We start from the raw sequence: 55387 nt of genomic DNA on the forward strand, positions 1-55387 counted from the left end.
AGATTCCACCGGAGCATTATAATTGTATTATGGAAGGAAGCTGCCTCCATATTGTTTCTTCCAAGGCAGACATTACAAATGGAATACGAACCATCAGCAGATGGCTTTCTGTTCCAGAGGAATCCTGCGTAATTCTGGATGAATTTTTTAATTAGAACAAATCTTTTGATGTATGAAAATGATTATAAAACATTAGCAAAGGTGAGAAAATGACCGTTAAAGAAATTGAAGAGCGTTCTAATGACATAATAAAGTGCCTGCTTCATATTTGGGAGCATTCAGTACGAGCAACGCATTCATTCCTTTCAGAGGAAGACATTCAGAAAATTTCTAAATGCATTCCAAACGCATTGCTGCAAGTTCCTCATTTAATTGTTATCCAAAACACAGACTATGACGTTGTTGGATTCATGGGAATCGCAGACACAAAATTAGAAATGTTGTTTATAGTCCCAGAGGAAAGAGGCAGGGGAGTTGGAAAGCATTTAGTAGAGTATGCTATAGAAAAACATTCTGTCAATGAGGTTTGTGTAAATGAACAAAATCCGCAAGCAGTTGGATTTTATCAGCATATGGGGTTCTCCGTATCCAAACGCACAGAATATGATGAGCAAGGCAATTCATTCCCTTTGCTATTCATGAATAGAGCAGTAACCTGATTTTACAATTTTTAAACCAATATTCCCTTATTATTTTGTGGGAGCCTGGGCATGTCTGAAAACTGCTTGTTTCAAGAAGCTCGCTATACTTCGTGGGAGGTTTGTTCCAGATGAAGACGCGTAGCAGGCTACGAAAACTGAGTTTGGAGCAAATATACTGCTAAGTGGAACGCGTAGATTGAATCAATGAGTTTTCAGAACTTGTTTTTTCTCCATAATTGAGTTGAATTCATCGGTAGAAATGCCAGAATCCTCAAGCCGCTTTCTGCATCGCTCTCTTCGGAGTAAAACCAGCCATGCAATGAAAGGAATCTCAAAAGGATGTAACACTTCTCCTCATAAGTATATTTTTGTAGTGGCTTTTTCAATCGTATTGGGTCTTTGTGCCACAATTATTATTGTTCTCCCCTGTATAGCAGGGGTGTGTTTTTTGACACAAAAAATGCCGCCCCCTTTGCAAACCAAGGAGTTCGGCATTCTTTTTTAACGTTCCCGAGGTGATTTGAACACCCGGCCTACCGCTTAGGAGGCGGTCGCTCTATCCAGCTGAGCTACGGAAACATTGCTGTGTTACAATAATTGTTGTAACACAGTGCAATCATTATTATATTCATTATTATGCCTTTCGTCAAGACATAACTTCCATTATTCTGCTTTCTCTTTAAAATTCACAGTTCCCTGCATCCAGATCTCTCCCTTAAATCTGCGTCCAACCTCCGGGACTCCCGTCAGATCCTTTTTTGCAATGGCTACATGAAAGATTAAGTCACTGCACTCTAACGTAAAATCATAAACTTCTTCATCGGTGATCTGGTTCTTCTTCTCATCAATCTTTAAAATCTCGCCAATGATGGAATACTGGTCACACTCCACACCACAGGGCATGAAGCAGGAATCAATAATGGAATACAGGTCTTCCTTCATGGCTCTTCTGGAGGCCTGAGAATATAAATCAATGTCTTCAATGGTCAAAGTCTCCATGGCATCTTCATCACCGTTCTTTGCCGCTTCCAAAAGGGTGTTACGGTCTTTGGCGGCAACTCTGGCATTCTCTCTCTGCTTATCGGATTTCTGTATAGGAAGAAGAATCTTCCCTTCCACAGAAAGCCCTGACAGGCATGCATCCCTTGTATCCATAGAATGATGATCTATGAAACGCTCTCTGCATTCAAAGGAATTGTCTATATAAAAGATCAGGGAAATCCCAACCTTATATTCATCTAAAAGACCTGCATAAGTCTCCCGTTCGGTATGACGCTGAATGGTACAGGGAACATCTGATGTCACGTCAATGGTGTTCAAATAAGGATAATAATAGCTTCTCTGGAACTTTCCTTCCAGGTCCATCTCTCCAAAGATGGCAACCCCCATTCCTGGTGCTACCTCCTTGCGAAGTTCACAAAGATTGGATTCTTCATCAATCTGAATCCGTTTTAAACCGGATAAGTCCTCACAGAACTGATCCAACAGTTTCTCTATGTCCCTGTCCTTCTGGTATAAACTAAAACCAATGGTTCTCAGGAATTTGTGCATAGAATCATCACCTGCTTTCTGTTTTCTAAGATGAATTTCAGGAAAACAATAAGGCGAAGAACACTCCGCCTCAAGTCTTATCGCTTATTATATAACAAAACCACTGACAATACCAGTAAAATTTTTGTGAAACGCCTGTATTATACGATTCCCTGGGCAATCATGGCATCCACAACTTTTTCAAAACCTGCGATATTGGCACCAGCCACATAGTTTCCGGCTACGCCGTAACGCTCTGCTGCGTCTGCTGCCTTTTTATAGATGTTAACCATAATTCCGTGAAGTTTTTCATCTACTTCTTCAAAGGTCCAGGAAAGTCTCTGGCTGTTCTGGGACATCTCCAGTGCGGAAGTTGCCACGCCGCCTGCATTTGCTGCTTTTCCTGGCATAAAGATCATATCATTGGCAAGGAAGAAATCAGTAGCTTCTCTGGTGGAAGGCATATTGGCACCTTCTGCAACTGCAAAACAGCCATGTTCCTTTAATGCCTTTGCATCCTCTAAGTTTAATTCATTCTGGGTTGCACAAGGAAGTGCAATGTCACAAGGAGTGGTCCAGATTCCCTTTCCTTCTGTATAAACAGCAGACTTCACGATATCCACATACTCCTTGATACGTCCTCTGCGTACTTCCTTAATCTCTTTTACCACATCAAGCTGAATGCCTGCCTGATCATAGATATAGCCGCTGGAATCGCTTAATGCAATTACATTAGCTCCAAACTGTATGGCCTTCTCTGCTGCATAGATGGCAACGTTTCCGGAGCCGGAGATTACGATGTTCTTTCCGCTTAATTCTTTGCCGTTGTGTTTGAGCATCTCATCAAGAATATAAACAAGACCATAACCGGTAGCCTGAGTACGAACCAGAGATCCGCCAAAATTCAGTCCCTTTCCGGTGAGTACCCCTTCATATAAACCAGTCAGTCTCTTATACTGTCCGTATAAAAATCCGATCTCTCTGGCTCCTACGCCGATATCTCCGGCAGGAACATCCTGGTCTGCACCAATGTATTTGGATAGTTCGGTCATAAAACTCTGGCAGAATGCCATTACTTCACGGTCTGATTTTCCTTTTGGATCAAAGTTGGAACCACCTTTTCCGCCGCCGATTGGAAGCCCGGTTAAGGAGTTTTTAAATACCTGTTCAAAACCAAGGAATTTCAAAATGCCCTGATTTACGGATGGATGAAGGCGAAGACCTCCTTTATAAGGTCCGATCGCACTGTTAAACTGTACACGGTATCCCTTATTCACCTGAACATTACCCTGATCATCAACCCAGGGTACACGGAAGGAGATAATTCTCTCTGGCTCCACAAGGCGCTCCAAAAGACCAAGCTTACGGTATTTCGCCTCATTTGCTTCAATCACCAGCTTCAGGGAATCAAGTACTTCTTTCACCGCCTGATGGAATTCTGTTTCTCCCGGGTTCTGTTTTACGACTCTGTCATAAACCTCATCCACGTATGACATAATTTTCTTTCCTCCTTGGATTATAATATGCTCAAACAGCTTTATTAAATTAAGTTTTTAAAAAATGGCAAAAAGGGACCAGAACTTATGAAGTTCCGGCCCCTTTGCCTGATCACTGCTTGTAAAAAATTATAGCAAGTTCATTTAATAAAGTCAATAATGGGTTTTATTTTATTTTATTCGTATTTCCTTTTCTTTTTCATAAGTATTCCTGAAAGAATTGCCATAAGCCCTGAAAGAGCGATGAACACCTCTCCTGCATTTTTCCTATTCTCTCCTGTTTTTGGGAGTCCGGCAAGGGGAACTGCCCCATCTTCGATCACAATCAGATCCTCAGGCATACTCCCTGGAAGATCCGAAAGGGGAACCGGATCAGGAATAATGGTAACTAACGGGTTATCCGGTGACGGACCGTCTGAGCTGCCTCCACCTCCGCCGCCTCCAGGAAGCCGCTCATCCTGAATGGTGATAACAAAAGCATGGATTCCGTCTAATGTCAATGGCGGAATATTGGTATTAATGGAATAACCGGCTGGAGCTTTTGTCTCAATAAACGTATAAGTATCTTTTGGAATTCTCTTTAACAGTATCTGACCATCTTCTCCAGTTACAAGAGTGGTGGCAGCCCCTTCTTCCGCTGTATATCCGGCAAAAGACCCACGCTCAAAACGGGCATACCTTCCATCCGAAGCTTTCAGAATAAATTCTGCTCCCTTTAGTCTCTGATCTGCATAAACTGCGTTTGTTTTTATTAGAGTCAAGGTGGAAGGCTTATTTTTAATAGCTCCTTCTGTTTTTTCAAACAACCGGGAATTGGTGTAGCGCACCTCCTTGTGTCCTTTTTCTATGGTAAATTCTCTGGTCCACGGATCTGTTCCCAGAATGTAGCCCCCCGGTGCCTTTATTTCCGTCAGACGGTAGGTACCAAAGGGAAGGTTCTCAATAATACCTTTTTCATGAAGGACAAAGGTTATGGTGTCTCCTTTCACCTGCTGCTCATTCCATGATGCTCCAAGTCCAGCAACTTCCGCCCGGTATTGTTCCCAGGCTCCCGGCACCAGGGTGGTCAGATTGGTCAGAGTAAATTCTGCCCCGTCAAGCCTTAAGGTCTTATTCTCACTGTCAACCTTTTCTAACTCCAGCGTTCCTGTACTGATCTGATTGGTTACAATCAGGGTAACCGGCTGCCGCGCCGATATCTGGACCAATTGTTCTGGTGCTTTTAATATTTCAAGCGTGCCATTTTGCTTTACACGGATATAAAAAGGCTCTATGGGATCATATTGATCGTTTGGAACTTCCCGTATCTCATAATCTCCATGTTTTAATCCCAGGCGGATCAATCCATTGTGATCTGTTGAAAATACTCCACGTCCTGAATCCACCTCTTTCTGAAACCGCTCTATGCCAAAGGCAGATAAGAACCCTGTACTGTCATATTTTCCAGGTCCCAGGATTTGGAACTGCATCCCTTCTATACTGCGTCCCAGATTATCCGATTTTTGAAGTCTGATTTCAAACTCTGCCCGTTGGTTTTCGATGACGTTGTTATTACCCAGTACAGCCGTTTTCTGATTTTCTGACAGGGTAAAGAAGTATTCCCTGCTTCCATTGAGGCTTAAATATCCGTCAGGTGCCTTCTCCTCCTTTAACTGATAGGTTCCATAAGGTATCCCGGGAATTTCCACATGACCGGTTACCAGTTCAAACTCCACACTAGTTTCCGACAGCTTCAAATCCGTAATTCCCATGGTTCTTAACTCTTGTTCTGATTTGTTTCTTAAGTCTGACATAAAACTTAAAAATGCGTTGTCAAGCTCTGCCTTCTCTTTTGTCAGTGAAAATCTGGCAGAGGAAAGTATTTTTCCTGTATCCTGGTCCACTTTATCAAAGCTCAGGGAACCAGTTCCATAATTATTCACCACAGTAACGGTGCTTGAAACAGGATCTGCTGCGACCTGAAACTCCTTACTTTTTAAAATCCATGCCTTCTGTCCTTTTACTTCATAAGAATCCATGGGTTCCATATCGGAAGATCCGGCTTGCTCCATCTCATATCCTGCAGGAGCACCATCTTCTGCAATAATATAATTTCTGTAATAGAGTAGTTCTCCAGCCTCCCACAGTGCCTCTCCGTTCTTTATAACCGTGGTTCCTGCTGCTGCAGGAGAGGAAAGTACAGAAGGATCTGTAACCGGTGACGTTTTCAGTGTTTCTATTTCTTCATTGGTAAATGGACCGTATATGGTAAAGTGCACTCCTTCTACCGGATTGTGCTCCTGATCGGTCTTCTTAACCGTTACGGAACGATAGGGAACAAAACCAATGTCCTTTGTGGTATCATAATCGCCTGATGTAGACCACAGGAAGAAATCTTCGGAAAAATAACCGTTTTTCTTTTCCATAAAATTACTATCAAGGCTTTCTTCATAGTTGATTCCCCCTGGCTTTAAGGTCTGGGGAAGTCTGGACCTTCCTGGTGTTTCATTCTCTCCTGCCGCCGTTTGATATGGCTTTGCCAGTTTTAAAACCAGATCTTCATATCCCTTGGGCATGTTTTTTGTATTCACAAAGATCTGATAATGAGCAGGGTGTTCCCCTTTTAATTTGGTCACATCGAGAGACGATCCCTGATACCAGCGATCTTCCTGTTCTTTGGTAAAATTATTTCCAGCAATTCCAAATGGTTTTGCCGGTGTCAGACCCTGGAATGTAAACCTGCCACGATTATCAATGGCCCCTGTTACCTCTTCCGCTCCGTCTTTTCCATACTTCAATAATCCTGCATGGAAATAACCAGACTCAAGCACAGGACGAAGATCGGTCAGAAAATGATCTTCTGCCGGATTGCCCTTTTGAATGCCGCTGTTGTCTTCATCAATGAAGAAACGACCGGATACGGCTGCCTCTTCCGGAACCAAAAGAACCTGGGGGCAGTTACTGTTCTGAAGCTGGCCAGTTGGAATTTCCACCCCGGACATTCCTTCCTGATAACTATAGGTAACTGCAAAATCATTGACTGCATATCCGTAAGCGGCTTCATCAAGCTCTTCTGCTGTTGTATAGGAAACGTTTGCTTTATAGGTAATCACCAGATTTTCCCCTGGTGCAAGATGAAACCCGGGGTCTGTAATCTGGATTCGAAAGGCAGTGGCATCCTCACTGCTGTCAGTCCAAAAACCGTTGCTGTTGTCATTCAGAACCCCTGCTTTAGCGGCTTTTACGGCATCAATCCGATCAAAGTTCTGACTAGAATAACTGATCTTATAGGCAAAATCCTCCCTTTTTCTTTCTGTTTCTTCACTGCTGATGTGTTCAATGGTCATGGACTCAATCTGATCAAAGGAAATCGGATAATCACTGAGACGATGATTGCCGTCTGCGTTTAAATCCCTTTTTGCAGGAAGAATATCCATAAGCTGCAGCTTTGTAATGTAGTTGGTGGTGGAATCATTGCTTATGGTCAATCGATACTGCACCGAGCCATCCCGTTGGGGATCCTGTTCCCCTCCAGCCGTTTTGGCTACTCTGCCTACCGTTGTTCCGGAGACATACCGGGTATCTAAATTTCCTTTTACTTCTTTATACAGGAGAAGTCCATTATCTGTCTCCATGTAGTTTTCTGCGGAATCTGAAACATATCCGTAGTTTCTATATGTTTCATCTGGCAAAACCACTTCGGAAGGCAGATCCGGACTGGGCCACTGATTGCCGGTTTTCGTCTCAATCATAAAGGAGGCACCGGTTTTATTCAGAGCAAATGGAGGCTGAAGCACATTGCTGGTTACAAATAATTTATTTAAGATATTTTTTCCGTAACTAACAATATTTCCGCCAACCTGTGCCTCCACTTCTACGGTTACTTCTTCATTGCGTTTTAACTCCCCATTCAGCAAAAGAAATAACGTTTCCCGCCCGGTTAACGGGTCTACTCTTTTTATGGTTTTTACCAGTTCCATATCCTTTGGTCCGCTGATAATACGGACCGCTTTCAAGATTCTGTTTTCTCCCTGGGATATTCCTGATACGGTAATTCCATCTGGAAGCTCATCAATCATTACGGGATCTTTCATAGGTACAATGGATGGATCCTGGCTTTTTGTTTCATTTTTTACAGTCAGGGTGTATTTCAGTGTATCACCAGGCTGAACTTTCTTTACCGGTGTTACGTGCTTTTGGGCAGAAATAACTGGCGCCTGGCTTTGTACTACCAAAATATCAGCAACTGCCTCTGCCTTTAATGTTTCTGCCTTCTGGATTAAGGTACCAGTCCGATCCCATTTCCGGTAAGTCTCCAAAACCTCTGCATTGTTCCGAATGTATTTGATTTCTTCTTTATAAGAACCATCTGCCAGTTTGGCATCCTGTTTCTTTAACTTCACAGTTACCCCGACTTTTCCAGGAGTAAAATCCTGACCCAGAATATAGGACTCTTTGGTTGATGCTTTTAAACTATCATCACGGTAACGGATTTCAAAAGACTGAACTGGCTTATTTCCCTCCGGTTTTACTGGTGGAATGGGATTGTCACCGGATACCTTTACCGTGTGCACACGCCCTGCCTGGTTTCCGTCAAAATCGTAGAAGATGACATCTGCCAGAATGGTACCTGTTTTCCCATCCCTGATCCAGTTTTTCTGGGTGGATGCCCCTGGCTCAACCGAGGTTATGGAATACGTTTCATAGCTATAATCCGCCTCTGGTAAAACATTTTTCCCCTCATCCAACATGGTAATGCCAGTATCTCTGATGGTAAATCCATCTAAAGGAATGGTGTTAGTCACATGAGGCGTAAGTGTATAAGTCACCTCCTGATTATCGTTCCACCATACATCCTTTATGGATTTTACTGGAGATGTCTTTTCCAGTGCCACTTCTGTCTTTTGCCTGATATTGGTGAAATCTACAGGTGCGGGGACTTTTCCCTTTTCAATTGTTACTTCTTTTTCATAAGTAGTTCTGATGTCATCCCGGTTAATAATATACCCCTGAGAATTATCTGAGACTTCCATTTCCTCAATCTTATAAGTTCCAGGTAACAGATAAATGCTGGTCTGTGTCTCGCCATAAGGCACTTCAACCGGCTCTCCCACCTGATTTCCAGTTTTCTGATCCGTAACCTTCATTAAGACCTTTATCGAGGGATCTGGTGTTTCCTGCCTGCTCCAGTCATATTTTAAGAGGGTCAGCGGGACTGCCTCCTGATTGTGAGCCTGGAACCGGTACACCCCTGGTGAAACAGTGGTCTCATCAGTTAATACATAAATCTTCTTTCCATCTGCAGTTATCGAAGAAAGCGGCCCTTTTTCTCCCTTGAAATCAGCCATTTCGTACAGAGGGAATCCCTGCTGCCTTTCTACAACTTCTGAAACTCCGTAAGACTCCCCTGGCTGAAGCAGCAATCCCAGGAAAGAAATAGTTCCATGCTCATCAGTAACCTCTTGGGAAACATAATTCCATTCCCCGGAAACAGACTGATGATAGAGTTCAAATGCGATTCCTGATTTTGGCGTTTTCTGCTCCCCGGCACCGCTGTATTTGGTAATCCAGAAATCCACACCGCTTTGATTGTTAAGGGTAACTTCCGTGGTCTTTCCTGTCTGGACAACAAGACCGCCTTCTGGAAGAGGTGCTTCTTCTCTTCTATAGCCTGCCGGGGCAAGCTGTTCTTTTACATAATAAGTTCCTTCCGGATAGAGTTTTGTGGAAAACACAGCCTCATAAACACCACTTTTGTGGATTTCTTCAAATGATGCCACCCGATTGTGAAATTCCGGATCTGCAAACAGATCAAAAGATGCACCAGTCAATTTTTTATCCTGGTCTGCAGCGTCTACCTTTGTAATTCTGACTTTTGCTTTTGCGTAAACATTATTTACCTTTATTCCAATCGGGATGCCAGACCGGACTTCTCCAATATCAATAAATCCGTCTGCAAGCAGCTCTCCTCTATCAACAGGATCCTGGGCTGAAACTGCCCAGTCCTGATGTTCTGTTTCTTTTAGGTAATAACGCCCACCAGGTGGATTCTGAGGCAATAAAACCTTATTGCTTCCGCTATAAAAACCGTCTGCTTTTACAAACTGCTTAATCTTAATCTGAACGGGTTTCCCGTCTTCTCCAAGTACCTGGCTGTAGCTACCGTCCACACGGGTATACACACCAAACGAAATCTCAGAGGGCAGTCTTTCTTCCAGATCAGAATCATCTTTAAAGCCATCTCCGAAATTCAGAACTTTTGTTACTGTCAGTTCTGCCTTTTTTCTGTTTTCAATGGAAATCTCCGCCTGTTTTTCGTCTTCTCCCATCTCTCCAGTCACTGCCACGATCACGGGGCTGGAATCTCTGGTATAACCTTCCGGGGCTTTTGTTTCTGTGATACGGTACCAGCCTGGTACACAATTCTTTAAGAGGTAAGATCCATTTCCCTGATCTGATAAGGATTCTGATATTTTTGTAAATCCCTGATCTGGTTTTTCATAATCCGGAGCTTTTACCTGGTTAAGCCTGCCCTCAGTAAAATCCAGATCAGTACGGAACGGCCTGTAATCCAACTGAAACAAAGCTCCCTTTAGCCCTTCGTTTGTCTTGTGCGTCTCCCCATCTGTTTTATAGATGATCAGATCAGTCAGCCGGGGATTTTTAACCGTATGGCTGACCACACGCTGGGTTACACTGGAATCAAGGGGCTTTAAAGTTACCCGTTCCTGTTCTACCTCTGGTTGATAACCAACCAAAACTGTTGATTGTTCAAAATACTGATCCGTTACCACACTGGAAGCTTTCTGGTCTAATTCTTCTTTCACAATGGTGTAGCGTCCACTGTCAAGTCCGTTTAATACGGCTACATATCTTCCGTCTTTTTGCTTTTTGACTTCCGCTGTCCGCACCTGCCCGTTTTCATCACGAACAGAAAAGATAATTCCCTCAAATTCCTTGTTTCCCTTTCCTCTCCAGGTTGTTTTTTCAATTTCCAGACCTGGTTTTTTCGGGTTATACACAGAAACAGTCAATGGCGAGTTTTCCACGGTAAAGTAACGGAAACATTCATCTTTTCCAGAATACAGCGTCATATAATATTTCTGCTGTTCTGGTGTAAGCTGTTCCTTTATCCGGTACCGCCCTGATGGAAGCCCTCCGGGAATCCTGATCGATCCATCTGAATTTGTTGTGTAAGTATCTATATAATCATAGATATAGCCTTCTTCAGTCCATATATAGCGCCATAGCCCAAATTTAACATCATTTAAAGGCGTTCTTTCTATATTCATGCCATCGAGAATATCATCACTTTTTCCAAATGTGCTGGAATCTGGTTCGTACCCGTACTTTACCAGTTTCACCGGATATTCCTTAGAAAGAGTATTAATCAGACGGTAATTTGCATCCTTGCCCTCTTTCCAGAAATACTGATCATCAATATAATCCGTATCCATTGGCACTGTAACAGAAAGCTCATGAAGTTCCGGATTAAGATTAACTTTCGAAGGCGTTCCAATTTCCTCCAGGGCAAACGTCGCCTTTATCTGATTCTTTGCAGAATCAAGGTCCAGGATATCCTCCGGATTCCACCCATTGGCTTTGATCTGTTCCTCTAACTCCTGGAAACGGATAATTCGGGTAATCCCGTAACCAGTTTTATGGTTGCTATCAGACTCAAGTCCTGTCTCAACCTCATCAATAGCAAACAGCTTTTCTTTGGTCACCGGATTCAACAGCCATATCCGGAATCGGACTCCCCCTAAAAGAGTTAAGTTATTCTGAGCACCTTCCTCTTTCAACCACTTATTTAAAGCAATCTGAAAATGATAACGGCTCAATCCACCGGATCCCTCTCCGTGGATATTTTTAATTTCAACAGCTTTGTTATCCCGTCCATTTGTATAAGGATGCTGTATTCCATCTTTTCCTGTATATCCCTGGTTTTCTGGTACGAATACCACACAGATTACAGGACCCTCCGGCAGGATATATCCTTCCGCCGGTTTTTCCTCCACCAGCCAGTATACCTTTCCAGCCTCTAAAATCGCCGTATCAAACTCTCCATCTGCCCGTACTCCGGTTTCCGGATTGATTCTTGTGCCGCTTTCATACTGTCCTACCGGCTCAAATCTGGCTGTATCTTTTAAATCCTCCAGTTCAATGGAAGACAGATCTTTACGATCCTCCAGCATTTTATAAAGCGTAAATCTGGCACCATTTACCGGCTCTGGCTGATGTTTTGTACCATCCGCATACACTCCTGTACAGATTTTTTTAATATGAAACTGAACCCAGGAACGGTAATTATAGATGGGATCTGTTTTCTGAACCAGAGAATCCGGGGTGTGGGATAAATCCGTTCCTGTGTATTTCACCGCATTGTAACGGTTTTCCAAATCCTGAACGGAAATAACGGATACAGGATTTCCCTGCTCTAAGGGCAGTGGAATTTTTTCTCCCATATTCAGGTCAAAAGAAAGCCCTGTTTCCTCTCTGGATGGAACTTGAACTTCCGCCACATAATAAATATCGTTCCGGTTAATATCCGTAAATGACGCCATTCCATCAAACGGGCTGGTGATTTCTGTGGTTACATAGTCGGCAATCTGGGGGTTTTGGGGATTTACTTTATAAAGAGCCAGTTTCACATTTCCAAGTATCCTGTGGTTTTTATAGAACTGGTCACTCCAGCCGTCCACCCAGTATTTCTGGGTTCTCAAAGTCAGCTTTGGTTCGTTTTCAATTACAAGAGCTTTTGCTCCGGCTTCTCCATTTACCGTTTCAGTTATCACGCCTTCCTTTAGCGTTGTGGAAAGTACCTCATAGGACTGTAAATACCCGGAAGGTGGCTGAATCTCTGCAATTACATATTTAATCCTGCTGCCATCCGGATTAAATATCTTTAAATCCGGGCTGTCAAAAACCACTTCTCCATTCCATTCTGTGCTTTTTTCCTGGATTGGATTTTGTATACTGGACTGCCAGTCTTCCGGATTAAAATCTGATTCACGGAAGATACCAAGCACTGCATCTTTTACAAAAGTCCCTCTTAGTGCATCCTTTTTTATAACTTTTACTCTTCCTGAATTCTGATAATTCTCAAAGGGAGTCCATTTTCCGTCAATGGTAACATCCATCTTCTTATTGTTCTGGTTTTCTGCTGCAGTCACCGTAAAAGGCCCGTAATAAACCTGAGAATTTAGAATTCTATATCCATCGTATTTCCCATCCCTCTGATCCGGAAGAAGGAACAGGGGATTAATATTTCCCTCCGGCACTACTTCTTTAAAGTAATATTCCCCTGGTGCCAGGAAATCGTATTGATTGGACATAAGAACATGATTGTCGGTGTTTATTTCCACCCGTTCCAGCCCCTGAGCCCCATCCTGATATACTTCATAAGGTATGTGTACATCGCGTAACAGGGTTGTATCCGCCTGATACTGAATCTTTTTTATGTTAACTTCTTTATAAGGTCTGTTATAAATTTTGGTTTCTAACCGTTTCCCTTTGTCATACCATTCCTCCATCATAGCTCTGGTTACAGGTCCCTCTGGGGTGGTAATTTCGAATGACTCACTCATAACATAGTTTTCCGGTGCCTGTATTTCTTTTACTTCATAAACCGTTCCAGGATCAAGCAAAACCATGGTTCCATTATACCGGGAAACATCTACTGTAATTCCCTCCCCTGGATCTCCTGATTTTTTTATCTGAAATTTTGCAGAAATCGAGGAATACTCATCAACTATATCGTATTTGTAAAGCCAGTAAGGCACCTTCTGGGTAATGTTATAAGCCTTTATAAGAGTATCCTGCTGCCGACTGACTTTAAACGGTCCAATTACCGGCAAAGATGTTCCGTCAACAACCAGGCTTGTTACCTTCTCCGGATTCTCCGCCTCCAGATAAGAAGAATGATCCACCTCATGCCAGTAATACTGCCGGTTTACATCAAGCTTATTTGCATGAATCTGTCCGCTCCAGTCTGTAGTTAAGACTTCCCCTCCAACTTCCGCCCTTATATCTCCTCCATTCTCATCGGAAGAATATAATTGAAACTGAAGCCCATTTTTCGTACCATTCTTATTTAACCAGCCATTTTCTGGAGACCAGGATTCTTTTTGGAGAATTAAAGTTCCCTGTTTGTCATTTTTTACATCCAGCTTTGTCTCTTTCAAAGGGGTTAGTTGAAACTCTTTATACAGATATGTTTTCCCTTCCACCACTTTTGTGTAAAACCCATCCTCCTGGGCATTTCCATCTTGAAACCCTTCCGGAAGTTCTTCCACCAGACGGTATAATATGGCTTTATTATCCGATGTAAAGGCGGGTAATATGGTTTCAAAACCACTGTCCTGCCCCAGAGAAAACGTGCTTCCTCTATTGGTATCCACCCGCTTCCAGTCCGTTCCGTCTGTGGATTTCTCAAACCAGAATCTGTTATTAAAATTGTTCCGATAAGCTTCTGGAATCGGAATATAAGTTCCAGAATCGCTTTGCAGCCATTTTTTCACATGAACACTGCCTTGATTTAACGTATTAACCAGAACATTGTCTCCTGGCTTTACCTGTGAGGTCTTTCCTGCTTCCACCATTACCGGATAATCATTGAGATCCAGAATATAACCATTGGCGCTTTTTTCCCTTACCACATATTGCCCCGGGGTAACAGGTTTAAACTGAACCAGTCCCTTGTCACCGGAAGTCACTGTCTTTACTTCTATAAGGGAACCGTCTTCCTTTTTTTCATAGAGCGTAAACTCTGCCCCTTTCAGTCCATATGGTTCCGGTCCACTCTCCCATGTAAGGGCTTTCTTATAAAACTCTACAGAACCTTTTCCAATGACTGCATTCACCACAGTAATCTCTTTTTTTTCTCCCGCTTTGATGGTAAGCTGAATATCCTTTTCCCCTGAATATTCGGTTCCTACAGGTTTTTTTCCTTCCCGTATTACATAGATTCCGGGATCTGCCTGGATCTCCACATAGCCTTTGTCACCCGTTGTACCATACGCTTCCTCCCCAGGTTCTGCAGAGGGATTCACTGCTATGGCTGTGCCGCTTTTGTTCTCTTTTCCATTATTTAAAACCGTATAATTGGTATAAGGAGTTTCCTTTCCCTCCTCATCCAAAGAATAGATCAAAAACTCAGCCAGACCAGGATATTCTTTTTCCATTGCCCGGTTATAGTCTTTTGGTGCTCCCACACCTTCATCAATCTGTTTCCTGATCCGTATAACTGCAGGCTTATTGACTTCATGAACGGACACATCAGCCTCTGAATCATCTGTCCTCAACGAATCCGTTCCAAGGATTCTGTATTCCAGATGTGCCTTGTTCTTTACCGTAAATACAGAAGCGTCGGAAACACGGGCATCATTATAGTTTAAAAGAAATGGCTCATAGGGATACTTTGCGGTTACATAGTAGGAACTATAGGTTGGTGCCTGCTCCGACACATAGATATTTCCCACTCCATTCTGTCCCTGGGTTTTGTAATCTTTTATTGTTATGGAACCATCTTCCTTTTCTTCTACAGGAATCTGGCTTCCATCTCCCCATGTTGCAGTGACTGAAACCGGTTTCATGCCTTCCGGCGCATCCTTTGTTACAATGGACAGGTGATCTGTGATCTGAAAAGATCCATCTTCAAATCCGGTACGCCCATAAGTCTGGTAAATGGTTCCTCCTGGCTGTCTGGAAATATCTCCAAAACTTCCTTTCATTCCTACTTCAATGGAATAAGTAATCGTTACATACCTGGGATTCCCACTCTCATCCCGCTCAACAACGTAAGAATTCTTATTCGGAACCACCTTTTTTTCAATAAACCAGGCATCATCGGAAACCAGCGAAAGCAAACTGTCCTCCGGCTGTTCCCCTGTGGTCACGGTCTTAATATCGTCAGAATATATTACCTGATCTGGAATGGTCCGGTCCGCCACAGATATACTGGCATAAAAGACTGCACTTTCCTGGGATAATTCAAAGACCTCTCCCGCTGCCCTCTGCCCATTTCCATCAATCCACGCATTTAACGTAATGCTCCCAAGCTTTCCGGGAAGAATGGAGCTGTCTTCATCTCCTACATGAATTTCATAAACGTTCTCTCCTCCCTGTGAGGAAATTCGTTTTACCTTTCCTTCCTGTTCCTCAAGCTGAACCCCCTCCGGAACGGTAAACTCAATTCTGGCATCCTTATAACGGTCAAATAAAGGAAGTTTCCCTCCTGAGGCGTATTCATAAAGAGGCGCTGTCTGCATGGTATATGTTAATGTATAATGATAAAATTCTCCTGCTTTTATGGTTCCTGTTCTGCTTTGGGTCAGCCGTAGTTCCACCACTTCTTTTTTTTCTTCTGCTTCAGGTCCATAATACATAAGAGCCGTCTCATAAGGGGTTCGATTTTTCTCTGCACTTATTTGTGAAATTAAAGCAGTCATGCCAAGGCTTTTGACATTTAACTCATAGGAATCCTTTGTATCCATTCCCATCAGAGCTTCCCGTTCCTGCCCGTCTAACAGCCTTGCTTCTCCAAGGGATACCAGGCTGGAAGAGTCAAAATAAGCCGCTGCCTGCAATATCTGGGATGGGGTCGCCTCTTGATCGGATTCAGGGGAAATTGTTTCACCTACCACTGCATATTCCTCCACCGAAGCCTGATTCACCACCAGATCTTCCCCTGTGATCTGAAGCTGAAACTGGCACTCTCTGTCCGTATACCCGTTTACTCCAATGACTTCCACATGATTCAGAGTATCTTCTTCATCCTCCCAGTCTGTTTCTGAAAATGGATCATCAGCCAGAGACTGGGCTACCACTACCAGATACATGGCTTTTCCCGTCTTCTTTTGTCTGATCAAAGTCTTGCCTTCCAGTTCTTCATTTAACTTATCCATGACCAGGTCTTTCTGTTCCCCCTTAAATGGGATCAGTCCTTCCTTAAGCTCTGGTCTGTCATCCACATCCTTTTTTAAGACCCTCGTAATGGATTTCCCCGTAACTTTAACATCAATAATCTTTTTCGCCTGGGATGGGGTTGCCTGTAACTGCACCGCCGCTGACGGCGTTGCTTTTAGGGCATTAGATCCCGTAGCCGTGTGAAATACAGTCCCATCTGCTCCATTGGCTGCAGCCAGTGTATACTGGGACATATTTCCGGTAATCAATGCCACCATAAGCAGCCAGGCAATGCACCGCCTCACCCCTCCTGCCTTTCCTCTTAACTGATTCATACCATACCTCCCGATTCCCATTTCTTTTTATTTTCAAATTTATTATCTTAACTGTAACATTCATTTTTTAAGTATATAGAGAACTGGTTACACAGTGGTTATTTTTCCTTAATTTTCCATATTATGTTCTTTTTAGTTTTCTTATTATAGGAAAGAAGATCTGTTTTAATCAAATTGTAAACCATTAACAAATATTAAGTTGACAATGTTTTTTTCCTGTGTTACCATTCCAATATCTTTTAAGACTTTAACAAAGGAGCTTATACTTATGAAACCTGATTCCATATCCAGGCGATGGGTGAATACCAGGGAACTGGCACTGGCAGGCATATTTGCGGCTGTCCTGGCTGTAATCTCACAGATTTCCATTCCCATGCCAACTGGTGTACCCATAACCATACAAATCTTTGGCATTGCATTTGTGGGCGTTATTCTCGGAAGCAGACTGGGTGTGCTGGCGGCCGTTACTTATATCCTGCTTGGAGCCGTTGGTCTTCCTATCTTCTCGAACTTCAGAGGCGGAATCCAGACTCTTTTCGGTCTCACCGGCGGATACATCTGGGCGTGGCCCATTATGATCTATTTTTGCGGTCTAAAACCTAAGACTTCCATAAAGCATTTAAACACGCTTCTCATGTTCCTCCTTCCAGTTCTTGGAACCATAATCAACGAAATCATCGGCGGACTTCAATGGGCTGCTTTATCCGGAGATATGACTGTATATGGTGTATTTGCCTATTCTATGGTGGCATTTGTTCCAAAAGACATCATCCTTACCCTGGTTGCTGTGGTTTTGGGAATTCCCATCCGCAAAGCCATCAAACAACTGATATAACAGAAAAAGAAGCCTGGAAGGGCTTCTTTTTTTCAACTACCATTTCCCAGGTGCGCTTGACAGAAGCAATCTGAGAATTTACAATAGATCTCATACTAAAAATAAAAAGGAAAAGAAGGTTTGACTCATGATACAGGATATTTACCCACATGTATTCCACAATGAATTTGAAATAAAGACTCCTGATACAGACAGCTATTTTCTATACTTTCTGGGCGGCTGTCTGATGCTTTGTAACAATGAATCGAATCAGATTCCTCAATTTAAAGACCTGGATTCCCATAGAGAGGAAGCCATGGAGCACTGTGATTTTCTTTTTTCCATTGACGATATGGATTTTTACCTTGTTAACGAGACTGTAACTGCATTAGAAGAAACGGACAAGCTGAAGCTTGAAAAGAATAACAAAATCAGAGACTTAAAACCCATGTGGGTTTCTTTTGCGGCTGTTTCAGCCCAGCATCTTTACCGGTTTTACCGGACCAATCAGTTTTGCGGCTGCTGCGGTTCCCCCATGCTGAAAGGCAAAAAGGAACGGGCTTTTATCTGTTCCTCCTGCGGCAACACCGTTTATCCTAAGATTTCACCTGCTGTCATTGTTGCAGTTACGCATGAAGGTAAGATTCTTCTGACCAAATATGCAGGAAGAGAATACACCCGTTATGGTCTGATTGCAGGTTTTACAGAATTTGGAGAGACACTGGAAGAAACCGTCAAACGGGAGGTTATGGAAGAAGTTGGTATAAAGGTAAAGAATCTCCGCTATTACAAAAACCAGCCCTGGGGCTTTAGTGATTCCCTTCTGGTGGGTTATTGGGCAGAACTGGACGGTTCTCCACAGATTCATCTGGATGAAACCGAATTATCCACAGCCGCCTGGCTGGCACCGGAAGATATCCCCGAAGATTTTACCAACCTAAGTCTGACTCATGAGATGATTCTTTTATTTAAGGAAGGAAAGGTCCCTCCTAAACACAATTTTTAAATAAAAGCATGGATTCTGTCCCGAATAATAATTCGTTTCAGAATCCATGCTTTTATTTGTCTGCCTTATAAAAAGTGAAAGAACCGTTGGATATTACGATCCCTTTGTAAGGGACCTGTGTACCAATCAAGATCATATTCAGCAAATCCACACAAGAGCCTCCTGCATTTAAAATGCTAAAAAATATAATATTCCAACTCCAGATTCCAGCTAAAGATAAAACCAAAGGCAAAAGAAAGGATAAAATAATTAAAGGAAGAACCGATATCAAAAGAAACCTCCCTTTTGATATCGGTTCCTCCGTATAAACAAAACCAAACAATCCATTCAAACCCCAATAGGTTTTATCCGATGTCCATACCCGTGGAATAAAAACGGCATGAAGAAATTCATGAATTAAAAAGGTAAGGATTATTCCAATTAGAAGCTTTACATCAATAGTAAACTCTAAAATAAAACGGTCACCATTTTGAAACAGAAAATAGTCTGGATTTAAATAATAGCACCAAATTCCATTAATTGCCATTGCTATAATAGAAAGGGGGAAAGATAAAACAATTGCCATAAATACAGATTTTGGTTCTTTTATTCGGTTATATCCCTCATGCAGAAGAATATTTCTTTTTTCCTCATTTCCCTTTGGAATCTTTTTTGTATATCTCATATGTTACCTCTGCTTCTAAATGTTTTTCTTTGTGGATTATAACATAATATATTAGAGTTTTCTACTACTGAAATTTTCCAAAAAAAGAGATAGGATTTTCCCTACCTCTTTTTTAAAATTTTATTTTCCATAATATGCTTTTTTATACATTTCCTTAATCTCCTGGAACAGAGGATATCTGGGGTTTGCTGCCGTACACTGGTCGTCAAATGCGTTCTCAACCATCTCATCAAGAGTCTCTAAGAAGTATTTCTCATCAACACCATAATCTTTAATGGTTGCCTTGATTCCCACTGCTTTCTTTAAATCCTCAATCTTTACAAGGAACTTCTTAAATACCTCTGCATCATCTTTTCCTTCGATTCCACAGAAACGGGCACATTCCGCATATCTGGATAACGTATGTGGATACTGGTACTGCGGGAAGGTTCCCATCTTGGCAGGAACTTCTGACGCATTAAAGTCCATAACAAGAGTAATTAAGAGTGCATTTGCCACACCGTGAGGAATGTGATGATAAGCACCTAATTTATGAGCCATAGAATGGCAAACACCTAAGAATGCGTTATTAAAGGACATACCTGCCATACAAGACGCGTCCGCCATTTTACATCTTGCCTCTACATTCGTTCCATCATGATAAGCCGTTGGAAGATACTCAAATACATTCTTCATTGCCTTTAAAGCCAGACCATCCGTATAATCCGATGCCATAACGGAAGCATATGCCTCTAAAGCATGAGTGAGTACGTCAACACCAGATGCACTGGTCAGCCCTTTCGGCTGGCTCATCATATTATCTGCATCAACAATGGACATATTGGGCATTAACTGATAATCTGCAAGAGGGTATTTTACCCCTGTCTCCTGGTCTGTAATAACCGCAAAGGAAGTCACCTCAGAACCGGTACCGGAAGAAGTTGGAATGGCTACAAAATAAGCCTTTTCTCCCATTTTCGGGAAAGTATAAACTCTCTTTCTGATATCCATAAACCGCATTGCCATATCCTGGAATTCAACTTCCGGATGTTCGTACATTACCCACATAATTTTGGCGGCATCCATAGCAGAACCTCCGCCAAGAGCGATAATGGTATCTGGCTGGAATGCTTTCATGGCTGCTGCGCCTGCCTGGGCATTGGCAAGAGTCGGGTCAGGCTGAACATCGGAAAATACCGTGTATACAATTCCCATCTCATCTAATTTATCTGTAATTGGCTTTGTATACCCATTCATATAAAGGAATGAATCCGTAACAACAAATGCCCTTTTCTTATCATAGACATCCTTTAATTCGCTAAGAGCTACTGGCATACAGCCTTTTTTAAAGTAAACTTTTTCCGGACTTCTGAACCACAGCATGTTTTCTCTCCTCTCAGCAACGGTCTTAATGTTGAGCAGATGCTTCACGCCAACATTTTCAGAAACAGAGTTTCCGCCCCAGGAACCGCATCCCAGAGTCAGGGATGGCTGTAATTTAAAGTTATAAATATCACCGATTCCACCCTGGGAAGAAGGAGTATTAATGAGAATACGGCATGTTTTCATGGCTGCAGCATGTTTTTCCATCTTTTCTTTTTCGTTTACATTCACGAATAAGGAAGCTGTGTGACCATAACCACCATCAGCAACCAGTTGCTCTGCTTTCTCAATGGCTTCATCAAAGGTCTTTGCTTTATACATCGCAAGAACTGGAGAAAGCTTTTCATGGGCAAACTCTTCTTCTATATGAACATTTTCCACTTCGCCAATCAGAATCTTTGTGGATTCGGGCACTTCCACACCTGCAAGTTTTGCAATTGTATGAGCCTTCTGACCTACAATCTTTGCATTTAATGCTCCGTTTATAATAATAGTCTTACGTACCTTCTCAATCTCATCTTCCTTTAAGAAATAACATCCACGGAAAGCAAATTCTTTCTTTACCGCTTCATATACCTTTTCAAGGACTGTTACAGACTGTTCGGAAGCGCAGATCATACCATTGTCAAAGGTCTTGGAATGAATAATGGAATTCACAGCCATCTTAATATCAGCAGTGTCATCAATAATTGCAGGGGTATTGCCTGCGCCAACACCAAGTGCCGGTTTTCCAGAAGAATATGCAGCCTTTACCATACCTGGTCCGCCAGTTGCAAGAATAATATCTGCACTCTTCATAACTTCATTGGTCAGCTCCAGAGAGGGAACATCAATCCAGCCAATAATTCCTTCTGGTGCTCCTGCCCTGACTGCCGCTTCAAGAACTACTTTTGCCGCTGCAATGGTAGAATTTTTAGCACGTGGGTGAGGAGAAATAATAATAGCATTTCTGGTCTTTAAACAAATTAAAGTCTTAAAAATAGCAGTTGAGGTTGGATTGGTAGTTGGAATAACCGCTGCAACCAGACCAATCGGTTCTGCAATCTTTTTAATTCCATAAGCCTGATCTTCTTCAATCACACCACAGGTTTTCGTATCTTTATAAGCATTGTAAATATATTCTGCCGCATAATTATTCTTAATGACCTTATCCTCAGCAACACCCATTCCTGTTTCTTCTACTGCCATCTTAGCCAGAGGAATTCTTAATTTATTCGCTGCACTTGCCGCTTCATAAAAGATCTTATCAACCTGCTCCTGTGTATAGGATGCAAATACTTTCTGAGCCTCTCGCATTGCTTCCATTTTAGTAATCAGGGAATCAACGCTGTCAATCGTTCCCGGGATTCTTGCCTGTTCTTCCTTCTTTGCCATGATAAATCTCCTCCATGTTTTATGTGAGTAAAAAGTGAAATAGCTTCGATATTTTTTTAACGATCTATGATGGTTTCATTATATATTATCGTTATTTTTTTGTCAATATGTATTTTTATATTTTGTGCTCGTCATACAATTTGGTTTACAATAAAAATAATCGTACTGGTTTGTGTTATCTTAGAACAGTAACTAAGGTATTATCAGGAAATCGTAATTGCTGCAGAAAAAAGCAGTCGATGATTCAGCAAAACATACATTTATTTCTATATTAATTCAGAGTCAGGCAACATACATTGAATGGATTTTAAAACTTGGCAATCGTTATCATGTATGGTATAGTTACCCCTGGAACCATACTATTCCATATAGACAATTACCTGACTTTACAAAAGTTTGTCTCGGAACGGTTTCAGAGAAAAATAAGGGGATTTAGAATATGAAAATTACCATTGGAATTGATCTTGGAGGAAGTACTACAAAAATTGTAGGATTCCAGGATCATAAATTGAAAATACCGACCTTTGTAAAAGCAGATAATCCCATTGCTTCTCTTTTCGGAGCATTGGGAAAATTTATTTATGATAATAATATTCAATTAGAAGAAATAGAAAAAATCATGCTTACAGGCGTTGGCAGTGCTTATGTAGACCAGCCTTTATATGGAATTCCTACTTATAAAGTAGATGAATTTATTTCTAACGGTCTTGGTGGACAGCACTTTACAAAGCTGAACGATCTAATCGTTGTCAGTATGGGAACAGGGACTTCTCTTGTGCAGGTTAATGGAGATAAAATTACGCATACTGGAGGAATTGGCATTGGTGGAGGTACAATTCTGGGTCTTTCCAGTCTCCTGCTAAAAACACAGGACATTTCCCAAATTATGAAACTGGCAAGCAAAGGTGATCTATCGAACATTGACCTGCAGATTCAGGATATCTCTAAGAATGCCCTTCCAGGACTTCCACTCACTGCAACGGCATCCAACTTTGGTAAAGTAAGAAATCTGGTTTCAGATGAAGATATTGCCATTGGAATCATTCATATGGTACTCCAGGTCATTGGAAAATCTGCAATCTTATCCTCTTTAAACAGCAATATTCATGACTTTGTTATGACAGGAAATTTGGTGAAATTTCCTCAATGTAAGGAGATATTCCAATCACTAGAGAGTATGTTTGATGTGCACTTTATCATTCCTGAACAGGCGGAATACAGTACTGCAATCGGTGCAGCACTAGCTGCAGAGCGAAACAGGAACTCAAAACAGATTTTATAATAGAAATAGGAAACCTGTGGAAAAGGCTGGAACAAAGAATCATTCATAAAAATATTCTTTGTTCCAGCCTTTTTGCATATAAAAAAGATGCAGCTCATGCCACATCTCCTTTAGGAATGATACCCCAGTGCCTGTTCCAGAGCATCTTTTTCTTCGCTTCCAAGCAATACTTCCGTCTCTCCACGATCAACTTCTTTGATATACACATAACAGCCTTCTCGACTATGAACTGAATTTATTACAAAACCAGAATTCGTATAATCAAGCAATGCCATTGCAAAACTCAGATTTCCGCCCATTCCTTTAAACGCATTGTATTTAATAAGTCCAAACTTCTGAAAAGCACTTCTGTAATTCTTATTGGTATTCCGAAGAGAATCTTTATTTGCGCGATCTTCTGCTTTTAATTCTGCAATGTCCTCCAATTGCCCCATAATGATTTCTTCCAGAGTCTCCGCATCTTTTCCTCTCATAAAATAGTCATATCTGCGGTATAATTTTCTCATTTGAATCAAACATATGATTACTATAATCATAAGCATTGTGGTAATAGCAGCCAGTCCTATAATTAAATAAGCCGGATCAACCGGAAACTGGCTCAACATGCTGTTGTTCATTCTTTCGTCCTCACTTCCATGTATTACCTTATGGATTCTATTAACTCTACTATTCTTTCCAATTCTGCCTCAGAATAATACTCGATTTCGACTCTTCCTTTATTTTTATCCTTTCGGTTTATACTCACCTTCGTACCCATGGCAGTTTTCATTCGGTCTTCTAATTCACGAAAAATCAGAGTAAGTGTCTCATCCTCTTCATTTTTTTCTTTTGGTTCTTTCTTTTTTGAAAGAGATTTTACCAGTTTTTCAATCTCACGGACACTTAAATTCTCTGCTACAATTTTTCCAGCCAGTTGAAACTGTAATTCCTGGTCTTCTACTGCCAAGAGTGCCCTTGCATGTCCGCCTGTAAGCTGATTTTGGATCAACATCTCCTGAACCCGCTCATCAAGCTTTAATAAACGCATACTATTGGTAATGGTTACCCTGTTTTTTGCAACTCTTGCTGCGATTTCTTCTTGTTTTAAACTGAATTCCTGCATCAGCCTCTGGTATGCCTTTGCCTCTTCAATCGGGTTCAAGTCTTCCCTTTGTACATTCTCGATCAATGCAATCTCCATAGACTGCTGGTCTGTATATTCTCTTATGACAACGGGAACTTCTTTTAAACCGGCAAGTTTTGCGGCTCTCCATCTTCGTTCTCCTGCAATAATTTCATATGTACTTCCCTTTTTCTGCACCAAAAGAGGCTGCAGCACCCCATATTCTTTCATGGACTCAGCCAATTCAATAAGAGATTCTTCCTTGAATTCAACTCTTGGCTGATTGTGATTCGGTTCAATAGAAGACAATTTCAAAAAAAGTTCTTTTCCCACTGTAAGATCCTGTGCTTTTTCCTTTTCTTCCTGTCTTTCAGCAGCACTTTGCCTTAAATGATTCTTTGTCTCCTGCTCCTCTGCTGCTGACTCCATTACCTCATCTCCAAAAATTGCTCCAAGACCTTTCCCTAAACCTGTTCTCTTTGCCATGTCTATATATCTTCTCCTCTGCTTATTACCTCAGCCGCCAATAATCGGTAGCTCTCCGCTCCTGCTGACCTGGAATCATATAGATTAATGGGCATTCCATGGCTTGGAGCCTCTGCCAATCTGACATTTCTGGGTATAATGGTTTTATAGATGTTCTGGTTTAAATTATTCTTTACGCTTTCCACAACTTCCAGAGAAAGATTTGTCCTTGCATCATACATGGTAAAGACAACTCCTTCCATTTCCAGAGAAGGATTTAACTTCTTTTTTACCAGACTAACCGTTTTCAACACCTGGCTTAGTCCTTCTAACGCATAATATTCACATTGAATGGGTACTAATACGGTGTTTGCAGCCGTCAGTGCATTGATTGTCAATAGATTTAATGACGGTGGACAATCTATGATAATAAAATCATAGTCCTTCTTGATCTTTTCAAGATATGTTTTAAGGAGAGTTTCTTTGTTCTCAATTTCCAATAATTCAATCTCTGCACCTGCTAATTCCACATTAGAAGGAAGCAAATCCAGATTTTCTTGCACATTGGTAATCAAACATTCTTCAATATTACACTCTCCCACCAGTAAGTCATAGACAGTTCGTTCAACACTGCCTTTTTCAATACCCAGACCACTGGTTTCGTTTCCCTGTGGATCAAAGTCCACGGATAATACCCGTTGTCCTGCTTCTGCGAGACAAGCAGATAAATTAATGGCAGTCGTCGTTTTACCGACTCCGCCCTTCTGGTTTGCTATTGCAATGATTCTTCCCATTATCTTTTCTCCTGTTACAACTTCCGGAAATTGCAGTTCAAATTAGAGTATAGCATATTTTATTTTTTTTTCCTATGGTTTCCTGTAAAAAAATCCATAATTTATAAAAAATTGTTTCACGTGAAACATTTTACCAAGTTTAAGAATAAATTAATATGTTTCCCGTTGTAAGTCTATATTGATTATATTATAATAAGAAAAGATGAATTTATCGCAGGAGGGAAATCATGAAAACAAAGAACAAACTATTGACTCTTCTTATTTTATCAGCCAGTGCTGCCACTGCTACTGCTGTTATGAATAAATGTATTAAACTAACAGCCACCTCCAAGAATTTATTGTCTGATACAAAAGCTCATTGTTTTAAATGGCGTTTCGGCAATATCCATTATACAAAAACCGGATCTGGAAAACCTCTTTTACTGATTCACGATTTGTCTGCTTATGCCAGTGGAAACGAATGGAATCAGATGGTTGGTTCTCTAAAAGACCATTATACCGTATATACCATTGATTTATTGGGATGTGGACGATCTGAAAAACCTGATCTGACTTATACAAATTACCTTTATGTACAGATGATTTCTGACTTTATAAAGTCAGAGATCGGTCACCGAACCAATGTAATTGCATCGGGAGCATCTTCATCTCTGGCAGTTATGGCATGTAACAATGCTACGGAATTATTTGATCAGATTATGCTGATTAATCCTGATACTCTTTTAACATGCAGCCAGATCCCGAACAAGCATGGAAAGGTTTATAAGTTCATATTGGATCTTCCAATTATTGGTACTCTTCTTTACCATATTGCAAGCAGCAAACAAGCGATCAAAGAAGCCTTTGCAACACAACTTTTCTCAAATCCATATACAGTAAAAACTTCTTACATTGATGCTTGCTATGAATCCGCACACTTAGGAGACTCGCCTAAATCCTTATATGCCAGTGTGAAATGCAATTATACTAAATGCAATATTGTAAATGGCCTAAAGAAAATCAATAATAGTATTTATATTGTTGGCGGACAAGATATGGAAGACAGCAATTATTTGATTTCAGAGTATCAACGCTGTAATCCAGCCATTGAAAGTTCTATCATTAGTCATTCCAAATATTTTCCACAATTGGAAAATCCTACAGAACTACTCCATACGATTCAGATGTTTTTTCTATAATTATATTGTTAATACAAAAAATGTTTCACGTGAAACATTCCTGGTTTCTTAGTTCAATTCCAACCGGATGATGTTTCACGTGAAACATTTCTATTTTAAAGGCTCTTTGGATGGTAATCCAGCTTTTCTTGGATATCGTTTCGATATCTCAGTATTCTTACGAATAATCACCAGGGAACGTTCTGCTTCTGTTCCTGGAAGTAAAAACGTTTCTACTCGTTCAACTTTACCTCCCAATAAAAACACAGCATGTTTGCCAGCGACTAACTCTTCTTCAATCTTTCCTGATTTATAAGGAATAAATGCTCCCCCAACTTTCACAAAAGGCATACAGTATTCCGATAGTGTGCTAAGATTAGCAACTGCTCTGGATACGCATAAGTCGTATTGTTCTCGATATATAGGATTTCTTCCCATATCTTCTGCTCTGTCATGAATGGCCTCTATCTTATCCAGATTTAACTGACCGATAACTTCATTCAAAAACTTAATTCGTTTATTCAAAGAATCCATTAAAGTAATATCCAATTCAGGGAAAACAATCTTTAATGGAATTCCAGGAAAGCCAGCTCCTGTTCCCACATCTATAATTCGGTACGGCTGTTGCCCCAGGTCGCCAACCGCCCGAATCAAAGATAAACTATCTACAAAATGTTTTGTAACAACCTCTTCCAACTCAGTAATTGCAGTCAGATTCATCACTTTATTCCATTCTGTTAATAACTCATAATACTTATAAAATTGATTAAGCTGATCCTCTTCCAAATGGAGGGATAATAAACTTAATTCTTTGATAAACTGTTCTTTAAACTTATCTATCATATCTGACGATCCTCTTCTTTCCGTTCCTGACTTCTCTGATAACGAAGCTGCTCCAAATAAACCAGTAAAACAGATATATCTGCCGGAGAAACCCCTGAGATTCTGGATGCCTGGCCAATGGACATTGGTTTGTATAAATTCAGTTTTTGAACCGCTTCTTTACGCAATCCTTTCACTGTTTCATAATCAAAAGTAACATCCAGTTTTTTATTTTCCAATTTTTTATACTGAGATACCTGTTGCTTTTGTCTTCGAATATAACCATCATACTTGATATTAATATCTACCTGCTGAATTACATCCCATGGGAGCATAGAACGGTCTTTATCAATTTTAGTTAACATAATGTAATTTAGCTCCGGACGCCTCACCAGCTCTGCTAAGGTTGCACCTGTTTTTAACGGTGTACTGTTATTCTCTTCTAAAAACTGCTGCACTTCCTTAGAAGCACCTATATTGGTGGATTCCAGCCGCTTCATCTCATTTTCAATAGACTGCTCTTTTATAAGAAGATTCTGATACTGTTCTTCGCCAATCAGGCCAATTTCATGTCCTATTTTCATTAAACGCTGGTCCGCATTGTCCTGGCGTAAAAGAAGGCGGTATTCCGCTCTGGAAGTCATCATCCGGTATGGTTCATGATTCTCCTTCGTAACAAGATCGTCAATCAACACACCAATATAAGCCTGGGAACGATCCAGAACAACTGGTTCTCTTCCTAAAAGTTTCATAGAAGCATTGACTCCTGCCATAAAGCCCTGAACTGCCGCTTCTTCATAACCAGAGCTTCCGTTAAACTGGCCGCCGCTGAACAAGCCGCTGACTGCCTTAAATTCAAGCGTTGCATGAAGCTGATGAGCATTAATACAGTCATACTCAATTGCATAGGCATTGCGGACAATTTTCACATTCTCAAGTCCTGGGACCGTGCGATACATGGCATACTGAACATCCTCAGGCAAGGAACTTGACATACCTCCAAGATACATCTCATTGGTGTACAGCCCCTCAGGCTCAACAAATACCTGATGACGGTCCTTATCAGGGAATTTTACCACCTTATCCTCAATAGATGGGCAATACCTGGGTCCCGTTCCCTCAATGGCTCCGGAATAAAGGGGAGAACGGTCTAAATTGTCTCTTATAATCCCGTGTGTCTTCTCATTGGTATACGTCAGCCAGCAGGACGCCTGTTCCTTCTGGATGGATTCCGGATCAGTAGAGAAGGAAAATGGAACAATTCTCTTATCCCCGAACTGCTCTTCCATCTTGGAAAAATCTATACTCCGTTTATCCACCCTTGCAGGGGTACCGGTCTTAAAACGAACCATTTCAATTCCATTGGCTTTTAAAGAATCCGTCAGATGATTTGCCGGCTTTAATCCATTTGGACCTGTATATTCGCTTACATCACCGTAAATACATCTTGCTTTTAAATAAGTCCCCGTCGCCAGTACAACCGCTTTAGAACGATAAACAGCCCCTGAAAAAGTTTTAACTCCTGCAATCGCTCCATTTTCTGTGATAATCTCCGTAACTTCTGCCTGCCTTATGGTCAGATGATCCGTCTGCTCCAGAGTCCTTCGCATGGTTCTGGAATATTCCTGTTTATCCGCCTGGGCACGAAGAGAATGAACTGCCGGACCTTTGGACTGATTCAGCATTTTAGACTGAATAAACGTTTTATCAATAACTTTTCCCATCTCGCCACCAAGCGCATCCAGTTCCCGTACCAGATGACCTTTTGAGCTTCCTCCAATATTCGGATTACAGGGCATAAGCGCAATACTATCCACACTCACCGTAAAGACAATGGTTTCAAGACCAAGCCTTGCACAGACAAGAGCCGCTTCACAGCCTGCGTGACCGGCACCTACAACCACAACATCATATGACTCCTCTAAATACTCCATTTTATTCTCCCTTCTTCTTTCGTGCCCTGCCGGACATAAAGGTGTGCCTGCCGCACATGTTATCTCAAATCGTTATTTTCCCATACAGAATTTGCTGAATATCTCATTAACCAGGTCATCCCCTACAGCCTCTCCCAAAATGGTTCCCAGATGTTCATAGGCGTCCATTAAGTCAATGGAGTAGAAATCTTCCGGCATTCCATCCAAAACGCTCTGTTCCACCATGGAAAGGCTGCGCTGCGCTTCAGACAGCGCATTCTTATGTCTTACATTCGTAATATAAACCTCATCATTAAAATCCAGCTTTCCACTATAAAACATGGACTGAATCTCCTCTTCCACTTCCCGGATTCCGGTCCCTTCCTTTGCAGAAATAAAGATCACTGGATGGTCGGTCCGCTCTTTTAATGCCTCTGCCTCTGCCACTGCATCCAGATCTGTTTTGTTCACAAGAATAATTGCTTTTCTTCCATCAATAAATCTTAGAATCTCTTCGTCATTCTCATCAAGATGACGGGAACCATCCACCACATAGATAATCAGATCTGCGCCTTCTGCTGCTGCTTTTGCCTTTTCCACACCAATCTTTTCCACCACATCCTCGGTATCCCGGATTCCTGCGGTATCAATGATATTAAGGCTCAGACCTTCTAACCGGATCTGCTCCCGCAGCGTGTCCCTTGTTGTTCCAGCAATATCTGTAACAATCGCCCGTTCTTCTCCCAGTAAAACATTTAAAAGAGAAGACTTACCCGCATTGGGTTTTCCCACAATCACCGTCTCAATTCCTTCGGATAAAACTCTTCCATTATCCGCCGAACGAAGCAGTTCCTTAAGCTGAGACTTTAAAGGAACAATTGCCTGTAACAGACGTTTGCTATAACCATCCAGAGAAATATGCTCCGGATCATCAAGCGCAGATTCTATAAAGGCAATATGGTATATAATCTTCTCTCTCATCTCCTTAACATGCTTTGATAAGGAACCTTCCAACTGGCTGACTGAGGATTTTAAGGCATAATCATTTTTTGCATTAATCACATCAATAACCGCCTCAGCCTGAGACAGGTCTACCCTTCCATTTAAAAAAGCCCGTTTTGTAAATTCTCCCGGTTCAGCCGGTCTTGCTCCATATTTTAATACTGTTTCCAGTATTCTTTTCGTTACTAACACGCCTCCATGACAGTCAATCTCAACCGTATCCTCTGCCGTATAACTTCTAGGACCTCTCATAAGAAGCACTAAAACCTCATCCACAATCTCTTCTCCATCATAAATATATCCATAATGGATTGTATGGGATTGCTGGGTGGAAAGCTTCTTCTCGGACTTTCCTTTTCCTCTAAATATCTGATCTATAATTTGAAAGGACTCTTCCCCACTGATTCTCACAATTCCAATACCGGAACTTGACATGGCTGTGGCGATTGCCGCAATTGTATTCATCTTCATTTTAATCCCCTTTTTTATAAGGAAAAGGGGGTGAGGTGCCTTCCGACAGCCCCAACCCCTCATTGTTGTTTGACTATTTAACTTTTTCCAGGTTCCGTTCTTTTCTCGAAAACTCTTTTTTTAAAGAAATCACAACGTGTCTGAAAGGTTCTTCCCCTTCACTTCTTGTTATGATTGACTTATCGCTCTGGAGCGCAGAGTGAATGATCCTTCTTTCATAAGGATTCATCGGCTCCAGAGATACGGAACGTTTGGTTCTTTTAACCTTATAAGCAATATTCTTTGACAATGTCTCCAGTGTCACTTTTCTACGCTCTCTGTAATTCTCTGTGTCCATCTTTACACGAATATATTCTTCACTTTCTCTATTAACAACAAGGCTTACCAGATACTGGAGAGAATCCAGTGTCTGTCCTCTTTTACCAATCAGAATGCCCATCTCAGTTCCTGACATAACGATGGAAAGTTCTCTGTCTGCTTCATGAAAAGAGATATCCATATGAACACTTAAATTCATAGAATGAAATACTTCCGATAAAAAAGCTTCCGCTTTATCTTCCAAAGTCTCTTTCTTCTTCACACGGATGACAGCCGGCTTTTGGCCGATAAATCCCAGAATACCATTACTGCCTTTCTCAACAATTTCATATTCCAGCTTATCACTGGTTGTCTCTAATTCGATTAATGCCTTTGTAATCGCCTCATCAACGGTTTTTGCTGAAACTGTAATCATATCCATAGGTCACCCCTCCTGTTATTTTTGCTTTTCGTTGTACTTTTGAACCATCCTTGCCTTTGCAGAAATGCTGTTTGGATTGGAACTGCCGTTTTTATAATAATCACTGGAAGCCTTTACCTGCTCCCTGGTCTTTTCCAGCTTTGCATTCATATCAGCATCATCTTTTTCTGCAGACACCTGAAGATTCTTTAAATTAGCAGTTGCGTTTTGTGAAACACGCTGAGGAGGAAGTCCCTTCTTTGCACGCTTTTTATTCGCTTTTTCTACATTCTTTTTAATCATCTCATCCATGTCAATGCCAGATAAATAGCGGTTAACTGCTAACTGCTGGATAATCTGGAACACACTTGATGCAATCCAGTAGATACCGATACCAGAAGGAAAGGTGAAACAAAAGAAAACAGACATCAGCGGCATAACTGTATTCATCATCTTCATGGACTGAGCCATGGTATTGTTCTCATCTCCTGCTTTGGGAACCTGGCTCTGATTCACTGTCATCAGCTTTGCACTAAACCACTGGCTGGCACCAGCCAGTACAGGAATTAAAATAGCAAGACTGAAATGAAATCCGCCGCCTGCCGGTAAAATAACACTGGAAGGGGTGGAAGCAAGATTGATACCCAAAAATGAATTCATGTGGGAAATCTGTTCTGCATTGACTGCAATTACCTCTTTAATAGTAGGAAATAGATCCTGAAGCTGTCCCCACTGTGTAGGGTTTAACTGATACAGAAAGTCTACCATACCATTGTTGGTGGACATATCGTGAACTCTTGCAATATTAATCTTATTATCTGTAGCAAACTGTTTTAACGTCTCCACATGGTTAACGTTTAATGAACCAATGGCTCCTACTACATTTTCAAATACTCTCTTTACACTTGGCACATACGCAGGAATCTGGTAAATAACCTGGTAAAGGGAAAACAAAATAGGCATCTGAATTACCAACTGAAGACATCCGCCTGTCATGGATGTTCCATACTTTTCATAGACAGCCTGAATCTCTACGTTCTGTTTACGCATAGAATCCTGATCTGTCTTTCCTTTATACTTTGCCTGAACGGCTGAAATTTCCGGCTGCATAACGCTCATCAGCTTTGAAGATTTCTGCTGTTTCAACGTCAGAGGGAACATAAGAAGCTTTGTTACAAGGGTAAATAAAATAATACACAAACCAATATTCTGAATTCCAAAGATGCTGGTCAGCTGAAACAGCCAATCCATAATAACACCCAGAACAGTTGCAAACGGGCCCAGAATGCCCCCAACCTTAGTCAGTACTAAGAATTCCAATGAACTACCTCCTCATCTGTTACGGAACTGGATCATAACCGCCTTTTGCAAAAGGATTGCAGCGAAGAATCCTCAGGCAAGCCAAAAATGTACCTTTAAACACCCCATACTTATTAAGTGCCTCAATGGCGTATTGAGAACACGTAGGAGTGTATATGCAGTGAGTTCTTATTTTAAGAGGGGACAAAAACTTCTGATATCCCCTGATCAACAGGATCATGATTTTTTTTACCATAAGATCACTTCGATTCTTTTTTTATAATGTTATGAAGTCCGCACAAGTGCAGATATGCACTTTCGATTGTTTTGTAATTTTCTTCTTTTGCCGCTGTTCTTACAACGACCACGATGTCTAACCCTGTCTCTACCATGTCTTCATGAAGCCTGAAGCTTTCTCTGATTAATCTGGTTAAATGATGCCTTATAACGCTGTTTCCTACCTTCTTGCTTACGGAGATACCAATTCTCGTCTCCGGCCTGTCCGTTTTTTTTACATACATCACAAGAAGTCTGTTGGCAAAGGACTTTCCAGTCTGATAAACTGCCTGAAAATCTCTGCTTTTCTTAATTGAATTAAAATGTTTCATCTTCAACTTTCCTTTCCCGTTCATCTGGAATTTGAGAAAAGAAAAGGCCACAATTACTTGCGGCCTGGTCCATTAAGCTGATAATTTTGCTCTTCCTTTTGCTCTTCTGGCAGCTAAAACTCTTCTTCCGCCTGGAGTGCTCATTCTGGCTCTGAAACCATGAACTTTAGATCTCTGTCTCTTTTTTGGCTGAAACGTCATTTTCATAATGTACGGACACCTCCTCTTGTTACAATAGCTTATCATAGGCAATATGATGAAACATATTGAGACTATTTTAGTTAAACATCGTTTCAATTATATAGAACAATGATTGGTTCGTCAAGGGAAACTTGCAAATTTCCTTGTATTTATGGGGATTTTAACACTGTCTGAAACCCTTATTCTTCCACTCGCTCCAAAGGCATCCAGTTTTTATGGACAAAAGATACTGATTTTTATATTTTCTAAAATTGGTTGAGGTGTCAAAACCTCAACCAAATAATAAATTTTTTCTTATCTTTTAAGCTCCTTATTTAAGCCCTCCAATACCATTTCCGCACAGGATATAGAATCACCCTCTCCATAGCTGGAAAGCTGGAGAGCATTAAAGAAAGTACCATCTGCCCCTGTAAAGGAACTTCTTTCAAAGGTGGCATCCATTTGTAACTTGCTCCATTCTATGGCTTTTGCATTGGCCTCTGCTGTCTGGCTTTTACTTAAATCCAGCAGGGAAAGTCCTGTTTTATTGGCAGGAACGCCTCTCGTATCACCCAAACTTTCCACACCGTCCTTTTCAGCTGCCAAAAACTGAATCAGGGCTGCGGCCTCTGCAGGATGCTCTGTAGTTGCACTAATTCCAAAAGCTTGGTTGACTTTGATGAAGCCACCGTGGTAATCTCCCATATTCACATAATCTCCAATAATAAACTCCCCATTTTCAACAGCCTCTGCATGCTTTACCACAGATGTATCATAAAGAAAGATTCCTGCATAATGCCCATTCATCCAGTTTATATTGGTATCAATTAAGTCAGCTCCGTCTCCTGCTACTTTTTGGAGCGTGGGAATAACATGATTGTATTCCAGATTCTTTAAGAAATCAAAGCCTTCTGCTATTTCTTCCTGTGTATACTGTGAAACTCCATTTTTCACCCAATCCTTGCCATATTTGCACTGAAGGTAATATACCATTAGAAAAGAGCGATCCAGTTCCTTTGTGACGAGAGGATAATAAGAAGGATCATAAGCTTCAAAGTCCTTGCCTGCGGACAGAAGTTCATCTAGTGTAGTAGGAATTTTAACCCCTATCTGATCAAACGTCGTCTTGTTCCAGCAGAATACTCTTCCAGTCATACTGATAGGAACAGCATTTAGTTTCCCATTAATGGTAAAAACCTCCTTATCTTTGTCTTCATAGTTGCTTAAATCCAGAATTCCAGAGACTTTATTCAGATCATAAAAGTTATCTCCGTTGGGAGAATAAGTGGGAACCCAACTCCAATCCAGCTGCATCACATCTGCCGCATTTCCTGATTTAATACTTAAAGCTACTTTTTCCTCATGACCGTTGAAAGCCTCGTATTCCGGCTGAACCGTTATATTGGGATATTTCTCTTGAAATTTCTTAATGGCCGCAAGAGTTGCCTGATGTCTGGAATCCCCACCCCACCAGTTCATGCGCAAGGTGATGGCGTCCTTAGTATTAACCTCTAGCTTTGCGGCTGTCTTTGACGTTTGTTCGGCTTCTTCGCCAGTTTTAAGTTGGGATTGATATGTAGTAGTTGATGCAGAATTCTCTTTTTTTGGTGTGGGCATGCAGCCCGTTACGGTTCCAGCAAGAACCGCCGCCATTGTCAGAAAAAATATTCTTTTAAGTTTCATTTTAAAAAACCTCCCTTTGTATAATAAAATTAAATTACCAAATCAAAAAATACCTTCGTTTAGATTGCATCACATCACCCAACCAGTTAAGCGGCTCTGTACAAAACCTGGCGGAAATCATATAATTTAAACCTCTTACCCTTTTAGTTTCTTCCCTTTATGCAAGGATATCCAGCATTATCAAGTCCAATTATCCCACTTCCACAACCTGTTTGCTCTGGAAATCGGGATTGCGGATTCTCCAGTACAGGGTATATCGCCACTGACTTACCCATATCGCCTGTGGTATCCTTAAAAGACCACGACAGGGGAATGGGGTTAAAATTGTTTATGTTGTCCTGAAAATCAAAAATATTTTTCACATGCCCATCCGTTGTACATTCATTTTAACTCGCTGTTTACAACAAGTATATGATTTTCTTTTGGTTTGGACAATTGACACATTGAACCAGAAAACGCATGCGTAATTTATGTATTATACATGCGTTTCATATTTTAACGTATTCTTTTCACTTTTCTTTAATTCATTTAAATTTAATTGCATAATGCAAGTATACATCGCTCTACTTTTCATCAAACGGTTATGTATCCAGAGAAAGAAAAGATTATTCTTGTAATGGATAATCTAAACACCCACAAGGTTTCTTCGTTGCACAAGGCATTTCCACCTGAGGAAGCTTGGGGTATCATCAAAAAGTCAGAAATACATTACACCCCAAAACATGGGATCTGGCTTGACATTGCTGAAATTGAATTAAATTTTATGACTCGGCAGTGTCTGTCCAGAAGAATCGAAGATATTGAGCTATTGCGCAAAGAATCATCTGCCTAGGAAAAAGAACGTAACAATAGCAATGCAAAAGTGGATTGGCAGTTTACAACAAGAGATGTCAGAACCAAACGAAAGATAATAAAGGCTATGATGGAAACATTGTTGAAACTGTTGGTGAAAATGGTGACAGCCTAATTACTGATACCGGTTATGCAAAAAACAGCCACAGTGACAGTCAGTTTTGTAAGGAATGCCTTAGTAAAAAGGATAGTTCGTCAGCACCTGAAACAATGATTACCAATGGTGCATATGGTGGAGAAGAAAATCAGGAACTGGCAAATAGCTGCAATACAAAGCTTGTAACGACAGCACTTATTGGGAAAGATACAAATCCTATTTTCCTAAAACAGGTGTATGCCGTACACTAATCAAAAAAGAATACTGTGATAACTGTCCCCACAAAGATGAGTGTAAAGGCAAACCGCAAAAAAACATTATGCAGTTCATGTGTCGCAAACAATGAAATCTCGTGCATCCTACTTGAAAGAAATGACATCTGAACAATTTATTACACTTGCAAGGATGCGAAACGCAGTAGAAGGAATACCTTCTGTATTAAGAAGAAAATTCCACATAGATGATATTCCAACATATGGGCTCTTAAGAACTAGACAATTCTTTCTGTTAAAAATTGGCGCATGTAATTTCAAGAAGCTGCTAAGGCATAATCGAATGGGTGGGGTGGAGTCTGCCCTAAATCTAAAACAGCATAAAAATATGGGATGATACGGCGCTGATTTACTGTATATAGCTTAAAATGTTCAAAAATAAAAAATAACCTGATGTTAAAATGGTAGAACTGTTTTTATTTGATGTTTTGACACCCCAACCAAAATTAACATATAAAAGCTATATTTCTAGCAACTGAATAATCAACTTTTATGTTTATTCATAAATAATCCTCATCTATCCAGCCCTCCTCTTAACCAGTTTTTACATGTAACCCGTTATTTTTTACATGATACGACATTTTTCCAAAATCCCCTGTATAATAAGAATAAAATAAAAAAGGAGCTTCCCCCTCATGGAAAATCAGCAAACAGACCCAAACACTTGGGCCATACAGACCTTTGTGGGTCCTAATTACGAATACTACAAATATCAATGGGCAAATAGAACCCCAGACCGTTCATTTACCACCTTTAACTGGGTCGCATTTTTCTTTCCCTTTTATTGGCTTGTTTATCGTAAAATGTATTTTTATGCCTTTGTGTTCTCCCTAATTTATTTTTTCTCAGTTATACTTTCAATTTTCATTCCTTTTGTGATGTTATTTTTAAATATCTTCTCAGGAATTTACGCCAATTACATCTATTTAAAGCGATGTCATAATGTCCTAATACGCGCAAGTGGAATGCCAAAAGAAAAAGCAGAAGTTTTCTTTAAAAGACATGGCCACACAAGCAGTGCCGCACTTATCATATCAATTGTTGCCACAGTACTACTGATTTCAATGTTTTTTTTAGCAATTATAATTGGTTTAAACCTTGATGAAACCTCTGGTTCCGTAACCCTTGAGCAATCCCAGTCTGAACAAGAGATTCAAGTAGAATCCACCTCAGTATTCCAGACATATGACGGTGTAATAACAAGTGAAGTCTCCAGCGATTTCCAGGTTTCCGATTATAATAATACCTATCATGATTTGGAACTGTCGGCAAATGACGATTCCGCTTTAATAACTTTGGACCTTTACCCGATGGAAGACCTCAATGAATCCCTAACAGAAAAAGACATTATAGATCTGGTCGTCACAAACTTTAACAATACCTATTTTACAACTCCTATTGTTGACCGGGAACTTCCTCCGCTTGATAGTCAGGTTTTCCAGGCGCTCTATTCCTATAATTCAGACGACTATATTTATTACCTCCACCTGTGCTGTAAAAAAGTAGACAACTATTATGTACTTTCTACTCTATTTGTCTCTCCCAGCCAATGGGATTCCTATAAAACAGATAATGCTGATATTATTTCCAATGCCAGACTAACGGTCAATGACCTCTGATACCTGAAATTATAGATAATAATCATAAATACATATTTCTCTCAGCCACATTCATGAAAACCCATGGTTTATAATGAATGTGGCTGATTTTTATTTCCCGGCACAAGAACAAAACAGATAAAAATACTCGATAACATTTCCTAAAATTGTCTGAGACCAGTTGATATCCAATCAGATTTGAGATAGTATTTAAAGTAATTGGGTAAAGTATCTTATCATTAATAAAATTCAACCCATATTATGGAGGTAATTATTATGTTTGAATCTATGATTGCTGCACTTAAACAGCACAATCGGAAAATTGTATTTACGGAAGGAACGGATCCAAGAATTTTAGAAGCAGCAAGCCGTCTTCACAAAGAAGGAATTTTAAGCCCTATTCTTATCGGTGATCCAAAAGAAATTGAGAATGCAGCAAAACAATCTGGATGGTCCATAGATGGAATCGAGATCATTGATCCACTTCATTATAATGAAATTGAAGAAATGATAGCAAAGATGGTAGAACTTAGAAAAGGAAAAATGGATGAAGCAGCCTGTCGGACCGCACTTTCAAAATCCAACTATTTTGGAACCATGCTGGTGAAGATGAAAAAAGCAGATTGTCTCCTTGGCGGAGCTACTTATTCCACCGCTGATACTGTACGTCCCGCCCTACAGTTAATCAAAACAAAACCAGAGAATAAGATTGTTTCCAGTTGCTTTATTCTCTCCCGTCAGACCGAAGGCAAAACAGAACTTTACGCAATGGCAGACTGTGCCATCAACCTTGACCCAACCGAAGATGAACTGGTAGAAATTGCATGTGAAACAGCCAGAACAGCCAGAACTTTCTCCATTGATCCTAACGTTGCTCTTCTCTCCTACAGCACATTGGGATCTGGAAAAGGAGAAACAGTTGACAAAGTTAACCACGCTGCTTCCAAATTAAAAGCCCTTCATTTAGACTTTCCGGTTGATGGAGAACTCCAGTTTGATGCCGCATTCTCTCAGACCGTTGCCAAAACAAAAGCACCTGATTCTCCAGTTGCGGGTAAAGCCAATGTCTTTGTATTCCCTGATATTAATGCAGGAAATATAGGCTATAAAATAGCACAGAGACTGGGCGGATTTGAAGCCTTCGGACCCATCCTCCAGGGGCTTCAGGCACCCATTAATGATCTGTCAAGAGGCTGTAATGCTGATGAAGTATACAAAATGTCAATTATTACTGCAGCACTGATTTAATCAGTTTTATACGGAAAAAAGGAAAGACAAGTTACTGTTCTTTCCTTTTTTTCTTTATTTTTTATATAAATGTTACTAATTTTTACATATAACCTGTTTTTTCTTACATGATACAACATTTTTTAATTTTTTCCTCTATAATAGTCTTCATAACATACATTTATTATTAGGAGACTTTTTATGGCACTGGAACAGAAGAACCCAAAAGATTGGGCAATTAAGGAATTTGTGGGAAATAATTATCCCTACTATAAGACAAACTGGGAAAATCAGGGATCAGAAAAAGTATTTATCCGCTGGAACTGGGCAGCATTTTTATTTCCTTTCTATTGGCTCATATACCGCAAGATGTTTTCCTATACCCTGTTTATCATTCTGGCATATCTTCTATCTGCCCTCATCCCCTATAGCTTCATCTTAATTCATATTTTTATGGGATGTTTGGGTAACTATCTGTATTTTAAAAAGTGTCACCAGGAAATAACCGCTGCATTTAAGTTAACCCGGCAAGAAGCAGAAACTTATATCAGAAAAAAAGGTCATACAAGCATTTCTGCCCCCATGATTCTCACTGTCTCCGTTTTATTGGTGCCACTTATGACTTTTTCTGGAGCAAAAGTTATAAAAGAGGTTGAAGCAATTTCCAAACTCTCCTCTTATAACACCTGTGAAATGGTATCAGAAAAACATAACATTACCGTCAGCGCTCCCCAGATCTATGAGATTAAAAAATCAAACTATGATCTGTATTTAAGCTCCTATAATTCAGAATTAATTGTGAATGCGTATCCAATAAAAGAGTTTTCAGCAGTGACATGGGAACAGAATTTTATTGATTCAGCGGCGGCAAATTACATAGATATTTATAAACTAAAACCTGCTGACAAAGAAAACCTTCTTTCCCTTCCCATCAATCAACCTCAGGCTCTCTATTATGCTTCCGTGGCTGGAAACGATTTTTATTTCTATTTTACCTGTAAAAAATCCGGTCAATATTATATTCAGACCATATACACTACCCCGCCTTATAGCTGGAAATTAAATAAAGAAGCCATTCAAAAAATGATTTTAAGTATTTCTACAAAAGACTCCCCATAAAAAAGGGACGGTTTTTCAAATTAGAAAAAACCATCCCTTTACACACTCTATTATCTCATTACTTTATATAACGCCTGACAAACCGCTACCGTTAGAATTCCACATATGATTGCTTCCGGAATTCCATTGATACATATAATTCCAACAATAACAGAATAAATTCCATCTGTCAGTCCCCTGGCAGCCTGTCCATAATCTTTCCCAAAAAGAAAATAAATCAGATTCATCACCAAAATTGTATTAGTTAATGATCCTGCCACTCCTGCTGATGCCAATGCAATCGCTCTTTTCCCCTTTTTGTCTGAAAATACACGAAGCACGGCACGAAATACATAATACGCCACAATTCCAATTAAAACCCTTGGAACCATACAGACGATCAGACTTCCAAAGTTTCCCCCATACTCTCCCACCTTAATAAATGGAGAAAATACAAAAGAAGTAGGATTTGGCATGTACGTATTCTTCCATAAACTGGTGAATCCAAACATCATTCCTAAAAAAGCACCATATTTTGGTCCAAGAATTATGGCTCCAATTATGACCGGAATATGAATGATTGTGGCGTTCATGAATCCCAGAGGGATATACCCAAAGGGTGTAAATGCCATAATTACGATAATCGCAGTAAATACAGCCGCCATTACCAGGTTACGGGTCTTGCTCTCAATATTCATTTTTACCTCCTGTGCTACTGTTCTCAAAATAAGATACAATGCAACTAGTTCCCCCTGCATTATACCTGTCTCTCCTGCTTTTCGTCAATCCATGTGTCCAAATTCACAGAATTTTGTTAATTTACATAAAGTTATCAACAAAGTGGGGATAACTTGTGGATAACTCTCTGGATAGATTCTTGATAACCATCCACTTGTTCACAGCCATATTGTCCAAGCCCTTATAAATACTTGTCTCCCAGAATGTGAATAATTGGACTTTGAAAATCCACACTTTTTGTGGACAACTTTATCTCTGGATGATTATCAACATATCATTCACATGAAATACACACCTGTTACACACACTTATCCACAATTTTTTACTATTGTCATTGAAAAATAATTCAAAATAGTATAGAATGAACAGTAGATTGGACAAATGCGCATATTTGCATTTTTATAGATGTAGGAGACTTACAATGTTAGAACAGTTAAAGGAAAAATGGGACGAAATCTTATTGAATTTAAAAGAGGAGCACGAAATCACAGACGTGTCTTTCAAAACCTGGCTTCTCCCACTGAAGGTTCATGCTGTGGATGGCGAAAAAGTCATTGTCACTGTACCTGATGTGGAATTCCTGGGATACATCCGCAAAAAATACGGATTTCTTCTAAAGATTACCATCGAAGAAGTTACTGGTTTTGAATGCAGCATTGATTTCGTTGTGGAAAATCAGATTCAAAAGGAGACTGCCCCAGCTCCTGCAGGAAATACTCTTATTACAAATACGGTGAATTCGGTCAGTCAGTCTGCGATTATTAATGCGAACTTAAATCCGAAATACATCTTTGACACATTTGTCGTGGGTGCCAACAATAACCTGGCACACGCCGCTTCTCTAGCTGTGGCAGAGTCTCCCGGTGAGATCTACAACCCTCTCTTTATCTATGGTGGCGTTGGTCTCGGCAAAACTCACCTGATGCACTCCATCGGTCATTTTATATTAAAAAATAATCCGCGGGCAAAAGTCCTTTATGTGACAAGTGAAAAATTTACCAATGAGCTGATTGACGCGATCCGTAACAAGAATAATTTCTCTCCAACGGAATTCCGCGAAAAGTACCGTAATAATGACGTTCTTTTAATTGATGATATCCAGTTTATCATAGGAAAAGAAAGTACACAGGAAGAATTTTTCCATACCTTCAATGCTCTTTATGAAGCGAAAAAGCAGATCATTATCTCATCCGATAAACCTCCTAAGGAAATAGAAACCCTGGAAGAACGGCTGCGTTCCCGCTTTGAGTGGGGTCTGACTGTGGACATACAGTCCCCGGATTATGAGACCAGAATGGCAATTCTTCGAAAAAAAGAAGAGATGGAAGGTTACAACATTGATAATGAAGTGATTAAATACATAGCCACGAATATCAAGTCAAACATCCGGGAACTGGAAGGTGCCCTGACAAAGATTGTGGCACTCTCCCGCCTTGATAATAAAGAAATCACCGTAGAACTGGCGGAGGAAGCACTAAAGGACATTATTTCACCAAATGATAAACGGGAAATTACGCCGGAGCTGGTGATACAGGTGGTTGCAGACCATTATGGATTAACCCCCCTTGATATCTGTTCCCAGAAGCGTAATAAGGAGATTGTATATCCCAGGCAGATCGTTATGTTTTTATGCCGCGATATGGTAGGAACTCCTTTACAGATGATTGGAAAGTTTCTGGGCGGAAGGGATCATACCACCATTATTCATGGAATTGATAAGATCACAGGCGAGATTAATAAAAATGAAACCTTGTCTAATACCATTGAAATCTTAAAAAAGAAGATTAATCCACAATAGTATGTGTATTAGGTGTTCATTTCATGTGGATAAGCAGGGTCCTCAAATCGCTTCTGATTGTCTTGTGGATAACTTCATAGTTTTCCTTAGATTCTGTGGACGTTATTCACATCCTTATGAACACAGAAATCCAAGCCTTTATAAAGGTTCTTAAGGCTTTTACACAAACCCACAGCCCCTACTACTATTACGACGGAATTTAACTATATTATTTATCTATTTATTGTTATTTCTAGAGCAAAGGAGTTATCAACAATTATGAAACTGACATTTCAGCAGGACGCTATTTTAAATGGCATTAATATTGTATTAAAAGCAGTTCCCAGCAAGACCACCATGTCAATCCTTGAATGTATCTTTATAGATGCAAGCAGTTCTGAAATTAAACTGACAGCCAATGATATGGAACTTGGCATTGAAACCAAAGTAGAAGGAACTATCATAGACAGGGGAAAGATCGCCCTTGATGCCAAGCTTCTTTCAGAGATCGTAAGAAAATTATCATCTGCAGGAGATTCCCTTGTAACAATAGAAAGTGATGAAAAATTTTCGACCACAATCTCTTGTGAAAATTCAGTGTTCCACATCCAGGGACGGGATGGCGAAGAGTTTGCTTATCTCCCATACATTGAACGGGATCATTACATCTGTCTTTCCCAGTTCTCCTTAAAAGAAGTAATCCGTCAGACCATCTTTTCCATTGCACCCAATGACAGCAATAAGATGATGACCGGAGAACTTTTTCAGGTAACGGGAAATCAGTTAAAAGTTGTTTCTCTGGATGGTCACCGCATTTCCATTAGAAATATTGAACTAAAAGATAATTATCATGATATAAAAGTGATTGTTCCTGGCAAGACTCTAAGCGAGGTCAGCAAGATTCTGGGTGGAGATAATGAAAAAGAAGTTCTTATTTTCTTTGGAGCCAATCACGTTTTATTTGAATTTGACCAGACTATGGTAGTATCCCGTCTGATTGAAGGAGAATATTTCCGGGTGGAACAGATGCTTTCCAGCGACTACGAGACAAAGGCTACCGTGAATAAAAGAGAGTTGCTTGATTGTCTTGACCGGGCAACCATCCTGGTTCGTGAGAATGATAAAAAACCTCTTATTATCAATATAGAAGACCAGGAGATGCAGTTGAAGATCAATTCCAGCTTCGGCTCTATGAATGCAGAAGTATCCACTCATAAGACAGGAAGCGATATTATGATCGGCTTCAACCCCAAGTTTTTAATTGATGCGCTGAGAATTATTGATGACGAAGAAGTTACTCTTTATATGTTAAATCCTAAATCACCCTGCTTTATCCGGGATGAAGAAGGAAAATACATCTATCTGATTCTTCCTGTTAACTTCAATGCAGCATCTGTATAACCGAATGATCAGTGCGTGTTAACGCCAAAGAATGGAGAACTCATGGAAATAATCAAACTAAAAGGCGAATTTATCAAACTGGGTCAGGCATTAAAGGCAGCAAATCTGGTAGAATCCGGCGTTTATGCCAAATATGCCATTGAGGATGGTCTGGTATCTGTAAATGGTGAAATCGAATATCAAAGGGGTAAAAAACTGCATGTCGGGGATATTGTTACCTTTGAAGGCAATACCATAAAGATTGAGTAATGCCCTGCCGATAGAGAGGAAGCTACAGCATCCATGAGGATAGAATCAATAGAGCTTAAGAATTACCGCAACTATGATGAATTACATATGGATTTTAGTCAGGGAACCAACATACTTTACGGGGACAATGCCCAGGGTAAAACCAATGTCTTAGAAGCAATTTATGTCTGCGCTACAACTAAGTCCCACAGAGGAAGTAAAGACAAAGAAATTATACAGTTTGACAGAGATGAGTCCCATATTAAATTGAATATTAGAAAAAGGGATATCCCGTACCGGATTGATATGCACTTAAAAAAGAACAGGACCAAAGGCGTGGCAGTAAATGGAGTTCCCATAAAAAAGGCCAGTGAATTATTTGGAATTGTCAATGTTGTGTTTTTCTCTCCGGAAGACTTAAATCTTATAAAAAACGGACCGGCAGAAAGACGCCGGTTTGTTGACTTGGAGTTATGTCAACTAAATAAGCTCTATGTCCATTCCCTGGTTCAATATAACCGGATTGTTACACAGAGAAACAAGCTCCTCAAAGATCTGGCATTAAAACCTGATTATAAAGAGACCCTGGATATATGGGATATGCAGTTAATTCAGTATGGAAAAGAGATTATTTGTTATAGAAAAGAGTTTATCGACCGACTGGATGGAATCATAGAGACCATCCACCGGAATCTTTCGGGGGATAAAGAATCTTTACGCATTCTCTACGAACCTAATGTAGAGGCGGATGCGTTTGAGGATACATTAAGACGGAGCAGGCAGCAGGATTTAAGGCAGAAGACGACTTTAACAGGTCCTCACCGGGATGATTTGAGTTTTATTGTAAATGGAATCGACATACGCCGGTTTGGCTCCCAGGGGCAGCAGCGAACCGCCGCTTTATCCTTAAAGCTTGCAGAGATAGAACTGGTAGAAACTATGGTACATGATTATCCCATCCTTTTACTTGATGATGTGTTATCAGAACTTGATAACAGCAGGCAGAATCAACTGCTGGCAGGGATCAGACATATACAAACCGTTATTACCTGTACGGGACTGGAGGACTTTGTCAACAACCGGTTCCCCATTGATAAGATATTTCGTGTGGTAAATGGTACCGTAGAAAGTGAAAATTAACGATTCAGGAGGAAGCGTGAGAATATGAGTCAAGAATATGGTGCAGATCAAATCCAGATACTGGAAGGACTTGAAGCAGTAAGAAAAAGACCTGGTATGTATATAGGCAGTACATCCACCCGGGGACTTCATCATCTGGTTTATGAAATCGTAGACAATGCGGTAGATGAGGCTCTGGCCGGATACTGTGACAGCATAGAGGTAATGATTCGTCCTGATAATTCCATTACCGTTATAGATGACGGACGTGGAATTCCCGTAGGAATTCAGAAAAAGGCAGGAATTCCTGCTGTTGAAGTTGCATTTACCATCCTTCATGCCGGTGGTAAGTTCGGCGGCGGCGGATATAAGGTGTCCGGAGGACTTCATGGTGTTGGTGCTTCTGTTGTAAATGCACTTTCTGAGTGGCTGGAAGTAGAGATCCGTCAGGAAGGAAAGATCTACAAACAGCGTTACGAAAAAGGAAAAACCATGTATCCTTTAAAGGTCATTGGTGAGTGCGGTCAGGAAGAACATGGAACCAAAGTTACATTCCTTCCCGATAAAACTATTTTTGAAGAAACGATCTATGATTATGATACTTTGAAGATCCGTTTCCGTGAAACTGCATTTCTGACCAAAAATTTAAAGATTATCCTTCGTGATGAGAGGGAAGAAAAACGCGAGCATGTATTTCACTATGAAGGCGGAATTAAAGAATTTGTAGACTATCTGAACAAAGGAAAGACTTCTCTTTACGACCAGGTATTCTATTGTGAGGGTACGAAAGATGGAGTTTATGTAGAGATTGCCATGCAGCATAATGATTCCTATACGGAAAATATCTACAGCTTTGTTAATAATATCAATACTCCGGAAGGCGGAACCCATTTAGCTGGTTTTAAAAGTGCACTGACTACAACTCTGAATGATTATGCCAGAAAGAATAAGCTTTTAAAAGAAAGTGAAACCAATCTCTCCGGCGAAGATATCCGGGAAGGTCTTACTGGTATTATCAGTGTCAAGATCGAGGAACCTCAGTTTGAAGGACAGACCAAACAGAAGTTAGGCAACAGTGAAGCAAGGGGAGCGGTTGATAACCTTCTTCGTGAGCAGTTAACCTATTATCTGGAGCAGAATCCAGGCATAGCAAGAATGATCTGCGATAAATCTATTCTGGCACAGAGAGCCAGAGCGGCAGCAAGAAAAGCAAGAGATTTAACCAGAAGGAAGACAGCCCTTGAAGGAATGGCACTTCCAGGAAAACTGGCAGACTGTTCTGATAAAAACCCTGAAAACTGCGAGATATATATTGTCGAGGGAGACAGTGCCGGTGGGTCAGCAAAAACTGCCCGTTCCAGAAACACCCAGGCGATTCTGCCTCTTCGTGGTAAGATATTAAACGTAGAAAAGGCAAGGCTTGATAAGATTTATGCCAATGCTGAAATCCGTGCAATGATTACAGCATTTGGTACAGGTATTCATGATGATTTTGAAATCAGCAAGTTAAGATACCATAAGATCATTATTATGACTGATGCCGATGTAGATGGCGCTCATATCAGTACGCTGCTTTTAACCTTCTTATACCGGTTTATGCCAAACCTGATTAAAGAAGGTCATGTTTATCTGGCACAGCCGCCTCTTTACAAGGTTGAAAAAAGTAAACGGGTCTGGTACGCATACAGCGACGAAGAACTTAATGCCATCTTAAAAGAGATTGGAAGAGATAACAATAATAAGATCCAGCGTTACAAAGGGTTAGGTGAGATGGATGCGGAACAGCTTTGGGAAACAACCATGGATCCGGAGAGAAGAGTTTTATTAAGAGTCAATATGGATGACGATTCCCAATCCGAGATGGACTTAACCTTTACAACCCTTATGGGAGATCAGGTAGATCCAAGACGTGAATTTATCGAAGCGAATGCCAAATACGTACAGAATCTTGATATCTAATTGGAGGAAATAAAATGGAACCAAATATCTTTGATAAAGTTCATGACGTGGACTTAAAAAAGACCATGGAGAAGTCATACATTGACTATGCCATGAGTGTCATTGTTTCCAGAGCTCTGCCTGATGTAAGAGACGGCTTAAAACCGGTTCAGCGAAGAGTTCTGTATTCTATGATTGAGCTTAATAACGGTCCTGACAAACCCCACCGTAAATGTGCCCGTATCGTTGGTGATACCATGGGTAAATACCATCCTCACGGGGACAGTTCTATTTATGGTGCCCTGGTTAATCTGGCTCAGGAATGGTCTACCAGATACCCTCTGGTGGATGGTCACGGCAACTTCGGTTCAGTGGATGGAGACGGCGCAGCCGCCATGCGATACACAGAAGCCCGTTTAAGCAAGATTTCCATGGAGATGCTGGCTGACATCAATAAAAATACAGTTGATTTCAGTCCAAACTTTGATGAGACGGAAAAAGAGCCGGATGTATTGCCTGCCCGTTACCCGAACCTTTTGGTAAACGGTACTTCTGGTATTGCAGTTGGTATGGCGACGAATATTCCTCCTCACAATTTACGGGAAGTTATTGCAGCCGTTGTAAAAATCATTGACAACCAGGTAGAAGAAAACCGAGAGACTACCATGGAAGAAATCCTTGATATCATCAAAGGACCTGATTTCCCAACTGGAGCAACCATCCTCGGAAAGCGTGGAATCGAAGAAGCATATCGTACAGGAAGAGGAAAAATCCGTGTCAGAGCAGTCAGTGATATTGAAACCATGCCAAATGGAAAAAGCCGGATTATAATTTCCGAACTTCCTTACATGGTCAATAAAGCACGTCTCATTGAGAAGATTGCAGAACTGGTAAAAGATAAAAAAATTGACGGTATAACAGATTTAAGGGATGAATCCGACCGTTCCGGTATGAGAATCTGTATTGAACTTCGCCGTGATGTTAACTCTAATGTAATATTAAATCAGTTGCTTAAACATACACAGCTCCAGGATACCTTCGGTGTAATCATGCTTGCTCTTGTTAAGAATCAGTCTGGAGCTTTAGAGCCAAAAGTATTAAATGTTCTTCAAATGTTAGACTATTATCTGAATCATCAGAAAGAAGTTGTAACAAGAAGAACCCAATATGACTTAAATAAAGCAGAAGAAAGAGCCCATATTTTACAGGGTTTACTGATTGCTCTGGATAACATTGATGAGGTTATAAGAATCATCCGGGGTTCCCAGAACATCCAGATCGCAAAAGCAGAACTTATGGAACGATTCCAGTTAAGCGATCCACAGTCCCAGGCGATTGTAGATATGCGTCTTCGTGCACTGACTGGTTTGGAACGGGAAAAACTTGAGAATGAATTCAAAGAACTGGAGGCAAAGATTGCGGAGTTGAAAGCCATTCTTGGTGATGAGAAGAAACTTCTAGCAGTAATCAGAGAAGAGATCTCAATTGTCTCTGCCAAATATGGAGACGACAGAAGGACTTCTATTGGTTTTGATGAATATGATATGTCCATGGAAGATCTGATTCCGGATGAGAATACCATTGTAGCCATGACAAAACTTGGGTATATTAAGAGAATGTCAGTGGACAATTTCAAAAACCAGAATCGTGGTGGAAGAGGAATCAAGGGAATGCAGACCATTGATCAGGATTATATCGAAGACCTGATGATGACGACAACCCACCATTATCTCATGTTCTTCACCAACACAGGCCGGGTTTACCGGTTAAAGACTTATATGATTCCGGAAGGAAGCCGGACAGCAAGAGGAACAGCCATTGTGAATCTTCTTCAGCTTCTTCCAGGAGAGAGCATTACCGCCATTATCCCAATGAAGGAATATAACGATGATAAATTCCTGTTCATGGCAACCAGAAATGGTATGGTAAAGAAGACACCGATGATGGATTATGCCAATGTAAGAAAGAACGGTCTCCAGGCAATTGTTCTCCGGGAAAATGATGAACTCATTGAAGTCAAAGCAACCGATGACACCAATGATATTTTCCTCATTACGAGAAAAGGACAGTGCATCAGGTTCCATGAAAAGGATGTCCGTGTAACAGGACGTGTATCCATGGGTGTTATTGGAATGAAGTTAAATGATGATGACCAGGTAATCGGCATGCAGATGGAAACTCAGGGACCAAAGCTTCTGATCGTATCTGAAAATGGTATGGGAAAACGAACTCCAATTGAAGAGTTCACACCTCAGAGAAGAGGCGGAAAAGGTGTTCTGTGTTACAAAATTACAGATAAGACCGGAGATATTGTAGGTGCAAAACTGGTTGAAGATGAACACGATCTTCTTCTCATTACGACAGAAGGCATTGTAATCCGTATTTCTGTTGAAGATATTTCCGTAATTGGAAGAAATACTTCTGGTGTCAAGCTGATGAATATTGACCAGGAATCCGATATCCGCGTAGCAAGTATTGCAAAAGTCCGGGATGACGGAAGCAAGTCTGAGGAAGAAGAATTTGACGGCGAAGAATTGGAAGAGGATGATCTGCCGGTAGAAGAGACACAGACAAATACTGACGAAACCCAGGAATAAATATTAACAAGATAGATATTGTAATATTGAATTTTTTATATTATAATACAAAGAATCAATAAAGAGCGGTAGAGACTTTGAAAGCAGACCCATTTTACTGCAGTCAAAGTCTTTTCGCATAATAAATTAAGCAGAATAGCTGCAAAGGACAGAGTTCCTAAAGGAGGAATACAAGCTTGGAGAGTGACCCAGGCGCGGCACAGATTGCCGCACAGATTTTATTATTAATAGCCCTGACTATCATGAACGCATTTTTTTCGGGTGCGGAGATGGCGGTTGTATCAGTGAATAAGAACCGGATTCGAATGTTAGCTGACAGCGGGAATAAGAGGGCAATTCTGATTCAGAAATTATCAGAAGATTCTACTGGATTTTTATCAACCATCCAGGTAGCTATAACTTTTGCAGGATTTTTTTCCAGTGCATCGGCAGCTACAGGTATTTCCCAGGTTCTGGGAACAAGGCTTGAAACTGTTGGAATTCCTTACAGTCACACCATTGCCATGGTAACAGTAACAATTATTTTATCTTATTTTAACCTGGTTTTAGGAGAGCTGGTACCAAAAAGGATAGCACTTCAGAAGGCAGAATGGTTTAGTTTATTTTCTGTCCGCCCCATCTATATTATTTCAAGAATTATGGCACCGTTTATTAAGCTGCTCTCTCTTTCTACCAATGGAATCTTAAAGCTTATGGGGATGAAAACAGATAATCTGGAAGAAGAAGTTTCAGAAGAGGAGATCCGTTCCATGCTCCAGACCGGACGGGAAAGCGGAGTATTTAACAAGATTGAACAGGATATGATCACATCAATCTTTCTCTTTGATGATAAAAGAGCCAGAGAGATCATGATTCCAAGACAGGATATGATCGCAGTGGATATCAACCAGCCGCTGGAACTTGTTCTTAATGAGATTTTAGACAGCAGACATTCAAGAATTCCTATTTATGATGAAGAGGTTGATAATATAATTGGTATTTTATCCATGAAAGATTTTACCATAGAGATGAATAAGAATGAACTGGCAGATATTGATATAAGGCCGATTCTGCAGAAACCTTACTTTATTCCTGAGAATAAAAAGACAGATGATCTGTTTCTGGATATGCAGAAACATAAGAAGAATATGGCAATCCTCATTGATGAGTATGGGGGAGTTTCAGGACTTATAACCATGCAGGATTTAATCGAGGAGATTGTAGGCGATATCCATGATGAATATGAACAAGTGGAGCCCGAGCTTATTGAGATAGAGCCTTATGTATATCAGGCATCAGGAAGTATATCCCTTTATGATATTGATGAAGTTCTTCATGAGGAGATAGAAAGTTCCTGTGATACACTGTCTGGTTATCTGATTGAATTGTTAGGCTTTATTCCCAAGGATTCTCAGATGCCTTTGGAACTTGAGGATGGAAAGAACAGCTACACCATCCTGGAGATGAAGGATAAAGTTATTAAAAGTGTTATAGTTCGTATAAAAGAGAAGAAAAATTAACTTACAAGGAGGTCCATCTCTGGAATTTGAGGGTGGACCTCTTTTTATTGACAATCCCTTGACAAAAGCCACATCTATTTGATAAGATACAAACTGAAACTATATTGATTACAGATAAAAGTTACTGAATGAAAAAGGGGGATTCCTATGACCAGTGAATTTGCAGTAGCAGTTCATGGTGTGGTTTATTTAAATCAAACACAGGTTACTACATCCAGTGAAGAACTCGCCTCAAACGTATGTACCAATCCAGCCCGGATCAGAAAAGTTATGGCAAAGCTGAAAAAAGCAGGAATCATTGAAACGAAAGAAGGTCTGGAAGGTGGATATCATTTGATTCAGGACCCGGCAAAGATTCATTTAAAACAGATCTGTGATGCTTTGGATGTGAGTTTTGTATCATCCTCCTGGAAATCCGGAGATGAAACCATGCCATGTATGGTTGCTTCTGGAATGTCAGGTATCATGGATGATATTTATGATGAACTGAACGATCTATGCCGTAACAGGATGGCACAGATCACCATCAAAGATATACAGGATAAATTAATTAAAAACCGCCTTAAATTAAAAAGTATGGCAGGGGATGACCGCTAACATCATACCCTGTCATACTTTTTGACTTGATTTCACGGTATGAATCATTTATGATAAAAACAGATTAATAGAATTCCTTTACCAGGAGGTAACCATGTTTAGAACTGTAAAAAGCGAGGAAATAACAAGAAATATTAAAGAAATGTGTATAGAAGCGAACCATGTTCTTTCAAAAGATATGGAAACTGTGTTTTTAGATGCTGTAGAGAGTGAAAAATCAGATTTAGGAAGACAGGTTCTTTGTCAGTTAAAAGAGAATTTAAAGATTGCCGGTGAAGATATGATACCCATTTGTCAGGATACCGGCATGGCAGTTATTTTCATCAAAATAGGACAGGACGTACATATAGAAGGAAAAAATGTAACGGATGCCATCAACCAGGGCGTTTCAGAAGGGTATGTAGAAGGATTTTTAAGAAAGTCCGTGGTAGAGCCAATTGAACGCATTAATACCAAGGACAACACTCCAGCCGTAATTCACTATGAGATTGTCAGCGGTGATAAGATTGATATTACAGTGGCACCCAAAGGGTTTGGAAGTGAGAATATGAGCCGCATCTTTATGTTAAAGCCTGCTGACGGACTGGAGGGAGTCAAAGAATCAATCTTAACTGCAGTCCGGGAAGCTGGTCCTAATGCATGCCCTCCTATGGTAGTAGGTGTAGGTATTGGAGGCAGCTTTGAAAAATGTGCACAGATGGCAAAACATGCACTGACCAGAGATTTGAATGAAAAAGCCTCCGTTCCTTATGTAAGGGAACTGGAAGAAGAAATGCTTGAAAAAGTGAATAAACTGGGAATCGGTCCAGGTGGTTTAGGAGGAAGCGTTACAGCACTGGCTGTAAATATAGAAACTTACCCGACTCACATTGCCGGTCTTCCAGTAGCTATTAATATTTGCTGTCATGTGAACCGGCATGCACATCGAATTATATAATATGAAACGTTGAATGGAGGAAGTCATGGATTATCATATTAATGCTCCCATAAGTAAAGCAGATGCAAAACAGTTAAAGTCAGGAGATTATGTCTATATAACAGGCATTATCTACACAGCCAGAGATGCTGCACACAAACGCATGAAAGAATCTCTGGATCGAGGAGAAGCTCTTCCTTTTGATATCAATGGAAACACAATTTATTACATGGGACCATCCCCGGCAAGAGAAGGCCGTCCCATTGGATCAGCCGGACCCACAACAGCCAGCCGCATGGATAAATACACTCCAGCTCTTCTTGATATGGGAATGGCAGGAATGATCGGAAAAGGAAAACGAAGTAAAGAAGTCATAGATGCTGTTGTAAGAAATGAAGCAGTGTACTTTGCAGCCGTTGGAGGTGCCGGAGCTCTTTTATCCAAATGTATTCTTTCTTCTGAGGTAATTGCCTATGAAGATCTGGGAACCGAAGCGATCAGACGTCTTCATGTCAAAGACTTTCCTGTTATTGTTGTAATAGACAGCAAGGGAAACAATCTGTATGAAACAGCAATCAAAGCATATCGAGAGGAATAATGATGAACCGTATTGCTTATATGGTAGTAAAAAATTTGTTTCAGCTTCCCAGGTGGTTTTACCAGATATGTAGATTTGGTCTGCCTGGAGATAAACATACCGATAAAGAACGCTATGATTATATCAGAACAGTGGTAAAGACCATTAATTATTCCGGAAAGGTAGAGGTTGAAGTTCACGGACTTGAGAATCTCCCTTCCAAGAATGGGTTCATCCTGTTTCCAAACCACCAGGGACTTTTTGATGTGCTCGCTCTCATGGATGCCTGTCCGAACCCTTTCCGCGTAGTAGTAAAGAAAGAGGCTTCTAATTTAATATTAGTAAAGCAGGTAATCAGAGCACTGAATGGACTTTTTATAGATAGAAGTGATTTAAGGGCATCGTTAGCGATTATCACTCAGATGACAAAAGATGTGAAAAACGGAAAAAACTATATCATCTTTGCAGAAGGAACCAGAAGCCGGGATGGCAATCAACTTCTTCCCTTTAAGGGGGGGACCTTTAAAAGTGCGGTAAATGCCAGGTGCCCAATTGTACCAGTTGCACTCATTGACTGTTTTAAGCCCTTTGATGAGAAGTCATCGAAAAAGCAGAAAGTAAAAGTCTGCTTTACAAAGCCTCTGTACCCAGAAGAATATCAGACGATAAAAACAAACCAGATTGCTGAGATAGTACACGACAAAATCCAGGAAGAAATAAATCAAAAAATAGGTTGACAAGTCGAAATATATTTTGTATAATTGTCAATGCGTCTGGGAAAGCTAATACTTGAACAACGCATCATATGGAATTTATGAACTACGGAGAAATACTCAAGAGGCCGAAGAGGCGCCCCTGCTAAGGGTGTAGGTCGGGTAACCGGCGCGAGGGTTCAAATCCCTCTTTCTCCGCTCATTTCCAAAATGATTTCTTTTTCCAAACGATGGTAAAAAAAGTAGTTGACAGAATCATGAAGATGTGTTACTATATACCAGCTGTCGAAAAACAGCGAAAAAGAAAAATAAAAAAGTTATTGACAAGACAGAAACAAAATGATATACTTAATGAGTTGCTGTTGAGGCAATAAGTACAAAAAGCACTTTGAAAACAGAAGATTGAACAGTATGTAAAACCCTGAAAATTCTAAAAAATCAGTCATGTTTGATGGCTGTGAATGAGAAAATTCAGAACGAATACAAGAAATTGTAAACGAACCAAACAACAAGTAAAAACGGGAAATAAATTAGCTAGCA

The 55387-nt window shown here is 40.5% G+C and carries 39 protein-coding genes and 2 tRNA genes (1 of these 41 running past the window's edge); 22 read left to right on the forward strand and 19 right to left on the reverse strand.

All coding sequences use genetic code 11. The features are described 5' to 3' along the window. On the forward strand, positions 1-155 hold the 3' portion of the coding sequence (locus FAY33_RS16705) for a hypothetical protein (protein WP_143322371.1). The gene continues 1009 nt to the left of window position 1, outside the view; the window shows 155 of its 1164 coding nt (coding positions 1010-1164); the start codon falls outside the window, past its left edge; its stop codon occupies positions 153-155. Between the two features lie 54 nt (positions 156-209). Next, positions 210-659, forward strand: a complete 450-nt coding sequence (locus tag FAY33_RS16710; RefSeq protein ID WP_143322372.1) for a GNAT family N-acetyltransferase — start codon at positions 210-212, stop codon at positions 657-659. A 487-nt stretch (positions 660-1146) separates the two neighbouring features. On the opposite strand, the gene FAY33_RS16715 is transcribed toward FAY33_RS16710, so the two are convergent. The 4 genes from FAY33_RS16715 to FAY33_RS16730 all read right to left on the reverse strand — a co-directional run bounded on the left by FAY33_RS16715 (position 1147) and on the right by FAY33_RS16730 (position 16887). After that, a tRNA-Arg gene (locus FAY33_RS16715) sits at positions 1147-1220 on the reverse strand. 84 nt (positions 1221-1304) lie between these two features. Continuing rightward, positions 1305-2192: a DUF3881 family protein gene (locus FAY33_RS16720; RefSeq protein ID WP_143322373.1), complete on the reverse strand. Its 888-nt coding sequence runs from the start codon at positions 2190-2192 to the stop codon at positions 1305-1307. Between the two features lie 140 nt (positions 2193-2332). Beyond that, entirely contained in the window at positions 2333-3667 is a 1335-nt protein-coding gene (gene gdhA, locus FAY33_RS16725) for an NADP-specific glutamate dehydrogenase (RefSeq protein ID WP_143322374.1), read from the reverse strand. A gap of 176 nt (positions 3668-3843) precedes the next feature. Beyond that, the gene (locus tag FAY33_RS16730) at positions 3844-16887 is read right to left on the reverse strand and encodes a doubled motif LPXTG anchor domain-containing protein (RefSeq protein WP_143322375.1); all 13044 of its coding nucleotides are present in this window, start codon (positions 16885-16887) and stop codon (positions 3844-3846) included. 268 nt (positions 16888-17155) lie between these two features. On the opposite strand from FAY33_RS16730, the gene FAY33_RS16735 reads away from it, so the two are divergent. Next, positions 17156-17722 carry a biotin transporter BioY gene (locus FAY33_RS16735; protein ID WP_143322376.1) on the forward strand — a complete coding sequence of 189 codons (567 nt, stop codon included), beginning with the start codon at positions 17156-17158 and terminating at the stop codon, positions 17720-17722. Positions 17723-17849: 127 nt separating this feature from the next. Continuing rightward, positions 17850-18707, forward strand: coding sequence for an NAD(+) diphosphatase (gene nudC, locus FAY33_RS16740; protein ID WP_143322377.1), 858 nt, complete (start codon positions 17850-17852; stop codon positions 18705-18707). Positions 18708-18759: 52 nt separating this feature from the next. Here nudC and FAY33_RS16745 read toward each other — a convergent pair whose 3' ends face one another. Continuing rightward, on the reverse strand, positions 18760-19371 hold the full coding sequence (locus tag FAY33_RS16745; RefSeq protein WP_143322378.1) for a DUF3267 domain-containing protein: 612 nt from the start codon (positions 19369-19371) through the stop codon (positions 18760-18762). Between the two features lie 120 nt (positions 19372-19491). Next, positions 19492-22107, reverse strand: a complete 2616-nt coding sequence (gene adhE / locus FAY33_RS16750; RefSeq protein WP_143322379.1) for a bifunctional acetaldehyde-CoA/alcohol dehydrogenase — start codon at positions 22105-22107, stop codon at positions 19492-19494. A 439-nt stretch (positions 22108-22546) separates the two neighbouring features. On the opposite strand from adhE, the gene coaW reads away from it, so the two are divergent. Then, positions 22547-23389, forward strand: a complete 843-nt coding sequence (gene coaW / locus FAY33_RS16755; RefSeq protein ID WP_143322380.1) for a type II pantothenate kinase — start codon at positions 22547-22549, stop codon at positions 23387-23389. Positions 23390-23499: 110 nt separating this feature from the next. On the opposite strand, the gene FAY33_RS16760 is transcribed toward coaW, so the two are convergent. The 3 genes from FAY33_RS16760 to FAY33_RS16770 are packed head-to-tail and all read right to left on the reverse strand — an operon-like array spanning position 23500 to position 25750. Continuing rightward, positions 23500-24006: a DUF4446 family protein gene (locus tag FAY33_RS16760; RefSeq protein ID WP_143322381.1), complete on the reverse strand. Its 507-nt coding sequence runs from the start codon at positions 24004-24006 to the stop codon at positions 23500-23502. A 23-nt stretch (positions 24007-24029) separates the two neighbouring features. Next, positions 24030-24977, reverse strand: coding sequence for a ParB/RepB/Spo0J family partition protein (locus FAY33_RS16765; protein WP_143322382.1), 948 nt, complete (start codon positions 24975-24977; stop codon positions 24030-24032). Positions 24978-24979: 2 nt separating this feature from the next. Then, positions 24980-25750 (reverse strand): AAA family ATPase, encoded by a 771-nt coding sequence (locus FAY33_RS16770; RefSeq protein WP_143322383.1) that lies wholly within the window; start codon positions 25748-25750, stop codon positions 24980-24982. 227 nt (positions 25751-25977) lie between these two features. On the opposite strand from FAY33_RS16770, the gene FAY33_RS16775 reads away from it, so the two are divergent. Next, complete coding sequence (locus FAY33_RS16775) at positions 25978-26928, forward strand: alpha/beta fold hydrolase (RefSeq protein WP_143322384.1); 951 nt, start codon at positions 25978-25980, stop codon at positions 26926-26928. 90 nt (positions 26929-27018) lie between these two features. On the opposite strand, the gene rsmG is transcribed toward FAY33_RS16775, so the two are convergent. From rsmG to FAY33_RS16820, 9 genes are all read right to left on the reverse strand, one after another. Then, positions 27019-27750 (reverse strand): 16S rRNA (guanine(527)-N(7))-methyltransferase RsmG, encoded by a 732-nt coding sequence (gene rsmG / locus FAY33_RS16780; RefSeq protein WP_143322385.1) that lies wholly within the window; start codon positions 27748-27750, stop codon positions 27019-27021. After that, complete coding sequence (gene mnmG / locus FAY33_RS16785; protein ID WP_143322386.1) at positions 27747-29663, reverse strand: tRNA uridine-5-carboxymethylaminomethyl(34) synthesis enzyme MnmG; 1917 nt, start codon at positions 29661-29663, stop codon at positions 27747-27749. The genes rsmG and mnmG overlap by 4 nt, the downstream gene beginning before the upstream one ends. A 72-nt stretch (positions 29664-29735) precedes the next feature. Further along, positions 29736-31115, reverse strand: a complete 1380-nt coding sequence (mnmE, locus tag FAY33_RS16790; protein WP_143322387.1) for a tRNA uridine-5-carboxymethylaminomethyl(34) synthesis GTPase MnmE — start codon at positions 31113-31115, stop codon at positions 29736-29738. Between the two features lie 73 nt (positions 31116-31188). Then, a complete protein-coding gene (gene jag / locus FAY33_RS16795) occupies positions 31189-31854 on the reverse strand; it encodes an RNA-binding cell elongation regulator Jag/EloR (RefSeq protein WP_143322388.1) in 666 nt (221 codons plus the stop codon). 15 nt (positions 31855-31869) lie between these two features. After that, positions 31870-33153, reverse strand: coding sequence for a YidC/Oxa1 family membrane protein insertase (locus FAY33_RS16800; RefSeq protein ID WP_143322389.1), 1284 nt, complete (start codon positions 33151-33153; stop codon positions 31870-31872). A 19-nt stretch (positions 33154-33172) separates the two neighbouring features. Next, the gene (gene yidD, locus FAY33_RS16805; protein ID WP_143322390.1) at positions 33173-33388 is read right to left on the reverse strand and encodes a membrane protein insertion efficiency factor YidD; all 216 of its coding nucleotides are present in this window, start codon (positions 33386-33388) and stop codon (positions 33173-33175) included. Positions 33389-33392: 4 nt separating this feature from the next. Then, positions 33393-33740: a ribonuclease P protein component gene (gene rnpA, locus FAY33_RS16810; RefSeq protein WP_143322391.1), complete on the reverse strand. Its 348-nt coding sequence runs from the start codon at positions 33738-33740 to the stop codon at positions 33393-33395. 72 nt (positions 33741-33812) lie between these two features. After that, positions 33813-33947 (reverse strand): 50S ribosomal protein L34, encoded by a 135-nt coding sequence (rpmH, locus tag FAY33_RS16815; RefSeq protein ID WP_143322392.1) that lies wholly within the window; start codon positions 33945-33947, stop codon positions 33813-33815. A 288-nt stretch (positions 33948-34235) separates the two neighbouring features. Next, positions 34236-35603 carry an ABC transporter substrate-binding protein gene (locus FAY33_RS16820; RefSeq protein WP_143322393.1) on the reverse strand — a complete coding sequence of 456 codons (1368 nt, stop codon included), beginning with the start codon at positions 35601-35603 and terminating at the stop codon, positions 34236-34238. An 867-nt stretch (positions 35604-36470) separates the two neighbouring features. On the opposite strand from FAY33_RS16820, the gene FAY33_RS16830 reads away from it, so the two are divergent. From FAY33_RS16830 to FAY33_RS16845, 4 genes are all read left to right on the forward strand, one after another. Next, entirely contained in the window at positions 36471-36803 is a 333-nt protein-coding gene (locus FAY33_RS16830; RefSeq protein WP_143322395.1) for a hypothetical protein, read from the forward strand. Between the two features lie 656 nt (positions 36804-37459). Beyond that, positions 37460-38443: a DUF2628 domain-containing protein gene (locus FAY33_RS16835; RefSeq protein ID WP_143322396.1), complete on the forward strand. Its 984-nt coding sequence runs from the start codon at positions 37460-37462 to the stop codon at positions 38441-38443. A 255-nt stretch (positions 38444-38698) separates the two neighbouring features. Continuing rightward, entirely contained in the window at positions 38699-39670 is a 972-nt protein-coding gene (pta, locus tag FAY33_RS16840; protein ID WP_143322397.1) for a phosphate acetyltransferase, read from the forward strand. Positions 39671-39850: 180 nt separating this feature from the next. Further along, positions 39851-40768, forward strand: a complete 918-nt coding sequence (locus FAY33_RS16845) for a DUF2628 domain-containing protein (protein ID WP_143322398.1) — start codon at positions 39851-39853, stop codon at positions 40766-40768. 50 nt (positions 40769-40818) lie between these two features. Here FAY33_RS16845 and FAY33_RS16850 read toward each other — a convergent pair whose 3' ends face one another. Then, positions 40819-41445: an ECF transporter S component gene (locus FAY33_RS16850; RefSeq protein ID WP_143322399.1), complete on the reverse strand. Its 627-nt coding sequence runs from the start codon at positions 41443-41445 to the stop codon at positions 40819-40821. Positions 41446-41906: 461 nt separating this feature from the next. Between FAY33_RS16850 and dnaA the strand changes: the two genes are divergently transcribed. The 12 genes from dnaA to FAY33_RS16910 all read left to right on the forward strand — a co-directional run bounded on the left by dnaA (position 41907) and on the right by FAY33_RS16910 (position 55045). Further along, positions 41907-43283 (forward strand): chromosomal replication initiator protein DnaA, encoded by a 1377-nt coding sequence (gene dnaA / locus FAY33_RS16855; protein ID WP_143322400.1) that lies wholly within the window; start codon positions 41907-41909, stop codon positions 43281-43283. A 258-nt stretch (positions 43284-43541) separates the two neighbouring features. After that, positions 43542-44663 carry a DNA polymerase III subunit beta gene (gene dnaN / locus FAY33_RS16860; protein ID WP_143322401.1) on the forward strand — a complete coding sequence of 374 codons (1122 nt, stop codon included), beginning with the start codon at positions 43542-43544 and terminating at the stop codon, positions 44661-44663. A gap of 42 nt (positions 44664-44705) precedes the next feature. Then, positions 44706-44912, forward strand: coding sequence for an RNA-binding S4 domain-containing protein (locus FAY33_RS16865; protein ID WP_143322402.1), 207 nt, complete (start codon positions 44706-44708; stop codon positions 44910-44912). A 33-nt stretch (positions 44913-44945) separates the two neighbouring features. After that, positions 44946-46031 carry a DNA replication/repair protein RecF gene (gene recF, locus FAY33_RS16870; protein WP_143322403.1) on the forward strand — a complete coding sequence of 362 codons (1086 nt, stop codon included), beginning with the start codon at positions 44946-44948 and terminating at the stop codon, positions 46029-46031. 24 nt (positions 46032-46055) lie between these two features. Continuing rightward, complete coding sequence (gene gyrB, locus FAY33_RS16875; protein WP_143322404.1) at positions 46056-47969, forward strand: DNA topoisomerase (ATP-hydrolyzing) subunit B; 1914 nt, start codon at positions 46056-46058, stop codon at positions 47967-47969. Between the two features lie 14 nt (positions 47970-47983). Then, a complete protein-coding gene (gyrA, locus tag FAY33_RS16880; RefSeq protein ID WP_143322405.1) occupies positions 47984-50545 on the forward strand; it encodes a DNA gyrase subunit A in 2562 nt (853 codons plus the stop codon). A gap of 176 nt (positions 50546-50721) precedes the next feature. Continuing rightward, entirely contained in the window at positions 50722-52044 is a 1323-nt protein-coding gene (locus tag FAY33_RS16885; RefSeq protein ID WP_143322406.1) for a hemolysin family protein, read from the forward strand. 147 nt (positions 52045-52191) lie between these two features. Then, positions 52192-52641, forward strand: a complete 450-nt coding sequence (locus FAY33_RS16890) for an Rrf2 family transcriptional regulator (RefSeq protein WP_143322407.1) — start codon at positions 52192-52194, stop codon at positions 52639-52641. 94 nt (positions 52642-52735) lie between these two features. Continuing rightward, positions 52736-53578: a fumarate hydratase gene (locus FAY33_RS16895; protein WP_143322408.1), complete on the forward strand. Its 843-nt coding sequence runs from the start codon at positions 52736-52738 to the stop codon at positions 53576-53578. Positions 53579-53603: 25 nt separating this feature from the next. Then, the gene (locus tag FAY33_RS16900) at positions 53604-54155 is read left to right on the forward strand and encodes a Fe-S-containing hydro-lyase (RefSeq protein ID WP_143322409.1); all 552 of its coding nucleotides are present in this window, start codon (positions 53604-53606) and stop codon (positions 54153-54155) included. After that, complete coding sequence (locus FAY33_RS16905) at positions 54155-54871, forward strand: lysophospholipid acyltransferase family protein (RefSeq protein ID WP_347562713.1); 717 nt, start codon at positions 54155-54157, stop codon at positions 54869-54871. The genes FAY33_RS16900 and FAY33_RS16905 overlap by 1 nt, the downstream gene beginning before the upstream one ends. Before the next feature lie 86 nt (positions 54872-54957). Continuing rightward, positions 54958-55045, forward strand: a tRNA-Ser gene (locus FAY33_RS16910). The last annotated feature ends 342 nt before the right edge of the window (positions 55046-55387 follow it).

The sequence above is a fragment of the Clostridium sp. HBUAS56010 genome (assembly GCF_007115105.1).
GTDB lineage: Bacteria > Bacillota > Clostridia > Lachnospirales > Lachnospiraceae > Lacrimispora.

Coding starts and splice junctions, on each gene's coding strand:
- jag (WP_143322388.1), bottom strand. CDS start 31,854: ATGGATATGATTACAGTTTCAGCAAAAACCGTTGATGAGGCGATTACA.
- FAY33_RS16900 (WP_143322409.1), top strand. CDS start 53,604: ATGGATTATCATATTAATGCTCCCATAAGTAAAGCAGATGCAAAACAG.
- FAY33_RS16720 (WP_143322373.1), bottom strand. CDS start 2,192: ATGCACAAATTCCTGAGAACCATTGGTTTTAGTTTATACCAGAAGGAC.
- rpmH (WP_143322392.1), bottom strand. CDS start 33,947: ATGAAAATGACGTTTCAGCCAAAAAAGAGACAGAGATCTAAAGTTCAT.
- mnmG (WP_143322386.1), bottom strand. CDS start 29,663: ATGGAGTATTTAGAGGAGTCATATGATGTTGTGGTTGTAGGTGCCGGT.
- mnmE (WP_143322387.1), bottom strand. CDS start 31,115: ATGAAGATGAATACAATTGCGGCAATCGCCACAGCCATGTCAAGTTCC.
- FAY33_RS16835 (WP_143322396.1), top strand. CDS start 37,460: ATGGAAAATCAGCAAACAGACCCAAACACTTGGGCCATACAGACCTTT.
- FAY33_RS16905 (WP_347562713.1), top strand. CDS start 54,155: ATGATGAACCGTATTGCTTATATGGTAGTAAAAAATTTGTTTCAGCTT.
- FAY33_RS16845 (WP_143322398.1), top strand. CDS start 39,851: ATGGCACTGGAACAGAAGAACCCAAAAGATTGGGCAATTAAGGAATTT.
- pta (WP_143322397.1), top strand. CDS start 38,699: ATGTTTGAATCTATGATTGCTGCACTTAAACAGCACAATCGGAAAATT.
- recF (WP_143322403.1), top strand. CDS start 44,946: ATGAGGATAGAATCAATAGAGCTTAAGAATTACCGCAACTATGATGAA.
- nudC (WP_143322377.1), top strand. CDS start 17,850: ATGATACAGGATATTTACCCACATGTATTCCACAATGAATTTGAAATA.
- yidD (WP_143322390.1), bottom strand. CDS start 33,388: ATGGTAAAAAAAATCATGATCCTGTTGATCAGGGGATATCAGAAGTTT.
- coaW (WP_143322380.1), top strand. CDS start 22,547: ATGAAAATTACCATTGGAATTGATCTTGGAGGAAGTACTACAAAAATT.
- dnaN (WP_143322401.1), top strand. CDS start 43,542: ATGAAACTGACATTTCAGCAGGACGCTATTTTAAATGGCATTAATATT.
- FAY33_RS16890 (WP_143322407.1), top strand. CDS start 52,192: ATGACCAGTGAATTTGCAGTAGCAGTTCATGGTGTGGTTTATTTAAAT.
- dnaA (WP_143322400.1), top strand. CDS start 41,907: ATGTTAGAACAGTTAAAGGAAAAATGGGACGAAATCTTATTGAATTTA.
- rnpA (WP_143322391.1), bottom strand. CDS start 33,740: ATGAAACATTTTAATTCAATTAAGAAAAGCAGAGATTTTCAGGCAGTT.
- FAY33_RS16895 (WP_143322408.1), top strand. CDS start 52,736: ATGTTTAGAACTGTAAAAAGCGAGGAAATAACAAGAAATATTAAAGAA.
- FAY33_RS16765 (WP_143322382.1), bottom strand. CDS start 24,977: ATGGCAAAGAGAACAGGTTTAGGGAAAGGTCTTGGAGCAATTTTTGGA.
- FAY33_RS16710 (WP_143322372.1), top strand. CDS start 210: ATGACCGTTAAAGAAATTGAAGAGCGTTCTAATGACATAATAAAGTGC.
- FAY33_RS16820 (WP_143322393.1), bottom strand. CDS start 35,603: ATGAAACTTAAAAGAATATTTTTTCTGACAATGGCGGCGGTTCTTGCT.
- FAY33_RS16850 (WP_143322399.1), bottom strand. CDS start 41,445: ATGAATATTGAGAGCAAGACCCGTAACCTGGTAATGGCGGCTGTATTT.
- adhE (WP_143322379.1), bottom strand. CDS start 22,107: ATGGCAAAGAAGGAAGAACAGGCAAGAATCCCGGGAACGATTGACAGC.
- gyrB (WP_143322404.1), top strand. CDS start 46,056: ATGAGTCAAGAATATGGTGCAGATCAAATCCAGATACTGGAAGGACTT.
- FAY33_RS16745 (WP_143322378.1), bottom strand. CDS start 19,371: ATGAGATATACAAAAAAGATTCCAAAGGGAAATGAGGAAAAAAGAAAT.
- FAY33_RS16760 (WP_143322381.1), bottom strand. CDS start 24,006: ATGAACAACAGCATGTTGAGCCAGTTTCCGGTTGATCCGGCTTATTTA.
- gdhA (WP_143322374.1), bottom strand. CDS start 3,667: ATGTCATACGTGGATGAGGTTTATGACAGAGTCGTAAAACAGAACCCG.
- rsmG (WP_143322385.1), bottom strand. CDS start 27,750: ATGATAGATAAGTTTAAAGAACAGTTTATCAAAGAATTAAGTTTATTA.
- gyrA (WP_143322405.1), top strand. CDS start 47,984: ATGGAACCAAATATCTTTGATAAAGTTCATGACGTGGACTTAAAAAAG.
- FAY33_RS16775 (WP_143322384.1), top strand. CDS start 25,978: ATGAAAACAAAGAACAAACTATTGACTCTTCTTATTTTATCAGCCAGT.
- FAY33_RS16735 (WP_143322376.1), top strand. CDS start 17,156: ATGAAACCTGATTCCATATCCAGGCGATGGGTGAATACCAGGGAACTG.
- FAY33_RS16730 (WP_143322375.1), bottom strand. CDS start 16,887: ATGAATCAGTTAAGAGGAAAGGCAGGAGGGGTGAGGCGGTGCATTGCC.
- FAY33_RS16770 (WP_143322383.1), bottom strand. CDS start 25,750: ATGGGAAGAATCATTGCAATAGCAAACCAGAAGGGCGGAGTCGGTAAA.
- FAY33_RS16865 (WP_143322402.1), top strand. CDS start 44,706: ATGGAAATAATCAAACTAAAAGGCGAATTTATCAAACTGGGTCAGGCA.